Genomic DNA, 43,505 nt, shown 5'->3' on the forward strand with positions numbered 1-43,505 from the left:
CTAGAAACATTACTTGATGGGAAATCGATTTGGGCCGAAAAGAATTTAGCTCAAATCTAAGCTGACAAGGCACCCTAAAAATCGGGTAACTGTCAGATCAGGTCTGAGCTACTACAGATAAGGAGGTATTTATTATTTCAGTACAATCAAATCAAAATACGCGCTGTTTTAACAGAAAATTCTTACCGCTTTTCTTTTTACTTTTTCAGTGTGTTAGCGCGCCTGCAATGGCTAATGATTGGTATAAAGACTTTGGGCTTAATGAGCATGTTGTGTTTTCTGAAAAATATAATACCTCAGTAACTTTTTACCAAACCTCTAAACATCCCGCTAAAGCCTCTATCACCTTGATTCATGGGGTAGGCGGTTCAGCAGAAGATTTTAAAGAAATTGTCTCTAGCTTAGCTAAAAATTATGATTTGCTCTTGCTTGATCTCCCTGGTTTTGGTCTTTCTCAAAGTCAAGAAAACATTTTCTCACCACAAAAATATGCAACACTGTTAATTGATCTTTTACCAACCCTCGTTAATAGCACAAACTATATTGTTGGGCATTCTATGGGGGGGAATGTTTCCGTACAAATAGCCCTGCAAGCACCTACTTTAGCTAAAAAATTAATATTGATAGATGCCGCAGGTTTTTTGAATAAGTTTTCATATAGCGAGCATGTTGCAGCGAATTACGTTGGCAATCAACTACCTCTTGCCAAACAATATTCATCAACCGTAAAAAGCGTAGTGAATGCGCTAAATCAATTTTTACCAGACCCAACAGGAGTATTACTCAGCTCAACAGGCAGGTCGTTAATACTTGATGATAATATTAATGCCATTTCAGCACTTGCCGTGATGAATGAAGAATTGTCTGCGCTTATTCGACAAAAATCACCTCCTACCTTCATTATTTGGGGAGGAAAAGATCAGGTAATGCCAGTGCAAGTTTCTACCATGTTAAGTTACTTACTCAATACACATTCGGTATTCATTTTTCCAGAGGCGGGTCACTCACCTCAAAAACAATATCCTAATGACATTGTTAATAAAATTGATAACTTTATAAACACTAATCAACCTATTCCAGCACCTAAAATAGCAATATCAAACAAAGATATAACGATCGATTGTGATAGAAATGATGCTATTTCATTACTAAATAATACACAGTTTACGTCAGTTACTATCAATAACTGCAAACAAAAACAAATTACGCATTTACATGCTGAAAAAATAGTACTCAACCATTCTGCAGTGAGCTTTAATCATGTAAAAATTAATAACAACAACAATTACGCCATGATTTTGCATAACAGTGATGTTGAAATTTGGGGTGGAAGTTTAACCGCACTCACCATCGCGTATATTGAAAACAGCCAATTAGAGTTTAATGGTGTAGAACTCTATGCTAACAACGCTTTAGTTATTAGTAACCTACCTACAACCCTCAATGCATCATTAACACAAGTACACTTAAACAATACGGTATTTGATTGGCATGGCACTATTGAGGTTGGCTTGTAGTACAAGGCTGCAAGTGCAGTACTACACTTGCAGTTCTCAAATTAAACTGAGGGTTTTTGTGCAATAAGGTTTATCAGCGTTTCTTCTCTATCCTTTGGTGGTGCTATGCCAAACCAGTTTTCTTTTATGGCAAGATCTTCTCTACTCCACCATAAAAAGGGATAAGATATTTTATCATCAGGCACATAAAAACCAGCGTCACGCACTAAAGCTAAATATTCACTTGCTGTTTTTTGTACTTTCATTGGATGACGAAACAATAACTTAATGATAAATGAGTGAATATAACGTTTTGTTGATTCAGCAAACAATAAAACGCCACCGGGTTTTAATATACGATAAAATTCGCTTATAGCTTGTTCTTGATAAATTAAATGATGAAATGTTTGATGACATAACAACATATCAACCGAGTTATCTTCCAAATCAATCATAGAACTTGAACAGCAAACATAGTCAACATTCTTTAATTGCGCTATTTCAACTTCTTTTTTGGTTGCCTCAATCATTTCAGGGTCAATATCGATGGCAATAAGTTTATTTGGGCTGAATCGCTCATTTAACTTTTTAAGTGAACGCCCATAACCTACGCCTACATCAGCAATAACGTTATAGGTTGCAGTATCGTTATTCAGCAACCTTGTTAAATCATCCATGGCAACTTCAAGCACGTAATTGGTCCAAGTATCACTACGTAAGAACCACTTACCAAAGCTAGATTCAGGTACATGGGCTTGTGCTAAAACATTTTTCAATGACTTAATCCATTCGTTTGAATATTAGTGAGGTATTTATGCCACCGAAAGCAAAGTTGTTACTCATAACATATTGCGCATCAATCATGCGGCCATCACCCGTAATATAATCAAGCTCAGCACATTCGGGATCAACATTATCTAAATTAATCGTGGGTGAAAACCAACCGTTGTTCATCATGGAAATACAAGCCCAAGATTCAATAGCACCACAAGCACCTAAAGTATGACCTAAATAGCTTTTTAACGAGCTAATAGGAGTATGGGTTGAAATAGCCATTGCCGTCGCATGAGTTTCAGCAATATCACCTCTGTCGGTTGCAGTACCATGGGCATTAACGTAACCAATATCTTCAGCACTTACGTTAGCATCATTCATGGCTTCGGTAATTGCTTTCGCCATTGTTTCCTTGGTGGGTTGCGTTACATGTACACCATCAGAATTTGTGCCATACCCCACTATTTCAGCGTAAATATGAGCACCTCTGGCAACCGCATGTTCATATTCTTCAAGAATCAGTGTTCCTGCGCCTTCTCCAATAACTAAACCGTCTCGATCTTTATCAAAAGGACGAGGGGTTTGTTTTGGCTGTGAGTTTTTTGTTGAAGTAGCATAGAGGGTATCAAAAACTGCAACTTCACTTGGGCAAAACTCCTCTCCTCCGCCAGCAATCATAATATCTTGTTTACCAAATTTTATGGCTTCGTAAGCATAACCTATCGCTTGAGAACCAGAAGTACACGCTGAACTTGTGGTATAAACACGGCCAGAGATACCAAAAAAAACACCAATATTAACGGCCGTGGTATGGCTCATCATTCTAATATAGCTAGTTGCGGTAACACCCTGCATGTTACCTGACTTTAACAAGTCTCCAAAAGCCATAATAGGGTCTGTTGACCCCGTAGATGAACCGTAAGCTACCCCCATTCGGCCTGATTTAAAATAATCGCCCGACAACAGCTTAGCGTCTTCAAGAGCAACTTCGGTGGCTCTTGTTGCCATTAAAGCAACACGCCCCATTGAACGAACTTGTTTACGACTATAATGAGCAGGCTTAGTAAAATCTAAAATAGGTGCCGACAAATGCGTATTTAATCCGTCGATACCTTTTAGGGTTTCATCAACTTGAACAACATTTTGCTTTTTTCGCAAATTATGTTCGAAATCTTGCCAATTATGTCCTAATGCCGTTATAGCCGACATTCCTGTTACAACAACACGTCTCATTCTTACAAAAAGCCCCTTAGGAAATTAAACTTTATCTCTTCGAACATAAACTATTTATAACTGTTCAGCTAAAAATTCTGTCGGATTTTCGGGTTGAAATACATTAACCCGTGCCGAAGCGATCTCTTTATTGTCAATGAATATAGCACAATCAAAGGCACTTAACCCTGATTCATCTTTATATAACAGTTTCACCGTTATTTGTAAGACCATGCCCAACTTAAAAACAGCATAATCACATTTATATTTTCGTGTACTCACTAAAAAACCAATCTCAACGGGTCGGTTATTTATTAATTCATTTGCGTTAGCATAAGCCGCAATGCTTTGTGCCATATACTCTATGCCAACATAGCTAGGTACACCTTGAAGCGTGGTATCAAAAAGTAAGCTTTGCTCAGTTATTAAATGACTGCAGGTTGCGCTGTCGTCATCAAAACTAATCAATGAATCAAGTAATATCATGGGATGATCATGCGGTAATACTTGTTCAATTGTAAATTTTGGTATTTCTGTTTTTTTTATATCAGTTGTAGAAAACTCTGACATTTTAAGCCCCAATAAGAATGCTGACATTATTGCCGCCAAAGGCAAATGAGTTTGATAGACAATATTTAAACGGCTTTTTACTTTGTTGGCCTATCTGTGTCAATGCTATTTCTGCTAAAGAAGGATCTTTATCGTTATCCCAACAGTGAGGAATAAAGTATTGATTATTATCTTGCATCATTAACCAACACAAGCCAATTTCAGTAGCTCCAGCAGCACCTAACGTATGGCCAATCATCCCTTTTACTGAGCTACAAGGCGTATCGCTGCCAAAAAGCGCATTGACAGCCATTGCTTCCATGGCATCATTTTTTTGGGTTGCCGTGCCATGTAAATTAATATAGTCAACATCGCTAGGTAAAATACCCGCACTGTCTATGGCTTGGTTCATTGCAGTAACCGCCCCCTCACCTTCTGGGTGTGGTGCTGACATATGATGAGCATCACTTGATTCGCCACAACCTAAAAGCTTTATTTGACCTTTATCTTTACGCAAAACACACAACGCAGCGGCCTCGCCTAGGTTAATACCATCTCGATTTACGCTGGACGGCTGGCATAAGCCGCTTGATGTTGAGTCAAGTGCAGAAAAACCATTTACGGTCATACCACACAAAGCATCAACTCCACCTACAACAGCAGCATCAATAACACCCGCATGAATAAGTTCTTTTGCCGTTACAAATGCTTTTGCACTAGACGAACACGCGGTTGAAATAGTAAAAGCAGGGCCTTTCAGCCCTAAATCGTCGGCAATAAATTCAGCTAAATTGAACATTTCTTGCTTACGGTAATCGTAATCATCAGGAAAATGTTTTGTTGCTAATTCAACTTTAACCGCATTTTCACCTTCATAAATACCAGAAGTACTCGTACCAACAATAACACCAATTCTATCAGTGCTGGTGGTTGACTTTAGATCATCCACTTCTGCCTGAAGTGACTGTAACGCAAGCTTAGCTAATTGATTATTACGCGTATTGAAGTGCTTAGCTTTATCTTGAAGTTCAGGTAATGCTGTCGTTACTGCGCCTACAAATAAACTCCCCTCATTTGGGAAGGATTCATTTTGTACTAATCCGTCTCGCTTACCTAGCAACATATTATTTTTAATATCACTTAAGTTACTGCCAAGTGGATTGACTAAGGCAAAGTCACTTAAGAAAATATCAAGAGTGTTTGTTTTATTCATTAACTTGCTCGATCGTTAATTGATAATGCTCAATGGCATTTATTAAAATTATTTTGTTTTCTACATAGGTAATTTTAACAATAATTTGCTCTGAATGTCGTATTTCTCTTACCTGCTCAGTCATGCTACTTTTACTTGTAAATAGTTCAAAGTTGGGTAAAAGCCCCGCTCTAATATTATCTTCAGGCCATTTAACTAATTGAATATCTCGTATTATACGCATTACCATGCTCTTATCGAATGTCATACTTGAAAAACCTAAAAGTCCCTCGCTGCTATGCCATTTTGCTTGAATAATAGGTAAACCACTAAAAGTCATGGCACCTAAATTTAAGGTTTGCTCACCCGTTTCTATTTGCGTTAATAACGAGCGTTGTTCGTCTTGTTGAAACGTTAAGGTTTCTAAAAAAACTTTATTTTGTAATGATGCTGGCAATGCCTGTAGCTGATAAAACATATTGCTATGTTTATTGTTATAACTTGAAGAACAAGAAAGCACACTAGCGAACGTGATTATTAATACCGCCCAACGGAAAACAGTCAACAAAGCAATCACTCGTTTTCGTCACTTTCTTGGCAAATATCAACTAACGCCGCGAGTCTACGCTCTGTTTTGTTAACATACGGATTTTCTTGATCCCATGCATAACCTGCCAAAATAGAACAAATCATGGCTTTTACATCATTGTCTTCTTTTTGGAAAAAAATCACATTTTGTAATTCAGCATCATACCAAGACATAACAAAATGTTTAAAAACCTCAACGCCTGCTTTTAAATTATCAGCATATTGAGCCTGCCAAGACACCTTTTCACCAGACAGTTGTTTATTTAATAAGTTTGCAGCTAGTGATGCTGAATACATGGCAATAGTGACCCCTGATGAAAAGACAGGATCTAAAAACTCTCCCGCATTACCGAGCAAAGCAAATCGCTCACCGTATAACCGAGTGACATCAGAAGAATAACCTTGCAACGCGCTTACTGGCGTAGTTTTTTTTGATTTTTGAAGCAATTCTGCTAAATAAGGTTCTTGCGCTAAAAAATAATCAAATACTGCTTCATTGGATTGAGACTGGTCAAAATATTTTACATCGCCCACAACACCAAAACTTACCGTGCCATCTGAAAAGGGAATTAACCAATACCAAATATCGTTCATTTCAGGGTGTACCGTAATTAATATTTTATCTCGGTCATAGCTTTCGTCGCTTATGCCATCTTCTAGATGACAAAATACAGCACGCCTGTCAGACAACGTACTAGGTAATTCTAACGATAATAATCTTGGCAGAACGCGACCGTAACCACTGGCATCAAGCAAAAATTTTGCTGAAAACTTGCTCGTACCTTCTTCATTTTTTACCGAAACTACAGCTGTTTCATCATTAAAGTCAACGGCAGTAACTTCATGCTTATAGCGAATATCAGCGCCTATTTCTTCGGCTCGGTCGGCAAGTACTTTATCAAAATCAGCTCGTTTTACTTGAAACGTTGTGCCTGCCCCTGCGCTAAATTTTTTACTAAAATCAAAATTGGAATGCTCACCGTTTCGATAAAAGGCCGCACCATTTTTATATTGAAACCCTCGTTCATCAGCTTGCGACTGCACGGCTTCAAGCATGTCAGCTTCTTCAATAAAACGCATGCATTGCGGCAATAAACTTTCACCAATAGAAAAACGGGGAAACTCTTCTCTTTCAATAACAAGCACTTTCCAACCTTTTTGCACTAATATACTAGCAGCAACGGCACCCGAAGGTCCTGCACCGATGACAACTACATCAAACGTTTCATTTACTGGCATTGTGACCTCGTTTTCCTGAAATTTTAGTCATAATTGGGGCTAACATAAAAGTAAGCACTATCCCCAAAAATACGGTTTGCCCAAAACTTGCAATTGCAGGCGTTGAGCTAAAACTTAATATAGCAAATACAAAAATAGAGCTTAATGCTGACATTAATGTAGTTTTAGTAATTAATGTAGAAAAACCATGTTCCGCGTAAAAAATAGAATAATCAAGCCCTAACGCTAAAATAACTAGCCCTGCGGCAAGGTTAAATAAGGTGATATTGCCTTGTAAAAGAGCACTTATCGCCAGCGCGATAGCAAAAGCACAGGCAGGAACCACAACCCCTAAACAAGCTTTTTTAAAACCATAGCGAAAATAAAATATAACAAAACCTGCTAAACAGGCAGCCACAAAGATATAAGCAAGTACCAATCTAAATGTACCTAGTTCCAACTCAGTATCGGCTAGCTTATCAACAAAAACTGCATTTTCAAGCACACTCAATGCGTTAGAAAGCGTATTGACATCACGAATACCAGCAAATTTAATCATGGAGTAATAATAATTATTATCTTGTAGCCATAAATGCTTGAATAGCTTGCCTATAGAACTATTAAACCAATGACTGGGCAATAAATAATGGTTAAGAGGCTGCACCGTAACATCATTATTACCTAGTATTACACTTAACTTGTCAAACTGACCTTGTTTTTTTGAACTAATTAACAAGGCATTATTACGTTGCTGCTGTTTAATTGAAGGTAACCAGTTTGCCACGGCCTGATAACTAGCAAATACATTCTCGGCTTGTAAATTGTTTAAAATAACAAGGGCTTTTTCTTCATTTTCAAGTAACGCTTGTGGTGTTTCAGCTTGTAGAAGTAAGTATTGGTTATCTAACTTCTGGCCTAACATCTTTTTCACTTTATTTTCGGTCTCAAGTAATTGTGCTGGTACTTGGTAAAAAGATTTTGCATCATCGGAAAAAACAGTTTTACCTAAAATAACCAGTGAAAGTAATGATAGGGTTAAGATGAAAAATGAATAACCTCGCCAATTTTTTAGCATTGCTTGATGCTGTTTATTTACCCTGAAAAAAACAGTGTTATTGTCTTGCTCACCACTAACATTACTAGCAAAGTTAATTCGTTGATGTAAGTAAGGAAACACCAGTAATACCGTGATAAGTGCCCCAAACAAGCCAAAAATAGTAAACACGGCAATTTGTTTAAAAATAACAATAGGCACTACCACCAAGAGCAAATAACCCAATGCTGTGGTCAGAAAACTTAATATCAATGATACATTAATATTTTTTAATGGATTTAAATGAGCAGTTGAAACATGTTGTAATTCAGTCAAGCTGTGAAAACTGTAATCAGCCGCAATGCCAATTAAGGTAACAGCAAAAACAAGGGATAAAACATTTACTTCATCAAAAAATAGATTTAACCCTAAAAAGCCATAAACAATGCTAATGCCAATTAAAAAAATGGTACAAAACAAAGTAACAAAACGACGGTAGGCAAAATAAATAAGTAACAAGGTTGCTAAAATAGACAGGCCACCTAACCATTGCATTTCTTGTTGTGCCTGTTCACTTGCTTCATAGCTATAAAATATGGCGCCAGTACGAATATAATCAATCGCCTGATCTTGAGGTAAAACTTTTGATGTATCTGTTAAGGTTGTCGCAAGTTCAGGGGCACTAATATTATCAAGCTGTGAAACAATACTTTTAGTCGTTTTTAGGTCAAACGCACCTTCCGCTGTTTTCATTGTTACTAAAACATAATAGTTACTTTGGTAGTTCAACGTTAAATAACCGTCTGAGGTAATAGTCAATTTATTAGACGGAAAAGGTGAACGATTTAAATAATGCGCCAAAGCTAGCGTGGGGTCTTTTGCTATAGTTTGCCCAACGATTTGATCCCCTAATTGATTTAATAATTGAAATTGTAAATCAAATATTTGTTTGTTTTTTTGTACTAAATATTCTGTGAATGTAGGGGTAAGGAGTTGTTGTTCAAAGCCACTGTAGCTATCAATAAGGCTTTGCTGATTGGGTATGTTTTTCAGTTGCGCAGAAACATTTTCAATACCGTCAATTTGCTTTAATTGTAAAGCTAATTGGTCAGCAGCTTGAATAGCAACACGCTGTTGTGAATGCCCGACAAGGTAAAGTAAACTGGTATTTAAATTAGCATCTATTTTTTTTTGAACAGCTTGCCATTGGTTATGATGTTCAACCGAAAAAAGTGAGGTTAAATTGGCATTAAAAGTAATTGGTTTTTCAATAAAAATAAATACCCCAAGCAATGCCAACAACAAGCATTGCGATAGCCAAAGGTAAAACTTATGGGTTGATGTTAAATTCATGAATATCTTCATCTGAAAGTTGTTCAGTGGTTATCATCAATTCAATTTCAGTCAAATTATCTTGGGCATCTCTGATCGTAACAAACCGTTGTGATTGATTGTCGGGCATACAAACACTAATATGCTTAATAGCTTGTGATAAAATCATATCCTCAGGCGATAACTGCAAACACTGTTGTTCATCCATTGAAACATGCCATTGAGACTGGCTAATATCACCAGTAAAAATAGCACGAATGAGTGTTTCTACACTGGCATTACTTACAACCAATTGGTAATTGGTTGATGCTTTATTAGTTAATTGCCACACTTGATCTTCAATGATTACTAATTTAGAAAAAACTGGTGATTGAACCTGCCAAATAATACTGTTTTGATAAATTTTTAATAAGCCTTTTGACACAATAGGATTAGTAAGAAAACTTAAATGTTTTTGTTGTGTAAAACTCGCAACTCCCTGCTTTATTTGTAACCTTGCTAAAAAACGTTCTAAGCGGATATTAGGGTCAGATATATTGACGTCGGTATCCGTTTGCTTATTTTTGTGACTATTGATACTGGTTTTTTTTTCATTATGGCGAATTTCGCTACTGTCATTTGCCCATACTTGTACTGAGAAAACGAATAATACAGACAATAAAAAACGCAATAATACAGTCATGATTCTTGGCTTACATCGGCTAAGAAAGGTGCTAATTTTTCCAACAATACTGCTGGCGATTCAAATTGCATTTCATTGCTTTCAATATTCACCGCTACTTGCACAGTATAAGCCTTTGTTAAAAGTTGGTTCGATTCTGCATTAAATATTCTGTAGGATATTTTTAACCGCGTTTCATACTCGACTAGTGTTGCTTCAACACGAATTTTATGACCAAATTGTGCTGATTTTACATATTTAAGTCGCATATCAACGATAGGCCACACATAACCCGAGTCTTCCATATCGTTATAGTCGTAATTAAATTTACGCAATAGTTGGCAACGAGCATCCTCAATATATTTAACATAGTTGCCATGCCACACAACACGCATGGCATCCACATCATAAAATTGAATATCTATTTCATGAGCTACCGTTAAAATGCCTTTAACTTTCCTCATATAGTGTCCAACGTTGGTTTTGAATATATTCAATGGTTTGACGCAAAATAACGTCAGTTGGGCGATCTTCCTCTAACAAGTCAAAAAAGCTTGATACATCATCAATCATGCTTCTAATCTCTGCGGTTAATGAATCACGACAAAGTTCAGCATTGAGTATTCTGATACGGATGCCTTGTACAGCCGCCAATAACGTTGCCGCTAATACTTGCTCTGTTAATTGCAATATTCTTAAACAATCTCTAGCCGCTATAGTACCCATACTGACTTTGTCTTGATTATGGCATTCAGTTGAGCGCGAAAAAACACTGGCTGGCATCGTTAACTTTAATGCTTCTGCTGTCCATGCAGAACAACCAATTTGGATTGCTTTAAAGCCATGGTTAATGTGCCTTCTTACCCCTTGAGAAGCGGTTAAATTAGGTGGCAAACCATGATTCATTTTAATATCAACCAAGGTCGCTATTTGTCTATCCGCTAAATCAGCTAAATTGGCAACACAGTTTTTCATTGAATCCATTGCCATGGCAATATGACCACCATAAAAATGACCGCCATGAAGAATGTGCTCACCAATACCATCAATAATCGGGTTATCGTTAGCACTGTTTAATTCATTTTCAATCATACTTCTCAGCCAAGGTAGGCTGTCAGCTAAAACCCCAATAACATGTGGCGCACAACGAATTGAATATCGGTCTTGCAAGCGATGCGAATTTCTTGGGTGTTCATGATGGTTCAAGTCACCTTGTATCCATTTGGCAATTTGATTTTGCCCTGGATGAGGTTTCACACTAAATAAAATATCGTCAAAATGATTGCTATTACCTTTTAAAGCTAAACTTGATAACGCAGTAATTCTTGCCATTAATTTAGTCGCGTATTCTGCGCGTTTATAAGCAGTACAGGCTAAAGCTGTCATGACAGCTGTGCCATTCATGATTGCTAAGCCTTCTTTAGGACGCAGCTTGATTGGCGACAATCCCTCTTGCTCAAATGCTTTAGCTGCAAGTACCACTTCACCTTTATAATACGTGTCACGTTCGCCAATGAGTGTACCTGCAACATACGACAAGGGAGTTAAATCACCACTTGCTCCTACCGAACCTTCTTGAGGTATAACAGGTAAAATATTACGATTGAGTAATTCAACTAACAGGTCTAATAAATTCCAACTGACCCCTGAATAACCACGAGTTAATGACGCAAGTCGAGCTGCTAATATAGCGCGAGATTGCTCTGGCGTGAAAAACTCACCCAAGCCACAACCATGAAAACGCGTTAGATGCATAGGTAATTCATCAATTAAATCATAAGGCACTTCAAACATAACAGAGTCACCATAACCTGTGGTTACTCCGTAAATATGTCCTTCTTCACTTAATATTTTTTCTAAAAACTTCACGCCAGAATCTATGCGCTGCCTAAAGTCTTCTGCTTTGGATAAAGCAACAGGTTCTGATGATTTTGAGACATTAACAATATCTTCAATCGTTAAATTACCTTCTCCAAATAAAATCTTTTTATTTTTAGGGGGGGTCACTGATTGCTCTCCAAAGCTATTTCAACTTTTTGTTCTAATGTGCTGTTATAATAAGGATGATTTTTATTTTTTGGTGTTATGCCAAAAATTAAAAAAATTAAACCATTGATATGGGGATTTTTGACAATAATATTCTAATCGTTGGGCATACTTTATTGCAAGCCCAGTAAAATAGTCATTGCGTTCTTTACGTTTTACTTTTTTCGGTTGCGCGAACTCCTCAATACAGGCTTTAAATCGGCCTTTTTCTTTCACGCAAAACATTAAAAATACAGGACATTCCATAATAGCAGCAAGTGCAAAAGGCCCCTTAGCAAAAGGTGCATCTTCCCCCATAAAAGGTACTTGATAAACACTATCAGGATTATTCACAGACGTTCTATCGGCAAAGATAACAATGGCTTCACCGTCTTCTATTTTTTGTTTTAATTGAATGGAGTCTGCGGGACCAAAATTATTAATATGAATAAAATTTATTGCCGCGTCTTTATTCACTTTCTTTAAAAAATTATTAAATGTTGGTGTGTGTTCATTGTAGGTGATTACATTGAGTTTTCGTTTATGTTCACCTGAGCTAAAAATAGCACGACAAACTTCCATATTACCCAAATGCGCACTAAAAATAACTGCGCCATTAGCATCGAGTAAAGACTGGTAAGCATCTTTATTGACAATATCTATATCATTAATGCTGACTTTACCTAACCAGGCATCAAACTTATCCACAATGGCTAAACCAAAGTTATAGAAAACACGAAAACCTTTTCTAAACAATTGTCCTTGTGTAAGTACCCTATTATGCTGATGTTTATTAAGGTTACTTAAATAATGATGGATACTTTTTCGCGCTACACTGCCCGACAAATAAAAATAAACCATGACAGGAAATAAAATCACTTTAAATAGCCAATTTCCTAAGTATTTATGAATAAATACCAAAACTTCAATACCAAGCATTGAACCGCGTTCTTTAAACTTTGACCAATGTAGATCTTCTTTTTCACTCATAATATCTACCTTGATTATTTAATTGATTGACTTGATGACAGTTTTCTTAATAGTAATTTGGGTAAACGCCATAGCATGCCAAAAAATAAACGTGTATGCATTTTAGTAATTAATACATTGTCTTTAAATGCATGAAAATGTGATAAACCAAACTCAGGGTAGTGTACTTTGGTTTTTACAAAACGCACGTTAACCCCTTGCCAAATCAGTTTTACCATCACTTCAATATCAAAATCCATGCGCTTACCTAAAGTTGCGGTGCTAATCAGTGTTGCATATTCAGCTAACGGATATACACGATAACCACACATGGTATCGATAACTTTAAATGACAAGGTTTCTAGTGCTACCCAAAAATGGGTAATATAGCGACCATAAAATCGGCCTTTAGAGATAGAGTTATCGTAAACGGGTTGACCGCTGATAAGATCATTAGGGTATTGTTCTGCTGCACAAATAAATGCCTGTAAATCAGCTAAATCATGTTGGCCGTCGGCATCAACCTGCAAAGCATGCGTCATATTATTTTCGATAGCAGCAGCTAGGCCTGTTTGCATAGCCGCGCCTTTACCACCATTTTCACTATGTTGAATTAACTGTACGTTTTCAAATTCTTGTGCCACTTGTTCTAATACTTTTTTTGTTGACGCTTGGCTACCATCATCAATAATAATAATAGGAAATGAATACTGTGTTAAGGCAAGCACCGTATCACGAATGACGAGGTCATGGTTATAACACGGAATAACAAAGCAGCATTTCATTATTGATAAACAACCCGGGCAGACGAGTGGCTACCATTTTCAGAACTATAACTAAAACTAAATTTATGCTCATTAATTTTTTTAAGACACAGTTTAACTTGACTATTAGGCGCGATAATTACTTGAAATTTTAATGCATCAATAGCTTTATAGTCACTAATTTGCATGGCAAAATGTTTATGTAGATAATGTAAAGCCCAATGTACTTGCACAACCCCAGCTAAAATAGGTGCATTAGGAAAATGACCAGCAAAATAATAAACATCCTCAGAAATACTTAACGATAAAGTTAATGTATCTTCATGGCGCTCTATGTAATCTACTTCTGGAAACATCACTTTGCTATTCAAAAAATTTCTCCATCGCTAACTTATTTAATTTGCCCGACGAATTATAAGGTAAAGCAGGTAAATAACGAAATTTTTTTGGTATAGCGATAACTTCTAAATCATTCACTAAATATGTTTTTATTCGGCGATTAAACACAAGATTTCTACTGTTTAATAATTCTTTTTTAGCCTCATCGGTTAAAACAATCGCGGCAACAATTTGTAAGCCTCGTTTATTTAACTGAGTTAAACAAAAAGCATCTTCTACAAAATCAATGGCTTTTAAACATTGTTGCACATGGTCAAGAGAGACTCTTTTCTCTTCAATTTTAACAATACGATCAACACGCCCAAGTAACTTGAAACATCCCTCGGTATCTATGCTAATTTGATCATCAGTAACATACCAACCTTCATGAGCGAAATACGGAGATTTTAACATTAAGCATTGACTAACATCTTGACAAGAAAGCTCAATATCGCCAAAGGGTTGCCAACGATTGCTTTGCCCAGCAGAGCGTTGTCGCCATGCTATACCACCCGTTTCTGTACTACCATAAACTTCAACAGGACTTTGTGCTAACTGCTCATTAAGTTGCTGACTTGCTTCATCACTTAGCGGACCACCAGAAGAGAACATCACCTTAATATGGTCATGGATACTAGTGTAAACATTGTCTTTTATCAATCGATGATAATGTGCTGGACTGCTAACTAGTGTAATGCTTTTTAGGTTATATTTATGATAATCATGGCAAAGATGTTCAGGGTATTCATAAGGCTGCAATATCACATCGCGACTAAACCAAATAGGCCACATTAGTTTGAATAAAAGCCCATAAATATGTTGATGAGATACAGTGGAAACAACAGTTGAATGGCCAAGCTTATCGCCAAAACATTTTTCTAATTGCATTATTTCTGTTAATAAATGCTGAAAATTTTTGTTAATGGCTTTCGCATCACCAGTAGAGCCTGATGTGAACAGTGTAATTTCCGTATTACTGGCAATACTCAATGGCGATGCTATGGGTAATCTGCTTTTGGGACAGTAAGAAACAATATTATCAACTGCTGGCATTAGCTCAGCTGCACCAGCAAAACCATCTGCTAATTCCATACACCAGTGTAATTGGTTAACGGTGCCATTTTGTGGCAAAATAATTTTTTTATTCGCCGTTAATAAAGCAAAAAATAATACTGAAAATTGATAAGCATCATCGCAATATAATAGCCATGTCTTGGCCTGATTATTAGTAAAACATTCTTTGTGATAATTAACCGAACTTAACCATTGAGGATAACTAATATTTTGTTCTACAAATAAAGTATTTGAATTAGGTAATGTAATTTGATCGGTCATGTTTTTTGAAGTTTCGCCTAACTAGCCATTCACACGCAAATAATATTCCCATTAAAATATAGGAGATAATTCCGTTATATAGAGTCCAATATTCATCACTTTGAAAAACAGTCCATAAAGCAATCAACCCATTAATTATGAAGAAAAAACACCAAACCAAGGTGACTTTTCGTGTATAAATAACAGCATTTTCAGTTAATTTATCTCTTGCACTTGCAACAAGCGTTATGACTGTTGGTGGTTTAAAAATGGAATAAATAAAAACACTAAAAAAACTAAAACTAATGACTACTGGATATAATTTTAGTAAAAGAGCTGAATTAGCAAATACATTAAAACCAAGCAGTAAAATAGCATTAATAGCGACGATTTTAAGTAACGGTGAAACCGTTTTATTTTTAGAAAAATAAACTCTTATTAAAGTTAAAAACACTAAAGCTAACGCAAGTATCGACGGTTCAAACCAACTAAGCCCAACATAAACAATGAATGGGTATAAAAGAAAAACAAGCCCTAGTGCTATATTTTTTATCACAATTAATTGTTCATCAACGATTTATCAACTAATGGTAAGCTTTTCAACCGCATCAACAATGTCTTTCACTGTTCTCACCTGTTTAAAATCTTCAGGTTCAATTTTTTTACCAGTAATTTCTCTCAGTTTTACCACTAAATCTACTGCGTCGATACTATCGAGATCCATGTCTTCATATAAATGAGCATCCATTGAAATATCTTCTGCTTCTATTTCAAACATGGTTACCAAAATGTCACTTATCATTTTGTAAATATCGTTTCTATCTTTCATTTAAAATATATACCTAGTTATCGGTTTTCGGCTATAAATTGACACAATGATGTTACCGAGTAAAAATGCTTTTTACTGTCTGCTGAATCACCATCAATCTTTACATTATACGCTTTTTTAATTGCTACGCCCAATTCTAACGCATCGATTGAATCAAGGCCTAAGCCGTCAACAAATAAAGCTTCGTCATCGGCAATATCTTCAGGCTCAATATCTTCTAGCTCTAAAGTTTCAATAATTAATTGTTTTACTTGGTTAATTAACTCTTTCATAAAGGCTGAGTTCCTCATTATAATATTTAAGTAAGTCTCTGGTAAGCGCTCTTACCGAATTTGAAACAACATCTGTGGCTACATATTTTTTAATTGATATTTCAGGTTTTACCACTAGTTTAAACGTAAAACGACTTTCTGGTATCTGATACCAAGCAAGCTCTTTACTTAACGTCGTTGGCGTGACAAATAACAGTATAGGTGTCACGTCGGTATTAGTACGAAGTGCAATATTAGCAGCACCACGTTTAAATTTCATTTTCTCTCCAGGAGTCGTTCTCGTTCCTTCAGGAAAAACAATTAAGTTGTTTCCGTCATCAAAGGTTGATTGACAATCTTTCATAAACTTATCAGGATCTGCCTCGTTGTTAATGTAGCCGGTATTACTGACAACACCTTTTAAAAAAGGGTTTTTAAATAAATCAGCTTTAACCACACAATCTGCATTTTCAATAATAGATATTAACACAACGACATCAATCAAAGAGGGATGATTGGCAATAACAATAGTACCTTTACTTGCTTTCAATAATTCACCATTGTCGATTTCTAATTTCATAATACCCATCAATTGCATATACCCAATAAACATTTTAAAGGTTTTATGCACTACTTTACGGGCACTTGCTCGACGCTGCTGTTCTTTACCTCGGTACTTTAATCTCACTATAGGGAAAACTAGTAATGACAGAATAACACCACCGAAACCAAACAAAAAAAATGCAGACCCTGTGGCAAAAATACGCCAGTAGCGGTTAATCATGTTTTACTCAAATGCCACTGATAACGGAAAGAGTCAATCGTAACTTGGTTATCTTTACCATACATAAACGATAAAAAAGCTAACGGTTGAAAAATAGTTGAGTTAATTTGATTTTTTTGAGGTTTAAAATTTAATGCCAAACCATATTCACTTTTTTGTCGCGTTAAAATTAAAGCAACTGACATAGTCTTTTCTGCATCAGAGACATAAGAACTATATTTTTCTGGTACTACTTCATCAGTATAAACCACTAAAATTTTATCTAACTGCTGACTCTCTAACTTTGCATAGCCATCAACAAGCGCCATTAATAAAGAATCTTCACCTGCCGAAATGGCCGTCATTGGTTGTTTATTATTAGAAAAAATACTATAAAGCCCCGCCACGGCATTATGAACAGACAAGCCAAAATGTGTTGGTGATAAGTCACTTTTCTGTGCGACATCTTCTATGAGCTTTGAGGTTTTATGTAAATCGCCATGCCTAGATGAAAACACACACGGCAAAGCCACTTCTTCATCAGCAACCACATCAAGCACACACTGCATTGTTAATTTGGCAAATTTGCTCAAACGACGACGCTGCATAGCTGGAATTTCTTTTAGGCTGGGTAAGTCATCCTCATCCTGATATGCCATATTGCCTAATGACCACTGCTGCCAATCTTGGCTTGTACGTAAATTACCGCACCAAGCAGAACATTTTTCAATATGAATTTCCACGTAGACTGCCCTTGATGAGAATGAGATGCGAAAAAATAGCAAGCAATAATGGTGCGAATTCTACCTAAGCACCCAAGGCAATTCAACTAAATAGTGTTTTTCTTAAATAAAATTGTAAATTTTGCCACTAACGTCGGACATAATGACGTTAGCTGAGCATAAATGATAGATATGACACTACGCTATTAAACCAGAGCAAATATTATCGATGGGCTAGAAGAACTTACCTATTCTATTTCTTCTTCACTAGGAAATGGCACTAAAAGTACCCGCATTGCAGGGCGCAATGCTAATAATATTGTTTCTTTATCAATGCTTGGATTAACTATTTTGCGTAGTAACAACCCGCTCATCATCGCAAAAATGACTTCAATACGGCTATTTATTTCTTTTATTTCAGCCATTTTAATTAAGCTACGTTCACCAACTAACAAACTGTACATTTTTTGACGAGCCTGAATATCTGATTCGCGTAACAAAGTAGCAACCTTGTCATTACGTGCTGCCTCTGCAAGCATTTCTATATCAAGCGCACCTTGGTTTATATCAAAATGATGATCAACGCCTTCATCTAAACCGTCAAGTAAAACAGTTACCAAATCACCGGGGGTATTTTCGAACTCTTGAAATATCGTAAATAATTCATCCATATCACGTTTTATAATTGACTCAATTATTGCTTCTTTACTGGCAAAATAATTATAAATATGTCCCGCACTCATTCCTGCCGTTCTAGAGATTTCAGCCATTCCTGCGCCATGGTATCCTTTGCGTCTAAAACAATCGGCCGCAGCACAAAGCACTTGCTCACGTCGAGCTTGAGCAACCGTTGGATCTGATTGTCTTTTAGATTTCTCTCTCATCATAACTCCGAAAAGGATAACTTTTCTATTGAACCTAAATATTATCACTAGCTTACCAAATTTTAACTTCTGATCTTATGTGTTAAATCAAAGAACTTAAGCTAGTGATACACTACTAATGTCATAACCTAATAGCTATTCACTTTGATGAATAGGTTGTTGCCAACCACCGCCAACTGCTTTATATAAACTAATTAGGCTAGTGATATAAGCTTGTTTACCACTAATGAGTTGTTGCCCAGCACTATACCAATTACGTTGTGCATCTAGTACCTGCAAATAGCTGTCAACCCCTTTTTCAAAGCGCGCTTCAGAGAGCGCAAACGACTCTTGATTGCTTCGATATAAATCTTCAAGCGCACTTAATCGCTGCCTATAACCTTCTCTATCAACAAGCGCATCAGAAACCTCTTTAAACGCCTGTTGAATAACATGCTCATAAGTTGTTAAGGCAACTTCTTGCTGGGTTTGTGTAACCTCTAAATTTGCTTGATTACGACCCATATTAAATATAGGTATTGTAATTGACGGAATAAAACTCCATGTGCCAGTCCCGCCTGAAAACAAATTATCAAACTCAGCCGATGCAGTTCCTGCATTTGCAGTCAAAGTAATACTTGGAAAAAATGCAGCTTTAGCCACACCAATATTCGCATTGGCAGCTAACAAACGAAACTCTGCCGCTTTAATATCAGGACGTTGCTCAAGTAGCTCTGACGGTAATCCAACAGGCACATTAGGTAGGTTTAACACTTCATCTAAACTTTCAACGGGCAATAGCTCCGCTGAAACTGGCTTACCCACTAATAAATCAAGGGCATTTTTATCACGTTTTAATAAACGTTGATAATTAGCTATATCAACTTTTGCAGCGGCCACTGTGCTTTGAATTTGCGCTAACGTTAACTTTGATGCAGCACCAAGAGCATAGGTTTTTTCGGTTAAAGCCAATGAAGCCTGCTGACTTTCTAAGGTTTGCATCACAAGTGCTAACTGCGCTTTATCAGCAGCGTAATTTAACCAAGCACTTGCCAATTCAGAAATTAAACTAATTTTCACACTCATTTGAGTTTGTTCAGAGGCATACAAGGTTTGCAAGGCTTGATCTGATTGATTACGAATTTTACCCCATAAATCTAGCTCATATGCCGTCATTCCAACTGTAGCCGAATAACTCTCGTTGATTTGAGCATTACCCGTTGACGATAAATCAGCTGGTAAGCGTTGACGTGTACCCGATGCTGCAAAATCTATTGATGGATATAAGGCCGAGTCTTCAATTTGATAAAGCGCACGCACTTGCTGCACATTAAGTGCGGCCAATTGAATATCTTTATTATGAATCAAAGTTTGCTCGATTAGCTTTTGCAGTTTTTCATTAACAAAAAACTGCTGCCATTTTAAATCCGCTGTGTTTCCTTGTTCACTCTGTATGGCATAACTATCAGGTACTGGTAACACTAAATCTTCACGCTGTGGTGCCATTTGACAAGCACTCAGCATCATGACACTTAGGCTAGCTAAACTTAACACTTTTAATGTCATTTTGATTACTCCTGCGTCACAGTTTTATGTTTACCGGGGAAAACACGACGTACTAATACAAAAAATAATGGCACAAATACCACCACAATAATTGACGAAGCAAGTGTGCCACCAATCACTGAAATACCTAGCGCATTTTGTGCACCAGATCCAGCACTTGATGCAATAGCCAACGGTAATACACCACAAATAAAGGCCATCGAAGTCATCAAAATCGGGCGTAAGCGTAACTTAACAGCAGCAATGGCTGATTCAACTAATGGCATACCTTCATCCATTTTATGAATGGCAAATTCAACAATTAAAATAGCATTTTTAGATGCCAAACCTATGGTAGTTAAAAGGCCAACTTGTAGATAAATATCGTTCGATAAATTCCCGACAAAGGCTGCCATTGCCGCGCCGAAAACACCTAAAGGTACAATCATCATTACTGCTGCTGGCACCGACCAACTTTCATACAATGCTGCTAAACATAAAAACACCACTAATAACGATAACGCATATAACAATGGTGCTTGGCCACCACTTAAACGCTCTTCATACGAAATACCTGTCCATTCATAGGAAATTCCATTAGGTAACTGCTTAACCAACCTTTCCATTTCATCCATCGCTTGACCCGTACTGTAACCTGGCGCTGATGCTCCTTGAATTTCCATTGATGAAAAACTGTTATAGCGTTCAAGACGTGGCGAGCCATAAGTCCAATAAGAGTGAGCAAAGGCAGTAAACGGCACCATATTGCCATTACTATTACGTACATACCACTTATCTAAGTCTTCTGGCACCATACGAGACTCAGGCGTACCTTGTAAGTACACTTTTTTCACTCGACCACGGTCGATAAAGTCATTTACATAGCTACTACCCCATGCAGTAGACAAGGTATTATTAATGTCTTCTTGTGTCAGACCCAACGCTTGCGCTTTAGCTAAATCAATATCTAATTCAAGTTCTGGTTTATCCTCTTGGCCATTAGGACGAACGCCAGCTAATACAGGACTTTGTGAAGCCATGCCTAGTAGCATATTACGAGCCTGAAGTAGTTTGTCGTGACCCAGCCCTACACGGTCTTGCAAAAATAATGTGAAACCATTAGCTGTACCAAGTTCTACAACAGCAGGGGGTGGAAAGGCAAATACAAAAGCTTCTTTAATAGTAGAAAAATATCCCATCGCTTTACCCGCAACCGCACCTACAGATAAATCATCACGTTGACGTTCATCCCAGTGCTTTAATCCGACAAAACCAATAGCTGAATTTTGCCCAGAGCCTGCGAAACTAAACCCAATAACACTAAAAACAGATCGTACCGCTTCAGATTGATCTTCTAAGAAATGCTTTTCCATTTTCTTAACAACCTTTAATGTCTGTTCTGTCGTAGATCCTGCAGGTAAACTCACTTGGTTAAATAAAATACCTTGGTCTTCGTCTGGTAAGAATGCAGATGGCAGTTGTGAGAATATATAAATCATGCCACCAACGATTAAGCCATAACACAATAAATAACGTTTACTGTGTTTGATCATACGGCTTACAAAACTTTGAGCACCGCTATTGGTCTTATCAAAGCCGTTGTTAAAACCTATAAAAAATCGACCAATAAATGATGAATCATTATGAACATGACTTGGCTTTAACATTGTTGCACACAATGCTGGCGTTAAAATAAGTGCCACTAAAACAGACAAACTCATCGCGGTTACTAAGGTCACAGAAAACTGACGATAAATAACACCAGTAGAGCCAGCAAAGAACGCCATAGGTATAAATACCGCCGACAACACCATAGCAATACCAACTAGTGCACCCTTGATCTCATCCATCGACTTACGTGTTGCCTCAAGCGGTGACAGTTTTTCCTCTGTCATTACACGTTCAACATTTTCAACCACAACGATTGCATCATCAACTAACAAACCAATGGCTAATACCATAGCAAACATAGTTAAAGTATTAATTGAATAACCCAAAACATGCAGTACAGCAAACGTACCTAAAAGTACCACAGGTACTGCAATAGTAGGAATTAGCGTTGCACGGAAATTTTGTAAAAATAAATACATGACTAAAAATACTAACACGACCGCTTCAATTAAAGTGCTTACTACTTTTTCAATGGATAATGAGACAAATGGTGTCGTGTCATAAGGTACAACCGAGGCTAATCCCTCAGGAAAAAAAGGCTCTAATTCAACTAAAGCTGCTTTTACCCCAGCAGCGGTATCTAGCGCGTTTGCTCCACTGGCAAGCTTGATACCTAAACCTGACGCTGGTTTGCCATTATAGCGTGCCACAACCCCATAGCTTTCACCGCCAAGCTCAACTTTTGCAACATCACCTAAGCGAACAACTGAACCGTCTGCATTCGTTTTCACAAAAATATCTCTAAATTGCTCAGGCGTTTGTAAACGACTTTGCGCAGTGACTGTCGCATTGAGCTGTTGACCATCAATAGCAGGTAAAGCACCTAGCTGGCCTGCCGATACTTGAGCATTTTGCGCACTAATAGAGGCGCTAATATCGGAAGGTGTCAGTTTATATTTTTGCAGCATATTTGGATCTAACCAAATACGCATCGCATATTGCGAACCAAATAATTGTACTTCACCTACGCCATTCACCCGTGAGATGATATCTTGCACATTGGATGCAACATAATCACCAATGTCGATATTATTCATGCTGCCATTTTCTGAAACAAAACCAACAACCATTAAAAAGTTACGTGCTGATTTAGCCACAGCCACACCTTGGCGCTGTACTTCTAGAGGTAATAATGGCGTTGCTAATGCTAGTTTATTTTGTACTTGAACTTGCGCAATATCTGGATCGGTATCGGCATTAAAAGTCAGCGTTAACGTGGTTGAACCATTTGATTCAGACGTTGATGACATATACAACAAGCCATCTAACCCTTTCATTTTTTGCTCAATAACTTGTGTAACAGTGTCTTCTAAGGTACGTGCTGATGCACCAGGATAAGTCGCTTGAATACTGATTGCTGGTGGTGCAATAGACGGATACTGAGCAATAGGTAAACCTTTAATTGCCAGTATTCCTGCTAGCATAACCACAATGGCCAGTACCCATGCAAAAATAGGTCGGTCGATAAAAAATCGTGACATTACAATGCTCCGTTATTGAGTTTTAGCAATTGATTCGGCTGGCACAGCATTAACAGTTGCACCTGGTGCTATTTTTTGTAAACCTTCAACAATCACTTGATCGCCATCGTTTAAACCACTTGTCACCAACCAATTAGCACCCACTGTTCGGTCAATTTCTAATACACGAGCTTCAACGGTATTGTTTTTACTAACCACCATAGCAGTAGGTTCACCTTTCGTATTGCGACTAACACCTCGCTGCGGCACTAAAATCGCATTCGCTTTAACCCCCTCAACAATCACAGCCCTAACATACATGCCTGGCAATAATAGTTTTTCTGGGTTTGGAAATTCGGCTCGCAAGGTAACAGAGCCAGTACTTGGATCAACAGTCACTTCAGAAAACTGTAATGTGCCTTTATGCGGATACGCAGAACCGTCTTCCATCGTTAATTCAACAGCAGAGTGAATTGCTAGATCCTTATCCAGCTCACCATTCGCAATGGCTTTTTTCAAACGCGTTAATTCACTGCTCGACTGGGTTAGGTCAATATAAATAGGATCAAGCTGAGTAACCGTTGCTAATGCGGTTGCTTGATTTGCATTTACTAAAGCCCCCGCTGTTACGCTAGACTTGCCAATTTGACCACTAATAGGCGACACAACCTTACTGTAGTTAAGATTGATTTGTGCGGTTTTAAGCTGTGCTTTTGCTGTTAACAAATCCGCTTGTGTACTTTTATAATTGGCATTCGCTTCATCAAAGTCTTGTTGACTAACGGCTTTTATTGCTAATAAATCAGCATAACGTTCTGCTTTTGCTTTGGCATTAGCAATACTCGCTTGGGCTTTAGCTATCGCAGCTTCGCTAGTTGCTATTTGTGCTTCGAAAACCTCAGAGGCAATTTGATATAACGCTTGGCCCTTTTTAACCTCAGTACCTTCAGTAAATAAGCGAGTTTTTATAATGCCATTCACTTGTGGACGAATTTGCGCTACCTGTGATGCTGTCACTCGACCTGGCAGCTCCTTTGTTAGCATTAATGGTTGATTCGTTAATGTAATAACACCAACGGGGGTAGGTTGCGAAGCAGGGGCTTTTACCTGCTGATTTTGATCGCAACCAGATAAAAAAACTGCGCTTGCCAAAACGATGACAGTAAAAATATTCACGCGAGTACGTTGCATATAAACCAATCTCTTTTATTAAGTATGAACGTTCATTCTAATTTAATTGTTCAAATTTTCCAATACCAATCGACATTTTTTTTCAATAGGCTATTGCTACAAAATGTTTCAGTATTAATCAGCTAATTACGTTTTATATTAGAAAGTGTTAGTAGAGTTATATCTGTTTAAGTAGCACTTTCTCTTTTGAATCTATCACGATGGCAGTTTTATAACCCTGAACATTAGGGCAAATTACCGTATAAGTAACACAGTGCCAATCAATACTCGTTTTATCACTCGTGAGTACAGCTGAACAGTCGCATTGATATAAATCCGTTAATGGCCTTAGACTTGCTTTTGCTAAAGACTCTTTAACTGTCCATAGTTGATAAAAATCAGCCTCAATATTTTTTCTGGTTTTGATCAACGCCAATTCTGTCTTTGTACATATTTCTTTAGCTAATTCAACAAAGTTACGCTTTTTTATTTGCTCAATATCTATCCCTACTCTTAAGGGTTGATCACTTAAAATAATCGCCGCCATATCACCACTGTGCGTGATAGAAATTGCAAAAGTTTGTGACTTGTTATCTAAGATTAAGGTGGTGTAGTTAAAAATTTCATAAGCACGATTAAGTGTGCAATCAAAATGAGCCAATGCTTTGGAAAGTAAAGCTCTGCTTAATAACATTTGTTGTTGCTTGCGTTTACTTTTCATCAAAACATAGCGATGTGCTTCTTGCTCATTAAGCTGCGCCAGCCAATAGGAAAATTGTTCATTAAACCACGGTGCTTCAATATTCGCTGAGAGTGCAATTATTGTCATTTAGACCCGACCATGCATTGGATAAAAAGGTAATTAAAAACTAGCATAAATTTTCCTATGAACATGCAATGAACAAATATACTAACTCAAATTCAACAAAAGTGGATATTGTACTTCTTTCTCTAATACAGATAACTCTTGAGGTGTGCCAATAAAATGATGCCATGTTTTAAGGGCTGCATCTGTATCTGATACCTTTTCAACCAACAATGCATGACATCGCCGCTCTTTATCATCAGTTTGCCAAATCACAATTATTGCTTGTTGGCAATGTCCCTGTAACATATCTGTTTCTGCCAACAAACTAGCTTTTAACAATGTGTTATGACTCGCGCCAATGAAGATATTAGGCCCTTGAATATTAAATTCTTTTGACAAATAAAAATTAGCAGCATTACCAACGGTAGCAATAAAATCATAAGGACGAATAGCTTCTTTATTTTCCATAGCAAGTATTACTGACTGAAAAAGTTCAACCGACATATACTCTGCGCCACTGTACAAAGCTAATTGGGGTAACGTTTTGTTATTAGCCATTAACCGATACACAGCCGTTAAAGAAATCAACGTAACATTGTCTAAACGCCGTACTGAAAACCCTGTCTCATTTTTAACAACGTTTCTGACTTCTTTGTCTGACATTATTGTAGGAAAGCACACAACCTCATGGGCTTTTAGTATTAGTTTGCACATACTTAGCTTGGCTCCACTTTTTTAACAATCAACGCGGCATTATTGCCTCCAAAACCAAAATGATTAAATAACATAATTTTTGATTGTATTAATTCAGCAGCAGACTCAATAAAGGGTAACAACAGAGGGGCTGATTTATCCTCTTGATAAGTTAATTGTGGCAAGTAAGCATGGCGAATGCAGTGATCAAATAAAGCTAATTCAATGACACCACAAGCGCCTAATGTATGACCAATCAAGGATTTGAATCCGTATGATTTAGGTAACTGCGTGAATAATTTATTCAATGCATTACATTCTGCTAAATCACTTTTAATCGATGCGGTGCCATGAACTTTTATTAAATCAACATCATTTTGTACAATACTTGCATTTTGTAATGCTTGTTTTATCACCTCAACGATATGAGTACCTTCTTCTTCAGTGATTGTTAAACTGTGATCATCACAAGAAGAATAACCGCCAAGTATTTCCAATTGGGTATGTTCAGTGCAATGTTTCGACAGTAAAACCGCGCCAATTCCTTCACCTAAAATCAAGCCGTCTCGTGTAGCAGAAAAAGGCTTTACGCTTGTTTTACTAATTAAATCAAGTGAATCAAATCCATTAAGTGAAAGCTGGTTAAAAAATTCAAAGCCAATAACAATGACGTTATCAACTTTACCTTGTTTGATAAAATTTGTTGCATAAAGCAAGGCATTAGCGCCAGAGGTACAAGCGGTATTAAAGGTGAAGTGCAATGAATGCAACACATAGTGTTCAGCTAACAATTGCCCTATTTTATCTGTTTGAGACAGCCATATCGCTTGGCTGATATCAGGTTTTATACAGCCTATATCTAATGAAGTTGAACCAATAAATAACATGGTTTTGTTTAATTGTTTTGGCGTAAGAGCCGTTTGCGCTAATAATAAGTCGACCTGCTCAATGAGTAACCCCATCATTTTCTCAAATGTTTTATTCAAAGAGGGTTGTTCCTGCATTGCATAATACAATACTTGATGGTCGCCTACTGGGGCACTACAGCGCTGCATTCCTCCATTTTTTGTAGAAGAAAACATTGAAGAAGGTAAATGTTGCTGTTTTCCTAATGCACTATTTGAGGTTGAAGCACTTACAAATACACGTTCAGGCTTTGCTATCACTTGTTTTGCTCAAAAGTACTTTGTTCAACAATAAGGGCTGCAATACTATTAATGGTTGTTAAATGCTTACGGCTTTCTTTAGAACCTTCTATTTTTACGCCAAAAGTACGTTTTAAAACTAGTGATAGTTGTAATCCATCCAGTGAATCTAAATTTATACGCGAGTCAGAGCCAAATAATTGTTCGTCGTCTAATATTTCCTGCCAAGCGAAATCATCTTCTTTTTCACATTCTTCTACAATAAGCTTTTTAAGATCATCTTTTAATTGGGCTAGCTTGGATTGAATCGGTTGTGTTAATTCCACATTAATTTCCTAATTTTCATTACAAACAAGTATCTCGCCATAGTAAAACTTACTACACTAAAAAGTAATAAATTAGTTAGGTAAGTATAAATTAAGCTTGTATTGTTTCCTATAAACGATGCGCGAATGATCTCTGCAGACCAATATAACGGAGAGTAACTTGCAATCGTAGCCATTATTTCAGGCATGATGTTCATCGGCACCATAAACCCACTAACCGCTGCTAATAAAATATTAATACCACCACCTAATACAATGGCTTGTTCATAACTATTGACTACAGCTGCAATAATAAAGGCTAGTGCATTGGCTGATACAACAATAACAAGCCCTGACAACAAATAAATAGGCCAATAACTAACCGTAATAGCTGGTTGCGCAGTAAGCACTGGTACAGCAAAAATGCCAATAAGGGTTAATATGACAAACTGTATTGAGCTCAATAAACAAAAAGCACTAACCTTAGTAAAAAAATAATGTGACGTACTAATTGGAAATGTTTTCAGTCGAATAAGCGTGCCATTTTTCTGCTCGTTTATTACCGTAATAGACACGGGTAAAACAATAAAATAGATACCAAAAATTATCCATGACGGTACGCTATAAAGCGTTGCCGATGTAAGCGGTTGATCGAGTTCATCAATTAAAAAAAACTGTTCAACATTAGTATTTTTATCTATTTCACTTATTTGATCTTGTAAAGGCGCTTGATCATTCAAGTCGCCTATATCTAACATGTATGCATGTAATCGTAGTTTTGAAAAAGCCCCGTGCACTAGTTGAATAACCATAGGTTGCATTGATGGGGTGATCGTTTCTTTTATTGTCAAAACAATAGATTTAGCTGTTAATCCCGTTAATATTTTTTTTTCAAAATCATTGGGTAACGATATTAACAAATCTGCAGCATTATTCTTGTCTGATATTATAAAGCCTTGCTGTTGTAAATACTGTTGATAAGCAGTCACATAGAGATGATTCTCTGTGCTACTTACCTTTACCGTAATTTTGCCTATGGCATCTTGTGATTGACCACTCATTGCAAATGTCATTATCAACATAAACGCAACTGGCAAAATTAATAATACGCCAATACTATGAATATCACTTAATATAATCAGCGCTTCTTTTTTTAAACTGTTTAATATCATTTAGGCGCCTGCGTGTGATTGTAAATGCGCTCTACAGAATTAGCTGAATAATTTATGTTAATTATTTGATGGGCAACTTGCGTTAGCTGTTGTAATTGAGCCGCTAACGCTTCAGGTGAATTAAGTACAATTTGGTATGTGTTGTTCGCACTTTGCTCATATATAGTTAAAAAATCAAGATTATCAGGTGATTGATTAAAACGCACAGTAAGTAAAATATTCTCTTGCTGATGTTTTTCGTTCATTTGCGCCTTACCATCACGAAAAACAATAATATCATCACAAATTTTCTCTACTTCATCTAACATATGAGAAGTAAATAATAACGTTTTCCCTTGTAATTTAAATGATTCGAGTAATCTAATAATTACAGCTCTTGATTCAGGATCAATACCCACGGTAGGTTCATCTAAAAACAATACTTCAGGCTTTTTTACCAACGCAATGGCTATATTTAGCCGACGTTTATAACCACCCGATAAATTTTTAGCTTTGTGATTTTTTACTTCGTTTAACTCACATTGAGCAAGAATATCCGCCAGCAATATTTTCCATTCACTGTTATGAATACAACAAAGCGATAAAAAATAATGTAAGTTTTGTAAAACAGTTAACTGCGGATAAAAAGCATATTCTTGTGGAACCAAGGACACTTTATCTTTCACACAATCAATTAATGCTTTAGATTTACCAGACATACTTGGGTATTCAATACTTCCTTCAAAGCTAGGTATTAAACCGCATAAAGCAGAAATAAATGTAGATTTACCCGCCCCATTAGGTCCTATAATGCCTGTACAACATTGGGCTCTAATATTGAGAGAAACATCATGCAAAGAATAATAATTATTTTGAGGGTATTTATAGCTTAATTGGCTAATTTCAATAGCATTCAACAGCGTTACATGACCAGTACTTTTTGATTTTATTCAGTATATACTTATAGCTAAACCACCTCAAGATACAAGATTATCTTCCTAAGCATTCTAAACAATTCGATCACAGCATTGTGCACATTTCAACCGATTAGCAGAATAATCAACTGGATTATTTGATTTTTTACCATTAAAATAATTTTGTGTTTAAACTCTTTAGTCTTTTACTACTATCAAGGAAATGAAATAAAATGAAAAAAATAATTCTAGCAGCAGTACTTACAGCTATTACTGCGTCAGCCTCTGCGCGTGATGATATAGGAAAATACCCCATTGCTCCGCTACTTGAATCTGCAAAAGCCAAAGAAGTATTATTGGATATTCCTCTGTATTTTTCTACCCAAAAACACAAAGCTATTGCTGAAAAATATGGGCAAGTATCAACAAATAAGAAAACAAATGCTTTCATGAAATCAGACAGTGAAGCATGTGAATGGGTAATGTTAAGTGCATTAAAAGCATTACAAGAGCGTGCAGTGCGTGAAAACATGGACGCGGTAGTAAATATTGAATCTAATTATAAAAATAGGCATTTTGCCAGTGAAACTGAATTTGAATGTGGTGCTGGCGCGGTTATGGCTGGTGTGGCATTAAAAGGCACATTAGTAAAATTTAAATAGTTAAAATACATTCATTAAATGGAAGTAACACAACAAAAGGTGTTACTTCTTATTTTATAGACCTAAACTAAAACAGCTCACCTAAAACTCTCATTAATCCCCGTTAGTACTCTATTTCCTGGGCAAAGCTCTTCTTGCGTTAATTGATTTAAGGGGGTGTTATTAGTATTGTTGATTTCATGAAAATCACTGGCTGTAGGCTCTAAGTAAAAAAGCCCCGTTAGTATTTTTCCTTCTTTCTTGTTTGTCTCAATATCAATAATCGCTTGACTTGCATTGCCACTATCATAATCGGCACTCACTTTTTCAATACGCATTATTGAGCCATCGTGTAAGCAAATATCTTCACTTTTTCTATTATCAGCGCTGCTGGTTATTTCTTTTTTAATCGGCACAAAATCTGCCACAGCTCCCGTTGTGAGGTGATCATGCACATAATCGTAAGAACGTGTAGAGCCAGCATGGTTATTAAAAGTGACACAAGGCGATATAATGTCAATAAATGCAAAACCTTTATGACTCATTGCAGCTTTTAATAAAGGCACTAGTTGATGTTTATCACCAGAGAAGCTGCGTGCTACAAAGCTAGCGCCTAATTGTAGCGCCATGACACACAAATCAATGTCTGTAAATAAGCTTAACTCTCCAGCTTTATTTTTAACGCCTTTGTCTGCTGTTGCCGCCAACTGCCCCTTTGTTAAGCCATAAACGCCATTATTCGCTACCATATAAACCATATTTAACTGTCGACGGGCTACATGCGCAAATTGTCCAAACCCAATTGATGCACTATCACCATCTCCCGACATGGCTAAGTAAAGCAGTGCTTGGTTTGCTAAATTAGCTCCAGTGGCAACAGACGGCATTCTGCCATGCACTGAGTTAAAACCATGCGCTTTATTTAAGAAATAATTGGGCGCTTTAGATGAACAACCAATACCTGACAATTTGGCCACATGGCTTGGTTGAATAGACAGTTCATGGCATGCTTGTATTATTGCCGATGTAATAGAGTCATGCCCACAACCAGCACATAAAGTTGACAAAGCACCTTCATAATCTCGATACGTTAAACCTAAGTCATTAACAGGAAGGCGAGGATGACGAAATGTTGATTTTATAAAACTCATACTTATTACTCCTTAACCTGTCTTTTGGCTTTTTTGGCTGGCTGATAACTGTAATAGCACAGCATCAACTATAAAAGTACTCGTTATTGGCAAACCATCAAAGTTTAAAATACTGGTCAGCGTATTGGGGTCTATTTGTAACTCATTTACCAATAAGCTTTTCATTTGTGCGTCTCGGTTTTGTTCAATAACAAATACGTGTTTATTTTTACCTGAATGTTTTTCAATAAACTCTTGAATACTTTGATGAAATGGAAAAGACTTTATCCGTAAACTATTCGCAATTAAGCCATGATCTTTTAATTGCTCTATGGCCTCAGCAATAGGGTGACTAGTGGTGCCAAAAAAAATCAATCCTAACGGTGCATTTTTATTACTCTGTTTTATTTCTGGCTGAGGTAAATATTGAATGGCATTAACAAATTTTTTCGATAGTCGTTCCATGTTATCAACATAGTCTGTTGATTTTTCGGTATATCCTGCAAAATGGTTTCGTGAAGTTCCTCGATTAAAATAGGCGCCTTTGTTTGGATGCGTGCCAGGTAATGTGCGATAACAAATACCATCATTGTCTACATCTAAATATCGACCAAACACCTCCACTTCATCAAGCTGTTGGGCAGATAATACCTTACCTCGTTGATAGGCTTTATCATCTTGCCAAGAAAACTCTTGTGTTAAATGATCATTCATCCCTAAATCTAAATCACTCATAACAATAACGGGGGTTTGCAATTGTTCTGCTATATCAAATGCCTGCGCGGTTAATTCAAAACATTCATACGGGCTTTCTGGAAACAATAGCACTTGCTTACTGTCACCATGAGAAGCATAAGCGCAAGCGATAATATCGGCTTGCTGAGTGCGTGTTGGCATACCAGTTGATGGACCAGAACGTTGTACATTGATCAACACCATAGGTATTTCAGTAAAATAAGCCAACCCTAAAAACTCTGTCATCAAAGAAACACCAGGGCCTGAAGTAGCGGTGAAAGCTCTAGCACCATTCCAACCTGCACCAATGGCAACACCTATAGCGGCTAGCTCATCTTCTACCTGCACTATGGCATAATTTTTTTTACCGCTAGCGGGGTCAATGCGTAAACGATGACAATAACTGGAAAATTTTTCAATCACTGATGTAGAAGGCGTTATCGGATACCAACCAACCACTGTTGCACCACCAAAAACAGCACCAAGCCCTGTTGCTGTATTGCCATCAACCAATATGCGATTATTTATTAAATTTCGGCTTTCAACCTTTATAGCTAGCGGACAAATAAAATGCTCTCTAGCGTATTGATAGCCTAGCTCTAATGCGTATACGTTGGGCGTTATGAGTTTTTCTTTACCTTTAAATTGATCACGAACTAATCCTTTCAATAAAGCAAAGTCCATCTCTAATAACGCAGCTAATGCCCCCACATAAATAACATTTTTAAATAATTGGCGCTGCCTTGGGTCGTTGTATTCTTTTAAGCAGATATGAGAAATTGGCATGCCAATAAAATTAATATCGCCTCGTTTTTGATTATCTTGTAATGCTCGGCTTGAATCATACAACAAATACCCCCCTGATTTTACACTTTGAATATCATCATTAAGGCTTTGTGCATTCATAGCAACAACCAGTTCTGATTGACCACCGCGCCTGCCTAAGTAGTTCTTTTCAGATATTCTAACTTCATACCATGTTGGCATACCCTGAATGTTAGACGGAAAAATATTCTTAGCACTTACGGGAATACCCATTCGCAAAATAGCTTTAGCAAACATGTTATTAGCACTAGCAGAACCCGTGCCATTAGTATTAGCAAAACGCACAACAAACTCATTCACCACATGTTTTTGTGTGACTTTAGTATTGTTTGCTTCGTTTTCCTTATTTAGTGCGATACTCGTCATAACTTCTACCTTGCTCGTCATAAAAATAGCACGTTATTAAATACTATTTTATAGTGGCATTTATATTATTAATCATTAGTTTTTTCATGTCCCAAGCCCCTGTTGGACAACGCTCAGCACATAGCCCGCAATGTAAACAAACATCTTCATCTTTTATCATTATATGGCCTGTTTTTAGTGGTGCAGAAACTAACAAGCTTTGCTCACTATTAAGCTCAGAAACACGAAACTGTTTCACTATTTGGCTATCATCGTTTACTTCTTCAACAAAATTAATACAGTCCATTGGGCAAACATCTTCGCAAGCAGAACATTCAATACAAGTGCTTTCAGTGAACACTGTATGCACATCACAATTTAAACATCGACTTGCTTCAGCCAAAGCCAGTTTTTCATCAAAGCCTAATTCAACTTCACTTACTAACGACTTAACCGCTTCATCCCATGAAAGATGCGGCACAAGATTACGCACTTGATGATCAATACCACTTTGATAACTCCATTCATGAATACCCATTTTCTGACTAATGAGATTAAAGCTAGTGTCTGATCTATCATCAATGGGGTCAGCATTTTGGCAAAAAAGATCGATAGAAATGGCTGCTTGATGACCGTTAGCAACCGCAGATATTATGTTTTTAGGGCCAAAGGCGGCATCACCACCAAAAAACACATTAGGCAAGCTAGACTGCAGAGACTTACCGCTTACCTTGGGACTGTCCCATTGATTAAATTTAATACCAATATCACGTTCAATCCAGTCAAATGCGGTATCTTGCCCTACGGCAACTAATACTTGGTCACATTCAACTAATAATGTTTCACCTGTTGGTTGCAAGCGACGATTGCCAATTTTGTCATAAACCGAAGCAACTTGTTCGAACAATACCCCGACCAGCTTTCCGTTCAAAATTTTGTATTCTAGCGGGTTATAATTTGGCAAAATGCTGATACCTTCAGCTGCTGCATCTTCTTTTTCCCAAGGTGATGCTTTCATTGCTTCAAAGCTAGAGCGTACTAATACGGTTACCTCTTCTGCACCTAATCTTTTTGCTGTTCTACAACAGTCCATTGCGGTATTACCACCGCCTAATACAACAACTTTTTTTGGGGCTGGATTTTCTTCATCATAATGAAGGTGTTTAAAAGACACTTTGGCAAGCCAATTAATACCCGTGTCAATTTGTGGGTGTGTTAATCGGCTGTTTAGTTGATCATGACCTGGAATTTTTAACCATCGACCATTAGGGGCACCTGTACCAACAAATATTGCATCAAAATTTGCTTGTAATAATTTATCAAGAGAAGTGATTTCTTCACCAAAATGACACTCTAAGCCCATATTTATGATGTAATTTAACTCTTCATCAAGCACAGTTTCAGGTAAACGAAAGGCGGGGATTTGACTGCGCATCATGCCGCCAGCTTTTGCATCACGTTCATACAAAACCACTTCATACCCCAAAGGTAATAAATCTCGGGCGACCGTCATTGAAGCTGGTCCAGCACCAATCAGCGCAATACGTTTACCGTTTTTTTTACGCGGTATTTTTGGCAGAAAGGCGGTAATGTCTTCTTTGTTGTCAGCCGTAACACGTTTGAGCCGACAAATTGCAACGGGTGTTTCTTCAACACGACCTCGACGACAAGCAGGCTCGCAGGGTCTGTCACATACTCGCCCTAAAATCCCAGGAAAAACATTTGATTCCCAATTAATGAGGTAAGCTTCTGTATAACGTTTTTCAGCAATTAAGCGGATGTATTCAGGAACAGGCGTATGAGCAGGGCAAGCTTGTTGGCAATCGACAACATTAAGAAAGTGTTGATAGTTATTGGTATCAGTTTTCTTCAAAATCTACTCCTTTAAAAAAGCACTTACTTTGAAACAACTATTACGTAAAACAATTTAAAACAACTTTAAACAACCTAAAAAGAAAGACGACTTACGTCTTTCTATATGAGTACATTTTCTAATCTAACCTCTTTAGTGTAGCTTGTTAACGCCTAAATATAATTAATACCTTAGTCCAACTGATATAATTTTTGCTTGCATATGAACTTAAGCAATATGAACTAAAGTAACAAACTCTCTTCTATTTTATAATAAACATCGGCTGCATTGATCAAGGAATTAGCCGTTAAATTAGCCACACCGTATACTATGGTTTTGACTCCAAATTCCGCTTTAACGTGGTTTAATAATAAATCAAAATCGCCGTCACCCGACAATAATACAATAGTATCAATACTGCCACTGGCTGCAGCGGTTAACACATCAATAGTAATACCAACATCCCAATCACCTTTCGCTGAACCATCACTGCGTTGAATAAAGGGTTTTAATTTAACATTAAAACCAATATGTTTTAGCGCTTTTTGAAACTTATGCTGTTGGTCATCACTGCGTTGAATTGCATAAGCATAGGCCTGAATTATGTCTCCCTGAGCCATTAATTCTTGCCATAATAACCTATAGTTAAATTGCCGATGAAAGGCATCCCGAGTGGTGTAATAAATATTTTGAACATCAACAAAAACAGCAATTTTTTGCACAAGACTTCCTTTTTATAATTTTGTGATATGTAAGCACCGACATAAATAAGAATAGATTCGTAGAACAAATCACGTTGACACATAAAAGCATAACATATTCTACATAATAGCTTGTTACTATTAAAATATAACGTTAGAGTATTTAACCTAAGAATAATAATTTTGCGCATGGTTTAAGGGTAAAGAATGGCTCTCGAACATAACTATCAAGTATCTTCTAATTTTAGTGAGTTAACTCATGATTTTCTTTCTGATCATTCCATAGCGCCAACCCCTGTTAATTATTCTGTTATATATCTTTATATTAGTAATGAAAATGAATCATTAACAGCTGCCATAGATAAACAACTTGAACAAAAAGAGCTAATGACTGCCGATTTTATCGCTGACTTATTTAAACGTTACATTTCATTTAGTGAACACATTGAAAACCATGTCATTTCTCCGTTTGAAAAAACAGTTACCAAAACATTAAATCAAATAAATCAGCAAGTTGGTAATGAAGATAAAGTCACCAAAAGCTTACACAAACTAAATACTATATTAACCAAAAAAGAACACCATCAATCGCTTAAGCATGTGGTGAATTTTCTATCTGATACCATTGATAATGCCAAATCTCAACACCAAGTTTTGTCTAAAGAATTATCGGCAACCCAGCAAGAGCTTAATCAATTAAAAGCTAAACTTGCTGCGTCAAGAGAAGAAGCATTAGTTGATTCATTAACAGGGTTATTAAACCGTCGTGGTTGTGACGAAAAGTTACAGTTGTTAAATTTTTCGCAAACACACACCTCTCTGGTGATTGATATTGACCACTTTAAAAAAGTGAATGATGATTTTGGTCATTTTGTTGGTGATCAAGTAATACAACGTATTGCTAAAACTATTACTAGTCACATTAGTGAACAAGACTTAGCAGTACGCTTTGGTGGGGAAGAATTTGTTGTAGTCATGACAAATAAAGCAATAGCTGATGCAAAGCTCACCGCAGAAAAAATTCGTGTTTCTATTGAAAGAATGAAACTCATTAGAAAAGAAACCAATGCTTATTTGCCGCCTATTTCAGTATCTATTGGGATTGCAGAAAACACAAACGTGCCCAACTGGAATAGTATGTTTAAACAAGCTGATGACGCCCTTTATCAAGCTAAAAATTCAGGACGAAATCGCTGTATTTGCGCGTAGTTATATTCATATCAAAGTATAAATCACCTTATTCATTGTTAAACTATGTAATTTTGAAGTTACAACACCTATAATACCCAACTTTCTCTTACTAGTTTCTTACACGGTTAATATTAGTGATCATGATATCTGTATTGCGTTCTTTTTTTTACTTGTTGTTAAAACTTCCTCTGCGTTTATTTGTTCGCAGCAAAATAGTGTTAGATGCAAAAACGCCTGTTGAAACATCAACAAAACCCATTTTTTACGTTATTAGCCATCAATCCGCGAGTGATTTACTCGCATTACAAAAAGCATGTAAGCAACAAAAACTGCCTGACCCCTTAAGTAAAGTAAAAATAAACAACACACTATTTAACCGTACTTTATGCCTAGCCAAACCAACGTCATTGTTTGGTTTAAAACGTAGTAAAACCCAAGCATTACAACAAGGTTTAGAAATTCTTAATCAGCATCATAATAATAAAAACCTAGATGCACAGCTGATTCCCGTTAATCTTATTTGGGGGCGCATACCAACACAAGAAAAAAACAACGCTAATGTTTCTTCTTTATTGGCAGAACAAGCCTCACCCACTTGGCTTAGAAAATTTTTCATCGTTCTATTTCTCGGTCGTGATAACTTAATACGCTATAGTGAGGCACTTTCGTTAAGAATAATGTCTGATAATCACGGCAATGATGAAGCAACGGCTCACAAATTGTTGCGTGTTGCACGTTTTCACTTTCATCGCCAAAACATTGCTGCCAAAGGACCACGCCTACTTCATCGTCAACAAATGTTTACCGCTTTATTCGCTAACCCAGCAGTAAAGCGTATTATTAAAGATGAAGCCAAAAGCAAAAACATCAGTACGGATAAAGTAAAAAAACAAGCCTTTAATATAATGGATGAAATCGCTGGAGATTATAGCGTTTCATTAGTGCGCTTAGGTGAGCGATTTTTAAGTTGGTTATGGGGGCGCTTATATACCAATATTAAAGTCAATAATTCCCAAGTATTAAGAAAGTTAGCACAAGACGGTCACGAAATTATTTATGTACCTTGTCACAGAAGCCACATGGATTACTTGTTACTTTCTTATGTAATTATTCAAGAAGGTTTAGTAATGCCGCGTATAGCTGCTGGTATTAACCTAAATTTCTGGCCTGCTGGTACTATTTTTAGAAAAGGCGGTGCTTTTTTTATTCGCCGAAGCTTTGCTGGCAACCGTTTATATTCTACTATTTTTCGTGAATACCTCAGTTTACTTTTTGAACGTGGTTATTCAGTTAAATATTATACCGAAGGCGGTAGAAGCCGTACTGGTCGATTATTACCGCCAAAAACTGGCATGTTAGTTATGACCATTCAAAGCCTATTGCGCGGAATAGATCGCCCATTAACCTTAGTGCCCGTTTATTTAGGCTATGAACATGTAATGGAAGTGGGTACGTACCATAAAGAGCTAAGTGGCAGTGCTAAGAAAAACGAGTCTATCTTTGGTGTATTAAAAGCAATTAAAAACTTACGAAATTATGGTAATGGTTATGTCAATTTTGGTGAGCCTATTAACATTAATAGCTACTTAAATGAAAAAGTGCCCAACTGGAAAGACGCCATTGATCCGTTTGATCCGCAAAAACCAAACTGGTTAACACCCACAGTTAACGAGATGTCAAATCAGTTAATGACACGAATTAACCAATGTGCTGCACTTAATGGTGTTGCGCTGGTCGCATTGATACTTCATGCTAGCGAAAACAAGGCACTAGCCAAAGCCGATTTAGAAAAGCATTTAGATTTTTTCCTCACTGTACAACGCGAAGCGCCTTATAGTGAGCAACTAAGCATACCACAAGAAAGTGGTGCTGAATTATTAGCGCATGTTATTTCGCTTAACAAGGTAACCCTTTGCAAAGACAGCTTTGGCACTATTGTTTCACTTGATGATTCAGCTAGTTTAGAAATGCGTTATTATCGTAACAATATTCTACACACGTACGCTTTAAGCTCTTTAGTGTGTAGGTTATTAACACATAATAGCAAAATATCTCATGAAAAAATAATAACGCACACTATCAATTTATTAGTTACCTTAAAAGCCGATTTATTCTTATGGCAAACACCGCAGCAAATTACACTGCAAGTTGAAAACTTGCTCACGTCAATGGCAAATAACGGTATTATCAAACAAACAAAAGCAAATTTTTGGTCACTCACTGAAAACAATCCTCAACTAAACCAAGTGCATTTACTGGCAGAATGTATAGATGAAAGCTTACAAAGATTAGCAATAATTACCTCATTAGCGACACGCCTAGCACCACTTTCAAGACGACAATTAGAAGAAAAAGTAGTTGCTATTGCTAAGCGTTTAGCCGTATTAAACAATATAACCGCACCAGAATTTATCGATAAAAAAGCACAAGCAACATTAATTAATACATTGCGAGAACAAGGTTATTTGGCATTGAATGATGAAGGATTACTCGTTGTTTGTAGCACAATGGACAAGCTTAAATCTTCTGTAACTAACCTAGTGTCAATTGAAGTTTTACAAAGTATCGCTAGATAAAAACAAAGCGTGCCTTAACAAGTAGTTGGCAAGATTTAAGCCACGCTTAACGAATGCCTGCCTTATTCGGCAATCGATGCTAGCTCAACAGATACTTGCTCAATACCGTGTTTAGCAATTCGGTTACCCAATTCAGCTTCTTTACTACTCAATAATGAAATACCTTCAACCACCATATCAAAAGCTTTCCATTCTCCCGTTTTCTTATTTTTTCTCATCTTGAAAATAACATCTATTGTAGGTTTATTTAACTCAACAATTTGCATTTTTATCCCTACAATTTTCTTATTAGCCACCGATTTTTCTGGCTCAAAAATAACTTGTTGATTTTTATACTTCGTCAATGCTGTTGCATAGGTTCTTGACAAATAATTACGCATAGAGCTAACAAACTGCTCGCGTTGTGCTGCGCTAGTTTTTCTTAAATGTTTACCTAAAATGCGGTATGACGCATATTGATAATCTATTGAAGGCATCAGTTCTTCTTCAACAATGTCTTGCATCAATGATGGAAATTTATTTATTTCTTGCTGGCTTGCTGCAATACGATTAAATAGCTTATTACCAACATTCTCTAAAACGGCATAAGGTGAAGGCGCTGATGGTTCAGACGAAAAGGCAGACAGTGAAAATGATAATACAAATATCATCAAAATATTGGTTAGGCGTAGCATATTATTACTCCCTGAAGGCGTTAATCGGTCAGCTACTATTGTTACCCAACAACAAACCGACCGCTCGGTATATTCAATATAAGAATAATAACACCGACCGTTCGGTTTGTAACCCATTTTTATAAAAAATATTTTTTAATAACAATAATTGATAGTGCGTTACTGTTTTAACGCACGAATATATAAACAAAGTTCTAAAATAACTTGTTGATATAACTCTTTATTACGTGAACTTTTACTTAACGAGGTAGCACCATGAAAAGTTGAAACAATAAAATAAGCAACCTGAGAAAATTTTAACCCCTCACGAAGTTCACCTTCTACACGAGTTAAAGCCTCAACAATCAGTGTATTGAGCTTCTCTTGCATTGACAAAACCTTCAACCGAAAACCTTCATCAACATTCGCCATTTCTTCACAAAGATTATTTAACGGACAACCGCAAACAGCCTCACTACACACCATAGACTCGCACATTGATGTGAAAAATTCACACAGACCTTCTATAGGATCAGCCTGACTTAAGGCAGGTTGCCATGTAGCTAAAAAAACAGGCACATAAACTTCTTCAAATACCGCGTAGCCCAACTCTAACTTGTTAGTAAAATGGTAATACAGCGCACCTTTAGAAATACAGCAACGATTTAGTATGGTAGACAAACTGGTAGCTTGAAAGCCATGCTGATGAATTTCATCTGCGGCCACTTCAAGAATTTTTTGGCGTGTTTGTTCTGCATCACTCATGATTTAAGACTCTTAGAATTAACAATATTTACCTTTAAATACTAACAGACCGACTGGTCGGTTGCAAGAAAGGGCTATTATTATGTGATTATTTCGGATTGATCATTCCAATATAGAGCGAGAACGCTTCTAATGAAGCTGGATCAATTTTTGAGGAGATACAGTGCTGAAAGTTAAGCTTGTTCATTATAAAAAGTGTACCTGTATTGTATTAATTCAAAATATGCCCTCTTTTGATTAGTTCGTCTAATCTTAGTAAAGTTCATACACTAAAATCAATAATTAACATTTTTATTATTCTAAAACATGTGACTGAGCATAATGCTTGAAGTTATCAGTCACCAAATGAGGTTAGGCTTAAATTTTAATCATCTAACGGTATTACGTCAAAACCGATACTTTCAAGTTCTGCCTTTTCTTTGGACTTTAATTTTTTGACTGCCCATATTAATAGCTCTTTCGGTCTTGAAGAAGCGACATATGCTAATCTTGCATACTCTGAGTTTGGATCAGCTAACCATTCTTTCCAATTAGCTCCAACTGCTCCTTGTTTTCCTGCACTAGAAACAAACATACTAACATCATGTGTTTCACCTTTTACTTGGTGTACTGTTTCTTTTCTGAATAAACAAATTGGCGTGTTTACAATCTTTAAAGATACTCCAAGCGCTTCTTGTCCTAGTTTATTTGGGGAGCGTATATTGCAATCTGATAATGAATTAAGGACTACTGCTATATCATCATCTACAAATGACTGTTTCAAAATTCCTTTTATCCTTAATTTTGCTTTCCCTGTCCATACTTTCCAAGTAAGAGACGAATCATTGAGATTATCTTCAGCTAAAAAAATTAATGCATTGAATAAAAAAGTTCGCCACTTTAAAGGAGAATCAATAGAGACTGGACAATTAAAACTCAAGGGCTTTACACTCTCTGTCATCAGAGTTCGCAAATACTGAGAAAATAATGTTATTGATTTTTCTAATCTATCAAAATTATTTATATCAAATAAAGTTATAGCTAAAGCTAACTTCTGCACTTCGTTTAATTTATTAGCCGAGGTATTGAATTTATTGAGCATTGTATGCCCTCTAGCAATAATTACATTATTATTATATGGCTTTGAAAGTCGAGTAAATGTGGGGAGAACTTCTGTAGGACATTCTGAATACTCTAGAACAATACAATGGTTAGTTTTATTAGTAGTTCGCCCGATCACATTAGCCCCTGCAACTAATGTGTTACATAGATTAACAATTGGTTGAACACTTCTATGATTTTTTGTCAGCGGAAATAATTCAAATCCTAACTCTTTTGTAAATTCCAAAACATTGTCTGGTTCACTATTTCTAAACGCGTAAATTGATTGGTTAAGGTCCCCAATAAAATGAAGCTTTACACCAAAACTTGCAAGTTTATGTAAAATTGAAATTTGCACTTTACCTAAATCTTGGCATTCATCAATAATTATTAAAGGAAAACGAAGAGTTAAAATTTCAGAAAAACCACTTAAACTAACGTCATTCAATATTGCTATAGCTAGTAATTCGATATCGCTATAAGTAGAAAACCCAGCCTTTAGAAACTTCTTTTTTGTATCTAATAAGTCCTTTTTTTGCCAATGTTCAAATGTCATGGCTTCTAATGACTGATCATATATCTTATCGCCAGTATGAAAGCTAAAAATATCACTATCTGAATTGTAACTATAATGATTTGCCTTTAATTTACCTCTACCTGCATACTGATATTTAGTTTGAATAAATAGGCTTGACGTACTTTCTACAATTCTTATTGCATAATCATCATCTGTACCAGAATATTTTGTAATTTTGTGAGCAACAGGACTCACAATATATTTATAAATAAAGCTATCAAATGTCCCAATGAAATGAGGATGAAACTTTAAATTCGAAGTGCTAAATTTACCTATTCGATCTTTTAATTCATCAGTTGCACTATTAGAGAATGATAATATAGCTATACCACTAGGATCTTTTTTCCAATTTGATATTTCCTTAGCAACTTTTGCTGCTACAACTTCTGTTTTCCCACTACCTGGACATGCTTCTAGGTATACATGATCATCTATTGTTGATTGAATATAGTCTTTTTGCTCTAAGGTAAAATTAGTCATCACTAACGACCTTGGGCGATGTAGAGCAAGCCCAGTGAATTGCTTTAGCTGTATTAGTTCCGACTTAATCTGACACATCGACTTGAAAAGTTGAGAGTTACCCGTTTTTATTAAAGGTGTCGAATCTTTAATTTAAACAAAAAAAGGTAACTCTCATGT

The 43,505-nt window shown here is 36.7% G+C and carries 40 protein-coding genes; 4 read left to right on the forward strand and 36 right to left on the reverse strand.

Annotated elements, in window-relative coordinates:
* Nucleotides 1–227: 227 nt before the first annotated feature.
* Nucleotides 228–1,517, forward strand: a complete 1,290-nt coding sequence (locus ACE1OF_RS15460) for an alpha/beta fold hydrolase (protein ID WP_448895548.1) — start codon at nt 228–230, stop codon at nt 1,515–1,517.
* A 41-nt stretch (nt 1,518–1,558) separates the two neighbouring features.
* Here ACE1OF_RS15460 and ACE1OF_RS15465 read toward each other — a convergent pair whose 3' ends face one another.
* The 29 genes from ACE1OF_RS15465 to ACE1OF_RS15605 all read right to left on the reverse strand — a co-directional run bounded on the left by ACE1OF_RS15465 (nt 1,559) and on the right by ACE1OF_RS15605 (nt 29,798).
* Entirely contained in the window at nt 1,559–2,272 is a 714-nt protein-coding gene (locus tag ACE1OF_RS15465) for a class I SAM-dependent methyltransferase (RefSeq protein WP_448895549.1), read from the reverse strand.
* Between the two features lie 4 nt (nt 2,273–2,276).
* A complete protein-coding gene (locus ACE1OF_RS15470) occupies nt 2,277–3,503 on the reverse strand; it encodes a beta-ketoacyl-ACP synthase (protein WP_448895550.1) in 1,227 nt (408 codons plus the stop codon).
* Between the two features lie 54 nt (nt 3,504–3,557).
* On the reverse strand, nt 3,558–4,079 hold the full coding sequence (locus ACE1OF_RS15475) for an ApeP family dehydratase (protein ID WP_448895551.1): 522 nt from the start codon (nt 4,077–4,079) through the stop codon (nt 3,558–3,560).
* Complete coding sequence (locus ACE1OF_RS15480) at nt 4,054–5,244, reverse strand: beta-ketoacyl-[acyl-carrier-protein] synthase family protein (protein WP_448895552.1); 1,191 nt, start codon at nt 5,242–5,244, stop codon at nt 4,054–4,056. The genes ACE1OF_RS15475 and ACE1OF_RS15480 overlap by 26 nt, the downstream gene beginning before the upstream one ends.
* On the reverse strand, nt 5,237–5,800 hold the full coding sequence (locus ACE1OF_RS15485) for a DUF3261 domain-containing protein (protein ID WP_448895553.1): 564 nt from the start codon (nt 5,798–5,800) through the stop codon (nt 5,237–5,239). Before ACE1OF_RS15485 ends, ACE1OF_RS15480 begins: the two co-directional genes overlap by 8 nt.
* On the reverse strand, nt 5,797–7,050 hold the full coding sequence (locus ACE1OF_RS15490; RefSeq protein ID WP_448895554.1) for an NAD(P)/FAD-dependent oxidoreductase: 1,254 nt from the start codon (nt 7,048–7,050) through the stop codon (nt 5,797–5,799). Before ACE1OF_RS15490 ends, ACE1OF_RS15485 begins: the two co-directional genes overlap by 4 nt.
* Nucleotides 7,037–9,415 carry an MMPL family transporter gene (locus ACE1OF_RS15495; protein WP_448895555.1) on the reverse strand — a complete coding sequence of 793 codons (2,379 nt, stop codon included), beginning with the start codon at nt 9,413–9,415 and terminating at the stop codon, nt 7,037–7,039. The genes ACE1OF_RS15490 and ACE1OF_RS15495 overlap by 14 nt, the downstream gene beginning before the upstream one ends.
* Entirely contained in the window at nt 9,393–10,076 is a 684-nt protein-coding gene (locus ACE1OF_RS15500) for an outer-membrane lipoprotein carrier protein LolA (protein ID WP_448895556.1), read from the reverse strand. Before ACE1OF_RS15500 ends, ACE1OF_RS15495 begins: the two co-directional genes overlap by 23 nt.
* Nucleotides 10,073–10,519 carry an acyl-CoA thioesterase gene (locus ACE1OF_RS15505; protein WP_448895557.1) on the reverse strand — a complete coding sequence of 149 codons (447 nt, stop codon included), beginning with the start codon at nt 10,517–10,519 and terminating at the stop codon, nt 10,073–10,075. The genes ACE1OF_RS15500 and ACE1OF_RS15505 overlap by 4 nt, the downstream gene beginning before the upstream one ends.
* Entirely contained in the window at nt 10,506–12,062 is a 1,557-nt protein-coding gene (locus ACE1OF_RS15510) for an HAL/PAL/TAL family ammonia-lyase (RefSeq protein WP_448895558.1), read from the reverse strand. Before ACE1OF_RS15510 ends, ACE1OF_RS15505 begins: the two co-directional genes overlap by 14 nt.
* A gap of 63 nt (nt 12,063–12,125) precedes the next feature.
* Nucleotides 12,126–13,070 (reverse strand): LpxL/LpxP family acyltransferase, encoded by a 945-nt coding sequence (locus ACE1OF_RS15515; RefSeq protein ID WP_448895559.1) that lies wholly within the window; start codon nt 13,068–13,070, stop codon nt 12,126–12,128.
* A gap of 14 nt (nt 13,071–13,084) precedes the next feature.
* Nucleotides 13,085–13,834: a glycosyltransferase family 2 protein gene (locus tag ACE1OF_RS15520; protein WP_448895560.1), complete on the reverse strand. Its 750-nt coding sequence runs from the start codon at nt 13,832–13,834 to the stop codon at nt 13,085–13,087.
* Complete coding sequence (locus ACE1OF_RS15525) at nt 13,834–14,184, reverse strand: ApeI family dehydratase (protein ID WP_448895561.1); 351 nt, start codon at nt 14,182–14,184, stop codon at nt 13,834–13,836. Before ACE1OF_RS15525 ends, ACE1OF_RS15520 begins: the two co-directional genes overlap by 1 nt.
* Nucleotides 14,177–15,526: an AMP-binding protein gene (locus ACE1OF_RS15530; protein ID WP_448895562.1), complete on the reverse strand. Its 1,350-nt coding sequence runs from the start codon at nt 15,524–15,526 to the stop codon at nt 14,177–14,179. Before ACE1OF_RS15530 ends, ACE1OF_RS15525 begins: the two co-directional genes overlap by 8 nt.
* Complete coding sequence (locus ACE1OF_RS15535; RefSeq protein WP_448895563.1) at nt 15,501–16,061, reverse strand: hypothetical protein; 561 nt, start codon at nt 16,059–16,061, stop codon at nt 15,501–15,503. The genes ACE1OF_RS15530 and ACE1OF_RS15535 overlap by 26 nt, the downstream gene beginning before the upstream one ends.
* A gap of 24 nt (nt 16,062–16,085) precedes the next feature.
* Nucleotides 16,086–16,334, reverse strand: coding sequence for an acyl carrier protein (locus ACE1OF_RS15540; protein WP_448895564.1), 249 nt, complete (start codon nt 16,332–16,334; stop codon nt 16,086–16,088).
* Nucleotides 16,335–16,351: 17 nt separating this feature from the next.
* Complete coding sequence (locus ACE1OF_RS15545; RefSeq protein WP_242283457.1) at nt 16,352–16,606, reverse strand: phosphopantetheine-binding protein; 255 nt, start codon at nt 16,604–16,606, stop codon at nt 16,352–16,354.
* The gene (locus tag ACE1OF_RS15550; RefSeq protein WP_448895565.1) at nt 16,590–17,369 is read right to left on the reverse strand and encodes a lysophospholipid acyltransferase family protein; all 780 of its coding nucleotides are present in this window, start codon (nt 17,367–17,369) and stop codon (nt 16,590–16,592) included. The genes ACE1OF_RS15545 and ACE1OF_RS15550 overlap by 17 nt, the downstream gene beginning before the upstream one ends.
* The gene (locus ACE1OF_RS15555) at nt 17,366–18,091 is read right to left on the reverse strand and encodes a beta-ketoacyl synthase chain length factor (RefSeq protein ID WP_448895566.1); all 726 of its coding nucleotides are present in this window, start codon (nt 18,089–18,091) and stop codon (nt 17,366–17,368) included. The genes ACE1OF_RS15550 and ACE1OF_RS15555 overlap by 4 nt, the downstream gene beginning before the upstream one ends.
* A 227-nt stretch (nt 18,092–18,318) precedes the next feature.
* Nucleotides 18,319–18,954, reverse strand: a complete 636-nt coding sequence (locus ACE1OF_RS15560) for a TetR/AcrR family transcriptional regulator (RefSeq protein ID WP_242283451.1) — start codon at nt 18,952–18,954, stop codon at nt 18,319–18,321.
* Nucleotides 18,955–19,089: 135 nt separating this feature from the next.
* Nucleotides 19,090–20,499 (reverse strand): efflux transporter outer membrane subunit, encoded by a 1,410-nt coding sequence (locus ACE1OF_RS15565; protein WP_448895567.1) that lies wholly within the window; start codon nt 20,497–20,499, stop codon nt 19,090–19,092.
* 5 nt (nt 20,500–20,504) lie between these two features.
* Nucleotides 20,505–23,630, reverse strand: coding sequence for an efflux RND transporter permease subunit (locus tag ACE1OF_RS15570; protein ID WP_448895568.1), 3,126 nt, complete (start codon nt 23,628–23,630; stop codon nt 20,505–20,507).
* Between the two features lie 12 nt (nt 23,631–23,642).
* Complete coding sequence (locus ACE1OF_RS15575) at nt 23,643–24,800, reverse strand: efflux RND transporter periplasmic adaptor subunit (protein WP_448895569.1); 1,158 nt, start codon at nt 24,798–24,800, stop codon at nt 23,643–23,645.
* Between the two features lie 157 nt (nt 24,801–24,957).
* On the reverse strand, nt 24,958–25,608 hold the full coding sequence (locus ACE1OF_RS15580) for a 4'-phosphopantetheinyl transferase family protein (protein WP_448895570.1): 651 nt from the start codon (nt 25,606–25,608) through the stop codon (nt 24,958–24,960).
* Nucleotides 25,609–25,689: 81 nt separating this feature from the next.
* Nucleotides 25,690–26,301 carry a hypothetical protein gene (locus ACE1OF_RS15585; RefSeq protein ID WP_242283434.1) on the reverse strand — a complete coding sequence of 204 codons (612 nt, stop codon included), beginning with the start codon at nt 26,299–26,301 and terminating at the stop codon, nt 25,690–25,692.
* 2 nt (nt 26,302–26,303) lie between these two features.
* Nucleotides 26,304–27,446, reverse strand: a complete 1,143-nt coding sequence (locus tag ACE1OF_RS15590) for a beta-ketoacyl synthase N-terminal-like domain-containing protein (RefSeq protein ID WP_448895571.1) — start codon at nt 27,444–27,446, stop codon at nt 26,304–26,306.
* Entirely contained in the window at nt 27,443–27,751 is a 309-nt protein-coding gene (locus ACE1OF_RS15595; protein WP_242283431.1) for an acyl carrier protein, read from the reverse strand. The genes ACE1OF_RS15590 and ACE1OF_RS15595 overlap by 4 nt, the downstream gene beginning before the upstream one ends.
* Nucleotides 27,742–28,902 (reverse strand): ABC transporter permease, encoded by a 1,161-nt coding sequence (locus ACE1OF_RS15600; protein ID WP_448895572.1) that lies wholly within the window; start codon nt 28,900–28,902, stop codon nt 27,742–27,744. The genes ACE1OF_RS15595 and ACE1OF_RS15600 overlap by 10 nt, the downstream gene beginning before the upstream one ends.
* Nucleotides 28,899–29,798, reverse strand: coding sequence for an ABC transporter ATP-binding protein (locus ACE1OF_RS15605; protein ID WP_448895573.1), 900 nt, complete (start codon nt 29,796–29,798; stop codon nt 28,899–28,901). Before ACE1OF_RS15605 ends, ACE1OF_RS15600 begins: the two co-directional genes overlap by 4 nt.
* A 230-nt stretch (nt 29,799–30,028) precedes the next feature.
* Here ACE1OF_RS15605 and ACE1OF_RS15610 point away from each other — a divergent pair, with 230 nt between their 5' ends.
* Entirely contained in the window at nt 30,029–30,457 is a 429-nt protein-coding gene (locus ACE1OF_RS15610; RefSeq protein WP_448895574.1) for an excinuclease ABC subunit A, read from the forward strand.
* A gap of 77 nt (nt 30,458–30,534) precedes the next feature.
* On the opposite strand, the gene ACE1OF_RS15615 is transcribed toward ACE1OF_RS15610, so the two are convergent.
* The 4 genes from ACE1OF_RS15615 to ACE1OF_RS15630 form a co-directional block, all read right to left on the reverse strand.
* A complete protein-coding gene (locus tag ACE1OF_RS15615) occupies nt 30,535–31,587 on the reverse strand; it encodes a 2-oxoacid:ferredoxin oxidoreductase subunit beta (RefSeq protein WP_448895575.1) in 1,053 nt (350 codons plus the stop codon).
* A gap of 12 nt (nt 31,588–31,599) precedes the next feature.
* The gene (locus tag ACE1OF_RS15620; protein WP_448895576.1) at nt 31,600–33,492 is read right to left on the reverse strand and encodes a 2-oxoacid:acceptor oxidoreductase subunit alpha; all 1,893 of its coding nucleotides are present in this window, start codon (nt 33,490–33,492) and stop codon (nt 31,600–31,602) included.
* A gap of 43 nt (nt 33,493–33,535) precedes the next feature.
* Entirely contained in the window at nt 33,536–35,344 is a 1,809-nt protein-coding gene (locus ACE1OF_RS15625) for an FAD-dependent oxidoreductase (protein WP_448895577.1), read from the reverse strand.
* 221 nt (nt 35,345–35,565) lie between these two features.
* Nucleotides 35,566–36,045, reverse strand: a complete 480-nt coding sequence (locus tag ACE1OF_RS15630) for an NYN domain-containing protein (protein WP_448895578.1) — start codon at nt 36,043–36,045, stop codon at nt 35,566–35,568.
* 186 nt (nt 36,046–36,231) lie between these two features.
* Here ACE1OF_RS15630 and ACE1OF_RS15635 point away from each other — a divergent pair, with 186 nt between their 5' ends.
* Together ACE1OF_RS15635 and plsB are read left to right on the forward strand one after the other, a co-directional pair.
* A complete protein-coding gene (locus ACE1OF_RS15635; RefSeq protein WP_448895579.1) occupies nt 36,232–37,233 on the forward strand; it encodes a GGDEF domain-containing protein in 1,002 nt (333 codons plus the stop codon).
* A gap of 122 nt (nt 37,234–37,355) precedes the next feature.
* Nucleotides 37,356–39,791 (forward strand): glycerol-3-phosphate 1-O-acyltransferase PlsB, encoded by a 2,436-nt coding sequence (gene plsB / locus ACE1OF_RS15640; RefSeq protein WP_448895583.1) that lies wholly within the window; start codon nt 37,356–37,358, stop codon nt 39,789–39,791.
* Between the two features lie 62 nt (nt 39,792–39,853).
* Here plsB and ACE1OF_RS15645 read toward each other — a convergent pair whose 3' ends face one another.
* From ACE1OF_RS15645 to ACE1OF_RS15655, 3 genes are all read right to left on the reverse strand, one after another.
* On the reverse strand, nt 39,854–40,465 hold the full coding sequence (locus ACE1OF_RS15645) for an MlaC/ttg2D family ABC transporter substrate-binding protein (RefSeq protein ID WP_448895580.1): 612 nt from the start codon (nt 40,463–40,465) through the stop codon (nt 39,854–39,856).
* Between the two features lie 159 nt (nt 40,466–40,624).
* Entirely contained in the window at nt 40,625–41,209 is a 585-nt protein-coding gene (locus ACE1OF_RS15650) for a TetR/AcrR family transcriptional regulator (RefSeq protein ID WP_448895581.1), read from the reverse strand.
* Nucleotides 41,210–41,573: 364 nt separating this feature from the next.
* A complete protein-coding gene (locus tag ACE1OF_RS15655; protein ID WP_448895582.1) occupies nt 41,574–43,346 on the reverse strand; it encodes a UvrD-helicase domain-containing protein in 1,773 nt (590 codons plus the stop codon).
* Between the last annotated feature and the right edge of the window lie 159 nt (nt 43,347–43,505).

Source organism: Colwellia sp. E150_009 (genome assembly GCF_053543955.1).

Bases quoted from the DNA above. Each gene is read 5' to 3' on its own strand.
- ACE1OF_RS15575 (WP_448895569.1), bottom strand. From the start codon at position 24,800: ATGCAACGTACTCGCGTGAATATTTTTACTGTCATCGTTTTGGCAAGC.
- ACE1OF_RS15635 (WP_448895579.1), top strand. From the start codon at position 36,232: ATGGCTCTCGAACATAACTATCAAGTATCTTCTAATTTTAGTGAGTTA.
- ACE1OF_RS15540 (WP_448895564.1), bottom strand. From the start codon at position 16,334: ATGAAAGATAGAAACGATATTTACAAAATGATAAGTGACATTTTGGTA.
- ACE1OF_RS15600 (WP_448895572.1), bottom strand. From the start codon at position 28,902: ATGATATTAAACAGTTTAAAAAAAGAAGCGCTGATTATATTAAGTGAT.
- ACE1OF_RS15655 (WP_448895582.1), bottom strand. From the start codon at position 43,346: ATGACTAATTTTACCTTAGAGCAAAAAGACTATATTCAATCAACAATA.
- ACE1OF_RS15620 (WP_448895576.1), bottom strand. From the start codon at position 33,492: ATGACGAGTATCGCACTAAATAAGGAAAACGAAGCAAACAATACTAAA.
- ACE1OF_RS15645 (WP_448895580.1), bottom strand. From the start codon at position 40,465: ATGCTACGCCTAACCAATATTTTGATGATATTTGTATTATCATTTTCA.
- ACE1OF_RS15565 (WP_448895567.1), bottom strand. From the start codon at position 20,499: ATGACATTAAAAGTGTTAAGTTTAGCTAGCCTAAGTGTCATGATGCTG.
- ACE1OF_RS15615 (WP_448895575.1), bottom strand. From the start codon at position 31,587: ATGAGTTTTATAAAATCAACATTTCGTCATCCTCGCCTTCCTGTTAAT.
- ACE1OF_RS15480 (WP_448895552.1), bottom strand. From the start codon at position 5,244: ATGAATAAAACAAACACTCTTGATATTTTCTTAAGTGACTTTGCCTTA.
- ACE1OF_RS15495 (WP_448895555.1), bottom strand. From the start codon at position 9,415: ATGAATTTAACATCAACCCATAAGTTTTACCTTTGGCTATCGCAATGC.
- ACE1OF_RS15570 (WP_448895568.1), bottom strand. From the start codon at position 23,630: ATGTCACGATTTTTTATCGACCGACCTATTTTTGCATGGGTACTGGCC.
- ACE1OF_RS15460 (WP_448895548.1), top strand. From the start codon at position 228: ATGGCTAATGATTGGTATAAAGACTTTGGGCTTAATGAGCATGTTGTG.
- ACE1OF_RS15520 (WP_448895560.1), bottom strand. From the start codon at position 13,834: ATGAAATGCTGCTTTGTTATTCCGTGTTATAACCATGACCTCGTCATT.
- ACE1OF_RS15560 (WP_242283451.1), bottom strand. From the start codon at position 18,954: ATGAGAGAGAAATCTAAAAGACAATCAGATCCAACGGTTGCTCAAGCT.
- ACE1OF_RS15490 (WP_448895554.1), bottom strand. From the start codon at position 7,050: ATGCCAGTAAATGAAACGTTTGATGTAGTTGTCATCGGTGCAGGACCT.
- ACE1OF_RS15650 (WP_448895581.1), bottom strand. From the start codon at position 41,209: ATGAGTGATGCAGAACAAACACGCCAAAAAATTCTTGAAGTGGCCGCA.
- ACE1OF_RS15475 (WP_448895551.1), bottom strand. From the start codon at position 4,079: ATGTCAGCATTCTTATTGGGGCTTAAAATGTCAGAGTTTTCTACAACT.
- ACE1OF_RS15585 (WP_242283434.1), bottom strand. From the start codon at position 26,301: ATGTGCAAACTAATACTAAAAGCCCATGAGGTTGTGTGCTTTCCTACA.
- ACE1OF_RS15470 (WP_448895550.1), bottom strand. From the start codon at position 3,503: ATGAGACGTGTTGTTGTAACAGGAATGTCGGCTATAACGGCATTAGGA.
- ACE1OF_RS15530 (WP_448895562.1), bottom strand. From the start codon at position 15,526: ATGACCGATCAAATTACATTACCTAATTCAAATACTTTATTTGTAGAA.
- ACE1OF_RS15505 (WP_448895557.1), bottom strand. From the start codon at position 10,519: ATGAGGAAAGTTAAAGGCATTTTAACGGTAGCTCATGAAATAGATATT.
- ACE1OF_RS15500 (WP_448895556.1), bottom strand. From the start codon at position 10,076: ATGACTGTATTATTGCGTTTTTTATTGTCTGTATTATTCGTTTTCTCA.
- ACE1OF_RS15610 (WP_448895574.1), top strand. From the start codon at position 30,029: ATGAAAAAAATAATTCTAGCAGCAGTACTTACAGCTATTACTGCGTCA.
- ACE1OF_RS15550 (WP_448895565.1), bottom strand. From the start codon at position 17,369: ATGATTAACCGCTACTGGCGTATTTTTGCCACAGGGTCTGCATTTTTT.
- ACE1OF_RS15515 (WP_448895559.1), bottom strand. From the start codon at position 13,070: ATGAGTGAAAAAGAAGATCTACATTGGTCAAAGTTTAAAGAACGCGGT.
- ACE1OF_RS15545 (WP_242283457.1), bottom strand. From the start codon at position 16,606: ATGAAAGAGTTAATTAACCAAGTAAAACAATTAATTATTGAAACTTTA.
- ACE1OF_RS15580 (WP_448895570.1), bottom strand. From the start codon at position 25,608: ATGACAATAATTGCACTCTCAGCGAATATTGAAGCACCGTGGTTTAAT.
- plsB (WP_448895583.1), top strand. From the start codon at position 37,356: ATGATATCTGTATTGCGTTCTTTTTTTTACTTGTTGTTAAAACTTCCT.